Consider the following 57,671-nt stretch of genomic DNA (forward strand, 5'->3'; position numbering starts at 1 on the left):
GGCAAGCATACCATGCTACTTATAAATATCTTGAAATTTGAAATTCCCATTCGTTCTTAATTTATATTTCTAACCAATCGGACATAATTGAATACTCTTACAGCATCACCTTGTGGACCGTTGCCAGTTGGGTAATCGTCAGGGTCTCCATCTTTGGGATCGCTGCGTTGTGCACCTGCGCCATGGACATCGGTCCAATCTACCGCACTACTGTCTGTCGTTGTCGTTGAAGTATCCCCCATAGGACCAGTAGGCATGCTTTCATTGCCCATAGCCCTACCAAAAGCTACATAAGCACCCCAAGCCCCATCGTTACCCGATGTCCAATTGGCATGTGTGGTACCGCTCCAATAAAATGGGTAATCGGCCTCACCAGCTTCATTCGTAATTTGTGTACTATTGAAAAGGGGATCAATAGCTGCTGAGCTGGTTGTTTGTGGTGATCGTGTATAATCGACAATACTTTGCAATTCTTTGGCATTGGGTAAACGCCAATCGGTATATCCGGCAAATTCCATCGACTCTGCATGACTAAGTGCTTCTTTCCAATTTACTCCTTCCCCATTATCATCCTGCATCCACATTAGGCCGGTAGCTTCGTCTGAAATGGTTCCATCGCCATTATCGGTAAAATCATTTACGCCATATGTGGTGTTGCCCCTTACGAGAAGGTAATTGAAAACTTTGTCTTGCCCCATCATGGTTGTCCCGTATCCTTTGATACGCCCATCGGCAAAATTGACCCCGAACACCATTTCAATCGCACTGCCTACAGAAACATTTGTTGACGCACATTGCACATCGATCAATCGTTCCCCTGCATTGGTATCACCATAGGCGTAATCAAAGTAATCCGTATTGATAAAGGGTGTTAGCCCGTCTGTGGATGTACCCTCGTAACCACTGATATCGCGACCACTGAATGCCATTAAAGAGTATTGTTCCTTTATGCTAGGCACACGCCAATCGGAATACCCTGCATACGTATAATTCCCTTCCTCTAAAGCTAAAATTTCATCATAGGTGAGTTTATCATCATAATCAATAGTTCCGTCCTGATTATGATCCAAAGTATTCTGCCACATTAAGCCTGTTACATTATCGGTTACCGTTCCATCCCCATTATCGGTATAAGAAGGTTGGTTTCCCTGGTAAGTGGCATCCTGTCCGTAAAAGTCATCCCCTACCGAAGGAGTGGACATCGAAGTTGAATTATCATAATACGTAGACTGATTCGTATCTACAATAGGAAATCCAGTGATATCGGGCAAATTACCATCCACCGATTCTTCGGTACCTTCATCTACGTTATCGTTATCACTATCATCGCTGCATGAAATTGCAACGGATATCAACATCAAACTAAAAAGAAGGGCACCCCAATTCTTTAGCGTATTTGTTTTGATTGTCTGTCTTGTTGATTCCATTATATTTTATTTTATAATTATGGATCAAAGTACCTGTATTAATCATCCCTACAGAAATCAAATCAATGAAGTGGCACTTCCAATCTACAAATTGGGAGGTTCATTCAACAAGAGCGTATGGAAGCATCGGATGGCAGTGTCGGCCCAAATCCCAATAATGGATAAAATAACAACAAATAGAGGTGCAGCTTGGTATAGGTGGGTTCACCCAAAGACCTTCCCCTAAGATAACATCCTTAATTTGTTTACTGGACTGGCGAATCGGTATTGACCTTTACAAATTGTAAGAAATCATCATTCTTGGCCAAAATGATATAGGTGTCCCCCTTCACTTTTAGGGTTCCCATATCCTTAACATCGCCTGGAGTAAAAAATCCACTTTCATAAACCGGAACCGGCTCAAAACCCCCTTTGCCATCACCCTTTAAAAAGAGGCCGTAACCGGCATCAATCCTTGCCGTTTCAATCTCCGAGCCGTAGAGGTTTCCTGCAATCAACGCATCCAAATGTCCGTCTTGATCATAATCATCGATCAAAATTTGATTGATGTTCGAAAGTTGGGCTTGATAAGGTAACTTATGGATTTCAAAAGTACCTCCCTTATTTTCCAAGTAAATGCTGGCAAAAGACCTGACCTGATAATGCAAGGCCTCATCCAGACTTTTTTGGGTATACACATCCTCCAATGTGGCATGGGAAAATTCCTCTGAGGTTTTGTATTTATATTTAATGGCCGGGATTTGTTGTGAAGAAGGCAATCTACCACGGAGGGGATATTGCACCCCATCTTCATAATAGGCCAAAACAATATCCATCTTGTCATTATTGTCAAAATCATGGGCGTAAACATCGAAGGTTTCATTTTCCGTAGCCTTGTATTCATAATTCAACCCATTATTCCCAACCAAATAATCCATATCACCATCCCCGTCAAAATCCCCTTCATTTATGCTCCACCACCACCCAGTGGTATCGGTTAGGCCCATTTCCCCGGAAACATCCTTAAAGCCGGTTTTGATGTTTTCAAATACCTTGATTGGCATCCACTCCCCAACGATCATGACATCCAACCAACCATCATTGTTGAAATCGGTAATAACTGCACTGGTGGCCATTCCGAGTGAATCAAATTGATCCCCAACAAAGGTTGAATACTCCTCGAATTTGACATTTCCGTTTGTACTGGTATTCTTAAGGATAAAACTTTTGGTAGGTAAAGGGTATTTACCTGGAACCTGTCTGCCCAAAACCAGAAGATCCTCTTTACCATCCTTATCAAAATCGGCATGGTAGGCCCTAGAACCACTGATAAGCATTTCAGGAAGGGCTGATTCTGGTGCTTTCGAAAAATGTCCGTTACCATCATTCACATATAACCTATCCTGTAGCAATTCAGGTTTGAATTCAAATTCATACCCACCACTAACAACATACAGATCATTATCCCCGTCTTGATCGGCGTCAAAAATCAAGGCCCCTATATCCTCGCTAGGTTTATCTTCCTCAAACGCCTCGCCATCTTGCTTTGTAAAACCTTCCGTAGATTGAAAAAAGATCGTTCCGGGTAAATCCCTGGCCCCACCAATATAGTAATCATCCAACCCATCATTATTCAAATCACCAACAGCCAAGGCAGGCCCGTAAGCAGACATTTTATGGGGAAGCAATACTTGTCTTGAATAATCATCGAAATAATTTTCTTGATGCCTAAATTCCGGAAAATCCTTGGTAACATCCGTAAATAAAGGTGCAGCTGGTGCAGGCTCTTCCGCTATTGGGGATGCGTTCCCATACTTTAAAACCAAGGTCTGATTTACGGCAACATCCTTTAGGATCTCGGAAGTACCATTGGTCCAGACGACTTTTAATTCATCTATTTTTTGTGTTTGATCCAGTCCGAAAATAATCTCCGGGGCCACGGAGGATTGAAAACCACGGGTCAATGTCAATTCGTGCATTTGGGTCTGCTCCCCTGTTTTCACATACACCCGGTTCCCCAGTCCAAACAAATTGTTCGGGGTTCCCTCAAACCTGATTTTGATAAAGTTCTTCTTGCTGGCACTTTTATTCTCGAAAATGGAAGCGGGATCATCGATATTATTGGTGATGATCTCCAAATCCCCGTCGTTATCCAAGTCGGCATAGGTAGCCCCATTGGTAAATCCCGCGAAACTCACCCCCCATTCCTTAGTGACGTGTTCAAAATTAAGGTCCCCATTATTCTTGAACATATAATTATCCAATCGTACCGATGGGATGGCCAAACTTCCTTCCAATAAATCACCCTGTGTGACTTTTGCTGTCCGAAGGTTATCAAAGTAATCGTTATTGTTCACTTCCCTTCGTGTACCATTGGCGATGAACAAATCCTTTTTACCATCATTGTCAAAATCCGCAATCAAAGGTCCCCAACTCCAATCCGTCGATGAAGTCCCCGTAAATCTTGAAACATTGGAGAAATACGGAATGCCGTCATTGAAAGCCCCTGAATTCAATTGTAAATTGTTTTGTACGTATTGATGGTGAAAACCGGCATTAATAAGTTCTTGGAAGAGCTTTCGCATGGTATTACCCATATTGGCCTTTCTTCGTTGGTCGGACTCACCATCCATGTCTGCTTGACTAATATCCAAAAAACCATCATTATTAATATCGGCTATATCGGCACCCATACCATAGTATGCCGTTTGGCCCATAGCATCTTTTACAACTTCCCGGAATGTACCATCCTGGTTATTGATGTACATAAAGTCCGGTGAATTAAAATCATTGGACACATATAAGTCGGGCCAGGAATCATTGTTCAAATCCCCTACCGTTGCACTGAGGGACAATCCATAACTACCTAGGTTGGCCTCTTTGGTCACATCGGTGAAGGTATCCCCATCATTACGATAAAGGTGATCACTTTGGTGTTTTTTGAAATTCTTCATTAAATGAAGATAGATATAGGTCGGGGTTGTGAAGGGCGTGGGAGGGTAATTGGCCACATACAAATCCAAATCCCCATCCTTATCGTAATCAAAAAAGGTTACCTGAACGGTATCCCCTCCATCGTCTATACCCAATTCAGCCCCTTTTTCAATAAACGTTCCGTCCCCTTTGTTCAAAAAGAGTTGGTTTATCCTTGGCTCGTACTTACCCCCCACCGAACAATAAATGTCCAAGAAACCATCACTGTTCACATCGGCCATGGTGACCCCCGTGTACCATCGATTATCACCAGACACACCGGCTTTATCGGTAATATCCTCAAATTCCAAGTTTCCTTTATTTAGGTATAGCTTATTCGATACTTGATTGCCCGTAAAATAAAGGTCTATCAGTCCATCATTATTTATATCACCGGCAGCCACACCGCCACCCTCATACATGTAGGGAAAGGTAAAATAGTTGAGCGAATCGGTTTCTGTGAGGATATTTTCAAATGCGACACCTGTGTTTGAAGCATCCAAACTTTCGAAAATCTTATTTTCATCGTTTTCCTTTGTACAGGAATAGTTAAGGAAAAACAGGCAGATTATAAATTGGAGCACACGATTTCCCTTCTGGGACATAGTGTTGCTTTTGCGTTTGAATTTACAATTATACGGCATATTCTGACTGGTTTTTAAGGTCGTTTAGTTTGATCATAACAAGGTAAGAAACAATTTAAAAAATCCTGAACAAAGGTTTTTTGCACCATTATCTTAGGCAATTGGTCTACAATTACAGGTTACCCCCTCTTCTATGGTCTGTGTCAAATTCATAGCATCCAATCTTTTGGTTCGGGGCTCCAAACAAATATCACATTTTGAAAAAAGTGACAAATCCCACACATCGGCGAATACCCTTCCTAATTGAAGTTGAATACCGTATTCCAAAACCGTTTCGAGGGATTGAATTTCAGGAACTTCAAAATGGCCCATTTTATGTAAATGCTCCATTGCCCCATTACCACCCCTAACGGGTATGACCGTACAGCATTCCACCCCACAACCAAAGGCATAATCAATGGATTTCTTGGCCCATTGGATGCCTTCCTCCTCCGATAGGAATGGTGGTTTTAAAAGTATGAACGCCCTTGAGGAAATTTTGTTTTGCGACAAAAAGTCGACCGATTTGGAAAAATCCCCAAGGGTCATACTTTTGTTCAACTTTAAAAGGACCTCAGGGTGTACGGTCTCCAATCCCAAGGCAACCTCAAGCTGAGGCTTAAGCATATCCCTAAAACCCAAACATTTTTCAGTAATGAATTTAGGGTGGGATTCCACGATGACGGTTTCAAAATCTTCCAACAAAGTGGCAATCTTGCCATAATCGGCTACCGGTATCGCCTTTTCATCAAAAAAACTCCCGCTATTATATAACTTAATATGCTTTACGGATGGCATTTGCGACAATGCCCATTCAATTTGTCGGGGTATGGCTCCTACAGGTACCGTTCGGTCCGTGGTATTTTTCCACAGATCACACATAAGGCATTTGAAAGGGCACTCCTTATTGGTCAGGAATATTATGGCGGTATCCTCAATTTCACCATTAATACTGCGCTCTTTCTCCACCAACCAAGCATACGGTCGATTATGATCGACCGTATTTTTGTTTCCCCTTTCGGAAGCTATCCATTTATTCGATGAAACAGCCTCGAAATCCTTACTCATATTTTGATAAAAACTGCTTTCTATAGGCTATTTCCTTTTCCGGGAAATGCTTCTCAAAATCATTCTTTGAAACTACACCATGTTGGAACCTTCTCTTTTCGAAGATGGGCATTTCCATACCTGTAACGGCCTTAACCCCCTCAAAAACTATCTGTCCTTTTAGATCATATAATTTTTTATGATCCCAATCGGTCATATCAATATAGGGTATGCCTTCTGATATTTCAATCACATTGGGTAATGTATACGGACTAAAACCTTCGAAATTATGTAAATCGGCAGGGGAGAAAGTCCTCATATACCCCCTACTTAGTCCACCAGAATATGTTAAGGAGTGTTTTATGGAATCTACTCCCCAACCTTCATGATACAACATTAAGTTATTCAATACACTACGAATGGTCAGTTCTGGATTCTCCTCAATCGGATAATCCTTCAGGTTCTCATCCCCTCCTTCCCCATCAATAATGTATTTCCAGTCCGGATATCGTTCCCTGATTCCTTTTAACAAGGCCAAACTCATAGTCGCCGATTGAATGTCCAAAGGTTTATAATCCTCCACCACACTAATCGCTTCTTTCCAATCCAACGCATTGTAATCCAACTCTATGGGTTCCAAGAAAAGTTCAAGATCTAGCGTTTTTAAAAATTTTCTGGCTTGCATCAAATCCGCCCCGTCACCGTCAACAGACAAGGTAAAGGCCTTTAATCTCGAAGGGCTCTCCCCAAGTTCCTTTAGCGCATGATAGGTTAGCACGAATATCGACCCACTATCGATACCTGCAGAGAAAGTGACCCCTATAGGACCCGTTTTAGCCCTGTATTGAAGCCATTTCTTGATCTCATTGTATACGGCCGTGATATATTCCTTACCAATTTGCTCCAGACTACCCCCTTCATACTTATTGCGTTCAGGGGTAAAGAATCTTGTATAAACGGGATTGGGATCCGGACATCCCAAAAGTTCTATTTTGGTGATATAATGGGCCGGAACCATTCGCGTATAGGACGGATGGAATTGATCATCCATTCCTTCTTTTTTAAGATAGTCATAGATAGTATCTATTCGTTCGGCAATGACCAATTGGGGTCCTACCGCCTTTTTCGCAATAAAATAACGTAAAGGACGGCCGATCGACCGTGCCATTCGTATGGTCTTATCCTCTACGGAAATCAAGGAAAACTGTCCGTCAATATTACGTACAGCCTCTACGTCCCCGGATTTGACAACCGCTACGGCTTCTTCATGGGACATGTTATAAATTATATTTTTTTCATGATTGGTCAAATCAACCACCTTACTAACGTACATACTGTTCATTTTCTTGAGTTTTATGAAATTACCTTTATTCGTTTAATATTCCTTTTCCCTGTGCTATGGTCAGGTATTGGTTTGGCACTATATTCTTAATGACTTCTATTTTACCATCAGGCCATTTTATTTCCAATTCCTTGATTATACTTGATTTACCAAGTCCAAAATGGGTCCTGGGTTCATTATTGGATAAATACCCGGTAGTCCATTGATTGATGCAAACCAATTTCCTATCCCCTGTTTTCAATGTCAATTTAGCCCCGATTCCGGAAGCCAATCCGTTTTTACCGGTGAGTTTGATTCCTAACCAATTATTGGTATTGCCTCCTTCATTATGCAGCAAGGTTGGTGTTGCCATTAAGTCGACATGGGAAATCATCACATCCAATTTTCCATCATTGTCATAATCCCAAACGGCCAATCCCCTTCCGGAACGTTTCGTTGAAAAATACGGACTCACTTCTTTACCCACATCCCTGAAATTCCCTTTACCATCATTTTCCAATAACACGGGATATTGTAAGATCAGTTCTTCCGCCGTTCCGTTTGCCGAAATAATATCCAGATCGCCATCATTGTCATAATCAAACAATGCCGTACCCCAGCTTCCCTTGCCAGCCAAGGACCTGGCCACACCGCTGGACTCTGTAATATCCTGATATAGCCCATTGCCCATATTTCGGTAAAGGGCCCCATATTTTAAATCGGCAACAAGCATGTCCACCAATCCGTCACCATCGACATCCCCTATGGTCGCATGCATGGAACCCGTTACCTGTGCTTGACTATTTACGGCAATACCACTGGCGATACCAACCTCCTTAAAGGTACCATTCTCATTCCTGAACAAAAAATTCTCGTGATGGTCATTGGCCTGAACAATATCCAGATCACCATCATCATCATAATCATAAACCGTTAATCCCATACATTTTGAATCCGGATAGTAGAGGTTTTCCCTTTCGGTAACCTCCTTGAACGTACCATTGGGCTGCTGTTCATACAACATTGATGCCTGGCCCCTATACTCCGAAGGGTGTGGCATCATTCCCGGGGTTTGGGTTGAAATGTATTCAGGATCAAAGGCCAAAAAATTACCTACCATGGCATCTAACCTTCCATCTTTGTTATAATCCCAAAATGAAACCCCGATACTCCATTTTACAAAGCCATTCAATTTTTCAGGACCGGTTAGTCCCAATTTTTTGGTTTGTTCGCTAAAGGTACCGTCCCCATTATTGTGATAGAATACATTCGGACCGTAATTCAACAAGTAGAGATCCTGATACCCATCATTATCCATATCGATCGCCCCGGCCGCCATACTCCAATGCCTATCGTCGACCCCAGCGATTTTTGCTACTTCCGTAAATGTACCGTCACCGTTGTTCTTATAGAGCTTGTTGGCCGTGTTTTTATACACCGCACCATCTTTTTGTGATATCCCCTCCAAATAGGTACCGTTCATCATATAAAGATCCATAAACCCATCATTGTTATAATCGAAAACGGTGATTCCTGACCCACTACTTTCCAAAATATTCTCATAATGCCGGTCCCCAAAAGTATATTTAAAGTCTATTCCCGCTTTTTCCGTTACCTCCTTGAATTTCACATCTTTCCCTTGTGCACAAAGCATTACAGGAAGACATCCGAATAAAATGGAATACATTACTTTTCTAAAAACGTTACTCATTATTTACTTATCTGTTTTTAAACTATTTCGATAACCCTCATTGGTTACCGTTCTCGTATTATACGTTGCATGGTATTTTTGCAATTCGGGTGTATTGGGATATATATCCTTTTCTGAAGGCGGATAACTACCCATACCATGATAGGGCAATGGAAGAACCGTATTACCATGGGCGGTATTCAAATCACCATCCTTCACCCAACCGACACTGTGTATCAAGAAATCCCTTGTCCATCCATCCTTTAATTCGGGCAGTTCATTGGCATTGAATTTTATGGTCGTTTCATCACCCGCATTCGAAATGATATAGGCATTGTCCGATGCTGTCAGCAGTGGCAACACATCGCCATACCGGGTATAATTACCAATTAGGTCCCGCCATTTTGTAGACGTATCCACGGATCCATAATCGAACCAATGTGGCCCGTATCGCCCTCCCTTTCTATAGCTTTCAGAGAAACCCCGATAGTGTAGATCGGCCTCGGTCGGATTCAAGATCGTTGTATTCGATTCTGACAGGGGATTATTCTGGGCAAAGAAAATTTGGTCCCAATAGATTTCCATATTTGTTTGGATCCTAATCCTACGGTCCTTGCTCAAGAATTTTCCTGAGAGATCGGCGATTACATTTTTATCTTTTCCCATTGGAAAACCAAGATTCGGAATAACGGTCTCCCATTCCCCTTTTTGATTGATTACCTGAATGCTCGGTGACTTTACGACCAATTCATCGGATTGCGATAAGGCTACATTTATACTGGCGTCCGTTGGAAAGATCCAACCATTAAGTACCAACCATAGATTATCTGTAGGGATGTTGGCCCCTGGGTCAAGAATCAAATCGTGCATTTCCGTGACCCCCTGATATTTGTCGGGCATAAAATTAGCGATATACCTATCATCCTTCTCTTTTATCAGGGACAAAAGGTCATTGCCATCACCATCTTTTGCCGAGATCGGGAAATATTTTTCGTTTACCTTGATCATATCGAGCCCAGGAAAAGGAGGTGGTGAAAACTGCTCCGGGACATAAACATCGACTGAAGCCGGATGATCTATGGCCACCAATTGCATTTTATCCATGTAGATGGTCTCCCATAATTCCGAGGTCATTTGTACGATATAAGCACCGTCTTTTTCCTGTAACATTTCACCAGGGATCTTAATGTAATCATCCGAAGCGTCGGCAAAGGAATATCTTGCCGTACCTCCCATGATCCCCAACGGCATACCCAATGCACTTCGCCAAGTAATATCCTTGACAAAGACAAATTCATCCCCATTCCATGTATACAGGAAGGGGCAGGAACCTTTCAAGGTTTGTGTCTCGATGAGGGACTGATCACTTTCTGGAAGTAGTATGTTTTGGGGCACGCCATTGGTCCATGTAATCCGGATAATATCGGCTTTGGTCCTATTACCGAGCCCAAAGTATATATTCGGATCATTGACCACTTTGGTTTGGTACAGGTTACCGGCACGCATTTCGACTTTCGCCCCTATTCCAAAATAATTGTTTTTCGCACTTCCTGTCCTTAACCCTACTAATTTCACATTGACGTAATGGTTCAGGTTACCGCCATCGTTCCGTAAAAGAAAGACACCACCATGCAAACCCGAAAGGACCAAATCGAGATCACCATCACCCTCAAAATCGAAAAGTGATATTTGTCTGGCCGATTTTGGTCTTTCCGGCAGTAAATGGGTAACATCGGTAAATTTGCCTTCACCCTCATTATGGTATAGGAAAAGGCCTTGATCATTCTTTTGATTGGGTTTCCCTGAAACCACGAGGTCTAAAAGCCCATCATTATCAAAATCGAAGAACTGGGAGTCTAAAACAGCTATGCCTTTCAATGCTTTGAACATTTTTTCAGCGTCACGCACCGGTTCAAAGACAGCATCCCGTTGATTGATGTACAACCTATTGCTTTCTTCATGGTCACCGGCTGTGAACAAGTCCAAAAAACCATCATTATTCCAATCCCCAACCGCTACGGAAGTACTTCCCTTGTCGTTTTTAAATGCGCTGTTTTCCAAGATATCCTTAAACACCCCTTGTCTTTGGTTACTGTACAGGTTATTATTCGCCTTTTCGTTGGCTACGAAAAGGTCTAAATCCCCATCATCGTCAAAATCACCAAAGGCGGCATCATTACTTTGTATATCGGCCCCGGCAAGCCCCATTGGCCCAGCCTGTTCCTTAAAGGTCCCATCCCCATTGTTCCTATAAACCAGATTGGTACTGGCGCTCAATTCGAAAAAATCCAAATCCCCATCATGGTCCATGTCAAAAAACAAAACCTTGGTACCACCTGTTCGCTCCCCTATTGCCGCCTCAGTGGTAACATCCTCATATTTTCCATTACCCGCATTGCGATATAATTTATCACCCTCCGGCCTCACGACATAAAGATCAAGGAAACCATCATTATCATAGTCGGCAAATGCAGCGGATGATTCTATGCCTGAATGATTGATTCCAACATCTTTGGAAAGGTCCCAAAACCAGTTTAGATCGTTATTGAAAAGGAAGTGTTTATAACTGGAATCGGCAGGGTCATAACTCCCCACATACATGTCGATATCGCCATCTAAATCATAATCCGCAATGGAAACATGCGTTGGGTTCCGTGATTCAATACCCCCATCGAGATCGTAAATCGGTACGGCGTCCAAACCTACATCACCAGTGACATCCGTAAACTTGATCAAGTCCAATGTAGATTCCGTATCATCTGTCAACGGAGAGTGCTTAAGGTCATAGGTGACCAAGGGAAAACCAATAACCGAACCCCGGGTCCCCTTTAAGTCCTTGATACCCGATTGGTAAGGAAATGTTACCTTAAGATAGTTGTGGAAAATCGTAAATGATGTTAATGCTTTTTCTGTATCCGAAGCTCGAAGAAGTTCTATAGTATCGCTAAAATAATCAACCGCTTCCTTTGGGAATTCCGGAAATTGCTTTTGTATATTCTCCAATTGGGCAATAGCTTTATCGCTTTCGCCCCCCCGTATGAATAATTCCGTAAGTTCCAAGGCGGGCACTATGTTATCAGGTACTTTTTCTGCCAGTTGAAGAACATATTTCTCGCGCGTCTTTCGGGTTTCCGTATCGGGTGATGTGGCGTATAACTCTGAAAGCATATACAAGGTCTTTGCATGATCTGGGGCAAACCCAAGTGAGTTCGTCAACACGGCGATGGCCTTATCCTTATCGTCATCCATTTGGTATACCGTCGCCAAGATCAAATTGATATCGGCATCCTTCCCATCAATATCAATAGCCTTGGCAAGTTGTTCTTTGGCTTCATCGTATTTACCCATTCGTAAATACACCAATCCTAAATTGGCATACCCCATTTTCTTGTCCGGGGCAAGTTCAATGTATTTGAGAAAGGTAGTCTCCGCCTCTTCCAACTTAAATGCCTCTAAAAAAGCAAGCCCCATGGTTTGGGTGGATATCAACTCTATTGCTTTTTGTTTTTTTTCTTCGGCACTCTCCTTACAACCCACAAATGTTGTCATTGATAGCAGGGAAAGAAAGAGGAAAAAATAGGTGCTTTTCATCGAACTATAATTTTATAAAAAGTAAATATACGTGGATTTATTGTTTTTGGGAAGTAGTATCTTCGTTAGCGATTCCCACCAATTTCAAATCACTACGGCGATTGCCGTTTTTATCGAATTGGACATTCCCTGTTACACCTTCAAAATCAGTCTTGGACATGGTTTCATAGACTTTATCCCGATCAAACCCAGAAGCTTTGATCGCGTTTATCAGCACGTTCATGGCATCAAATGTATAAGCCGCCATAGCATTGGAAATAGCATCACGCCCTACTGCCCCATGCTGTGATTGCAAGGTATTCGTTTTTAACCAATTTCCTGAATACAAGATTGTTAAATCCGATGGATTCCCACGTTCTGGGATACTTAGGTCCCGTACCCCCAACATGGGGATGGTTCCATAAAATGGTAGCTTTACCCCATTCTTGCGCAATACCCCCATTAGCTCCCAAGATTGTTCCGGATCACCTAAGATTATTAGGGCTTCTACCGCTTTATTCCGTAATTCCCCCATAAATCCTCCAGTATGGTCTAAACACTGAGCGAAAGTTTGGATCAAAGGTTTTGGCCCTCCCTTATCCACGAGCTGTTTTTCCAAGTACTTCAAGGCCGTTTTGGCATCATAATCTTCCTGTACGGCTATCGCAATTGTATTTGTTTTTTGAACATTGACTATTTCGTTGACCAAGACTTCCGCTTGTTGGATATCGTTCGGCACGCAATTATAGAACCATGGGATGTATGCTTGTGAAAGGGTTGGATCACTTGCCCACGCAGATAAGAAAACCACCCTGGTCTTGGCGATTACCTGTTCGGCCAAATGGGCATTTCTACCATCATGCGACCCTAAAAGGGCCCATACCTTTTCCTTAAAGACCAAGTTTACAGCCTCTTTGGATCCCGTACCCCATGGCCCTTCCATAGAGCGGGTGACCACCTTGAATTGCTTGCCGTTCAAACCTTGATCCTTGTTCGCTATGTGTATGGCCAGTTCCGCTGCATTCCTTGCTGCCTGTGAGGTATCGTCGTTCACCAACAAGCCTATGGTGATCACATCTTCTACCTCAGTATGTTGTGCGCATACCATTTGGGCAAAAAAAACATAAAATAGAATGGTGTTTAGAATGGTTTTGTTGACCCCCATAATGCTATTGCCCTCCGTGTTGTCCTTTATTGCCTTGACCTTCCGGCTCTAGATCGGGTGCTGGGGAGTACACGAATTTACCATCCTTCACTTTGGCCATAAAGATCTTTCCGATATCATTCCAGCTTCCATCAAGGATAATCTTTCCGGTAACCCCCTCATATCCTTGAAACGATTTTAAATCGGTCAATACATCCCGAATCAGTACCCGGTTCAACCCTTCTTTTTTTATGGCTTTAACAATCAAGTTCATCCCATCATATGCATGGGCCGCAAATACATCGGGTTGCATACCGAAACGTTTGGTATACGCTTTCTGAAATTCTTTTAATTTGGGATTGTCCGCTTCCGGGTTATAGGGACAGGTACTTACCAGTCCTTCAGCAGCATCCCCAGCAATATCCAGGAATTCCTGGGAAACGGTCCTATCGGAAGCATAGACGGGCTGTCTCATTCCCATTGATCGTATTTGTTTTAAAATCAGTGCGGATTCCTTGGCGTTTCCCCAAATAAGAATGGCATCAGGGTTTATTTTCTTGATGTTTTCGAGCTGCATGGTAAAATCCGTTTCCCCCATATCGAACCGTTCCTCGATCCTCATAGGGTGTCCTTTTCTAACGGCAAACCCTGAATATTCCATGATACCCACTCGGCCATATCGTTCATTGGAGCGTATTACCGCTACCCGCTCGTGATTCATCACATCAAAAATATACGATGCCAAGGCGTAACCACTTTGTCTGTCATCACTGATAACCCGAATTAACCAAGGTATATTGGTCTCTGTAAATGTCGGATCGGGATCACCGGTATTGACCATCATAATCTCCATTTTCAACGTTGCCCGTAAAGCGACATGGGAAACAATATCATCAATGGAACCCAACCAGGCCCATACCTTCTCCTCATCCATACGAACGACTTCGTTGGCCGCAGCACCCCAGAGTCCGACATCATTATGTACCATGAGTTTAAAAGGGAGGTTGTTATACCCCCCTTGATCATTAGCTTCTTCCAAGGCCAATATGGAACCATTCAACATTTGTTGCCCTAGGGTTACAATCGGTGAACCTTCCAAAGGACCTAAAAATCCTATCCGAATTTCGGTCAGGTCCTTGGGGGGTTGCTTTTCGCGACCTGCTCCATAAAATTGGACAGGTTCTATAAAATGATATTTATACGCCTTTTGAAATTTATGATAAGGGAACATCTCTTCAGATGTGTTACCATACATGGTCTTCTTTTCCTGTCCATTTAAAGTAGTGCATATAAGGACGAGGAGAAGAAAAATAGTTCCGATGACACCGTTGTTTCTTCTTATCATATCACATTCATTTAACGAACTTTACATACGGCATATGCCTCTATCTCAACAAGTAGGGTCTCCCAGCACAATCTGGCCTGGATTCCCGTAGCTGCTGGCAATGGATCTAACCCCAACCAGTTGTAAAAGGAAGTCCTGATTTTATTGAATTCCCCGTAATCACGTTCAATATCCCTAAGGTAATTGGTTGTACGTACCACATCGTGCCAAGACATACCCTCGGCTTCCAATAGATTGGTGATATTCACATAGGTTCGCCACAACTGGGCCTTAAAATCCCCAATATGCTCAGGCAGACCTTCTTCGTTTACACTCGCGGTACCCGAAATCACCAAAACCTTATAATCCCCAAGATCAAGCCGTAATGCCCGTGAAAAAGAGGATGGTTTTTGATAATCATAAGCCTCATTAATGGTATGGGGGGCATGTACAACATGTTTTTCAATAGGGGGTCTTTCCAAATGTATTGGAGGATATACCGTATTACTGATTTTGTGGTCATCTGTCAGGATTCCCAATTTTTTCATTTCCAAAATCTCTCCTTCTGTGAGTTTTGACAAGTCTATCAAAATCCTTTCCTTTTCTATTGTTTCCATAATATTTCCAAATTATTAGTTGTTAGTTATACTAGTTTTAGTTCGAATTCCTTATTTCATCAAATGGCCATGACTTACCCCTTTGGATGTCGCCACCCATATCTCATCACCTTCCACATCAACCCCTATGGTAAAATTATGTGCCAACGATGGTGATGTGGCCATTACCTTTTTATCATCACCATTTATTATTATGGTCTTGCCTTTTCGGAGGTTTTCATTTGTGGTATAGTTGACCCAATTTTTACCATCGGTCGTACTTAACCCCTGATCGGTACATATAAAGGCAATATCATCCTTGGCTTTTATATAATTGATGAAGTTACTGGTCAAACCGCTATCGTGGTCAAAATACCCTTTCCAATGCACGCCATCATAGCGACTCAAACCAAAATAAGTGGCCACCCAAAGCATACCGTTAGACCATGAGGCCCCTGTTGTGATATCGTGGACAACCCCATCATCGGGGAAAAGGTCAATTTCCATATTGCCATCGGGATCAACATAATCCCTGAATTTTTTTGTCTTTTTGGTGTATTCTATGATACCACCACCCCAAGCAGCGATATAAATTTTATCGTCACTGGCACAAACACCATACGTCCATGGCTCATGCATCGGTGCGTTTTCCTCTGTGAATATTTCCCATTTTCTGGTATAGGTGTCATAACATCCTGCCCCTCCCCCGGTGGCTACCCAAACATCCTTGCCATCGCAGGTAACCGCATAGATCAAATCATTGGGCATACCACTGTTCATTTGGGTATAGTTCTCGAATTTACCGGTCGACCAACGTGATAATCCCCCCATGGTACCCAACCAAACATCCCCTGTTAGCGGATCAACATCCATCGCCAAAATCCCGTTATGGGTAAGTCCGTCTTCTGTAGTATAGGTTTTCCAATTCCCATTTTCCAATACGGCAAGTCCTTCATGGGTACCGACCAAAACCCGGTCCCCATCAATTTTCACACAATACGCCTTATCACCAGGCAATCCGTTTTTGGAATCATAACTTATCCAGTTACCGTAAATCGGCATAGGCTTTTCCGATGCTGTCTGGTTCTTATCCCCATACGTCTTGGATGTGTCCTTTATAAATTCTGTTCGCTCTTTAGGTTGTACAAACCCCCATGAACTTATGACAAGCATCACAAAGAGGACAAGTAGGGTTGGATATTTGAGATGTATTTTCATTTTTATCAGTTATTTCTTCTTAAAAACTTGCGGTTTCTTGTGTTTGGGAGCTAATTTCCTCCTGCTCTGGACCTCCCAGGGATTTCAGATAATCGATCAGATCATTCAGTTGCATTTTGGTCAGATCATTCACATAACCATGTTTGTTATCCTCGCCATAGACTGTCCATATTTCTTCTAGGGTCGCTGCCCGCCCATCATGTAAATAGGGGGGTGAGGCATAAATATTCCCAAGGTGCGGTGTATCGAACAAAATAGAATCATCGGTGACCGCCAACGTACTTACATCCGCTGTTCTTAAATTGCTATAAAGAGGGGCTGGATGACACGTATAGCATCGATTGTTCTCCGGTATGACATTCCCGAAATTATCTTTTGTCCTGTTGTATATTTCCTTTCCCCTTTGTTGGGATTCTGTTAATTCACCGTGTGGATTGTACATGAGGTTCGGGGGATATTTTATCCCTCTTTTTATATAGGCCGTAATGGCGTCCAGATCATCATAACTGAATTGCTCCGTTCTCGTTAAGACCGTTGAAAACCGCATACCATCCTGCTTGTATATGGTTTGGTTCTTACCGTTCCATTTAAATGGGGGGGTATCCCCGATTTCCCTTAGGGATTGCGTATTGGTTACATTGCGTCCCATATCCTTGCCGGCCATGTTATAGACTAAGCCATCTTCATGATGATCCGGGTGACAGGTATAACAGGCATATTGTTTTTGAAATGTATGTCCCGCATTATTGAATAATCTTCTTCCTTGTCTTGCAACCGTAATTCTGCTGGGGCCACCAAGATCGATGGGGGCTTCCATTTGAAGGCTCTCCGTATCCAACACCCCTATTTTATCTTCCAATTGTTCGGCGATATAGAGTTTTTTACCATCTTCGGAAAGTGCCAGCCCTTTGGGATTGGCCCCCGTAGGCACTCTTTTGATCACAAACCGACTGCTCACCCCTAAATTATTCGCAATATTCTTGAGTTCTTCCTTGGGGGTTTCCTTTAAAATGGCCCGAATGGAATCAACCGAGATCACCGTAATGCGATCGGCCCCTGAATTGGAGACATAGGCTCTTTTACCATCGGGGGAAACCACAATATCAAAGGGATCGGAATAATAGGAATTGGGTTCATCCGTCAACAATTGTATGATTCTTCCATTTTCCCCTTGTTCTATAACCCCAATGCCGTGAGTCATCATCCAGCCTCCTTCTATCTGTACCGAAGGTATGAGGTTCTTGGGTCTTATCAAGGTCATCATGGCAAGGTCTCCAGAAGGCGTGAACGTAATATTCTCCATCATATAGGCCTCTTCAATATTATGATGTTCCCCTACCCTTAAGGTTTCTCCATTAATCTCGGTAAGATCACTCACCAAAGGTTCCCCATAAGGAACGATCTTAGATCGTCTACTGGTCACATACAATTTTTTTCCATCAGGGGACAGCGCGGTTCCGGTAGGATCACTTCCCGTTCCCAATCGCTTTAATTCCTCTTTTGTGGAGAGGTCGATGACCGACAGGTCAGAGCCATAGGTATTGACGACCTGCAAAAACGAACCATCCGCACTAAGTGTTAGCCCAGAAGGGCCATTTCCCGTTTTTATGGTATCCGTTACCTTGGATACCGCAAGATCTATAACCGAAATGTAATCGGACCACTGATTGCTGACGTAGGCCAGCGTATTTGCCTTATTCAATATTACGCTATGGGGATGGACCCCAACTTTTAGTTGGTGCAATACCACATTGCTTTCAGTGTCAACTATAAGAAGTTCATCGGTGTCTTGGGCCACAACATACAACCGGCTTCCATCGTGGGAAACTGCTATATTGAAGGGGGAATAATAGTCTTCATTGATCAAACTTGTGACAAACTTGTTTTTGGAGGTGTATACATGGCACGATGTACATTTTAAAGGGTGATCCGTTACCGCTGTTTTATCATTCACATGATGTCTGGCCAACATACGCCCCGGAAAGTATATGATGACCCCAAATAATATTAGCATCCATAAAAGTGTCTTGCGTTTTGCGTTCTTCATGGCCTACATCTTTAAATCTCTTTTTAAGGAATCTATTTCTTTTGGCGATGGCACCGGAATGGGATCCTTCCTAACGGCCAATGGTTGGGCATTTTTGGGCACCAACTCCCGGTTTTCATGACATCCGATACAGCCACGACGTTCATTGGGGCGTAGATATAACCAACTACTCGGCCCTTTGACGACATTATCATTCCCATCAAGGGTCTGCATCCTAAACGGGGTATCCGCTTGGACTTTAATATAGAAGGAACCATCCTCCTCTGTTTCAAAAGTGGCCATGGTTTCATCCATTCCCAATATTTCCAACTTGTTAGCCCTATTTGTCAAGGTAGTGGAATCATTGGATTGCTTATTCGAATAATTAATATCCTGACAGACGAGTAAGGCGGTCTTCACATTCAGATCAATCTCGCTCGGTAATTTCTTAGGTCGATCTCGCTTCACTACGGGTACGGCTTCCAAAACGTGATACTCCCCATCCTTATATATGGGCGTACCTAATTCATGACTTTGGGTATTGAATCCATAGAGGGCAAAGCGCCCTTCCTTATCGGAACGATAACTTGCCAACACCTTGTTTTCCTGATATGGACTAATAGCATAAAAATCACCCTTAATATGTGATGTCATATTTACCTTGGAATGCAACGGGCGATTATACGATATGGAGGTAATATCCATTTCATTATTAGCATCCGCCTCAACGAAAACAATGCTACCTTCATCCATTTCCCAAACACGACCCTGTAAATGATGGTTGGCTTCACTCTGATAAAACAATTGTTGCTTGGTTCCATCGGGCCTCATGATCATGAGTTTGGCATCCTTAACCTCAGGTATAAGGGTCCTTCCTATAGTAACCACACGACCATCATTCAATACGGTTGATGCAAAATAGGTACTGGGGTCATAGGTGATGCGGGCTAAATTAGAACCATCCAGGTTGCTGGTATAAAGGGTATACCCCTTTTCTTTTGTGGCAACATTTATGATTTCATGCTTACTGAACACCATTCGATCCCCTGGCAAATAATCGGGATCGATACAATTCCCATCCGAGGAAGTTATCTGTCTGGTTTTAAGGTTGTGTAAATCCATCTCCCATATCTGCCACACATCATTTTTATTTTGCTGTGCGGCAAAAAGCATGGAATTTCCATCATAGGATATCTTAGGGGCACAGGCGGATTGGAAATCCTTGGTCAATACAGACAATGGTTCCTCTGGTGAGTTCACATTCAGTGCAACGATTCTTGATTCGGGTATATGACGCCACCTATTGCCTGACAAATAATCCGGGGAATCAATATCCCCCTGACTTTGGGACATGACAATCATGCCTTCCAAAGACCTTGGTTTACATGACTGAACGGAAATAACCAAAACAATAATGGCTAGCAATGGGATAAAGGATGTATAAGGACTTTTTTTGAACATTATCCACTTATTGAGGTTCGTGTATCGTAAGTATTTGGTTGGCCTTTATTTTTTCCAAAACCTGATGTTTCCCCGAGGGCCATCTGATTTCAAGACTATCAACAAGGTCGGCGTTTGAAAGACCGAAGTGGACCCTTGGGTCATTTTGAGATAGATACCCCGTGGTGCTTTTTTTCTGTGCGGTCTGCACCTTGCCATCCGCAACCAATCGTATACGTGAGCCAACACCATCACGATTGCTGTGCTTGCCCACCAAATTCAAAGAGAGCCAGTTATTGGCATTCCCTTTATTATTTCGAAGAAATACCCCTATACTATCCAGGTTAACGATATAGATATCGATATCCCCATCATTATCATAATCCCCCAAGCAGGCGCCCCTACCCACATGTTCTTCCTTAAAATATGAGCTAAGGTCTACGGAAACATCCTTGAATTTGCCCTCCTGGATGTTCTCGAACAGTTGATCCTCTTGTCCATATAGGTGTTTTAATTCACCGTTGGATTTAAAAATATCAACGTCCCCATCATTGTCATAATCAAAAAAAGAGGATGACCAACCCACAAACTGTCCAGATGCCACGGAGATACCCGCGGGATAGGACTGATCGCCAAAGACGCCGTTACCCAAATTTTCATAAAGGGAGCAGTAATTATCATCCGAAACAAAAAGATCCAATAATCCATCCCCATTAAAATCGGCAAAATCCACGGACATGCTTACGGTGGCTTCCCCCGATTGACTAAAACCTGTACCAGACATGGTGCCCTTATCCACGAATCCCTTACCCCCTTCGTTATGCCATAGATAATTAACCGTATGGTCGTTTGCCACATAAACATCGACGAAGCCATCATCATCATAATCCGCGGCCCCAACACCCATGGCCCTACCATCAATATCCACAATCCCCATGGCTTGGGTCACATCACTAAAGGTTCCATCCCCATTATTATGATATAGTACATCGGGTTGACTGTCATACGCCAACGGACCGGGAAATCCGTCAGGAGCATAATAATATTTATAATCCGGATTGAAATTCAGATAGTTTCCTACATAAAGATCCAAGTAGCTATCATTGTCATAATCGAACCAGACAGCTCCAACACTACAATTTTTACCCCCGCCTACCGACGCTTTTTCGGTCTCATTTAAAAAGGTGCCATCACCATTGTTTTTATACAATGTATTAGGGCCATTGTTACTTACATAAATATCGGGGAAACCATCATTATTATAATCACCCACGGTAACCCCCATACTGTACCATGGTCCGCCAACGTTAGCTTTCTTGGTTACATCCTCAAAAGTACCGTTCTGGTTATTGCGGTAAAGATGATTGGTGGGCATAACCTTGGGTTTATCGCTTTTACTGAAACCTTCGACCCAAGTCCCGCTACAGACATAAATATCCATAAACCCATCTTGGTCATAATCCAGGAAAGCCGCCCCTCCACCAACAGATTCGATAATATTCTCCATGTGGTCAGCACCAATGGAATGCATAAAATCCAAACCTATCCCTTGCCCTATCGATTGAAAAAAATCATCATTAACGGCGGGTGGTTTTAATGAGGAAGGTTTTTGGTTTGAATTCGATGGCTTTGTTTCTGTATTACAAGCCGTAAAAGCACCTACCAAGAATAGCATATAAAAGATATTCTTGAACGCAAACGCCTTATTGAAAAACCGTGCAATTAATACTATCGAATTATTTGAGCAATGGGGAAATTGTTTTTGATTGTCAATCATACTATTTTTTACTTCAAGATTGATTTTGAAAATCACTTTTAAAACGTTGAAAAAGAACTAAAGCCCCCTCTCGTTAAAAGCATTCAAATTACCTTAATACCGAAAATGTAATAACATGATAACCAATTTTTTGAACAGTATTAATTGACCTTATTAGCAAATTGGACTTTTCATGTTCCTGCCTCAAAAATACATTTACCAATACGTAAGAAAGATGACAAAAATCATATAATTTAAGATTTTTTTAAGATTTTTTTGGATATTGATTGATTTTTGCCGCCCATTGCTACATATTCAATAATTAGCACCAACGATTTTTCTTACCGCGTTATTTTTGACAGCAGTCCATACTCCCAACAAGCATTTCCATAGACATTCCAAACCTATCCAAAAGCCACTATTTCCCATTTCCGTGAAAATCCGGTCGATAAATTTAGCGGTTTGGTCTAGTGAATACCCTGCTTTATCTATTTCAATATGTTTTATATGGACTCCTTTGGATATTTGAGTTGTATTTCAACCAAAATTGTATACAACGACATGAAAAAAACTATCATCATATTTCTGGTATTACTCGGACAGTTTGCGCACAGTCAGCAAACTTCAAGTGATATGAATAAAATCTGGTCCCTAGAGGATTGCATTTCCTATGCCTTGGAGCATAATATCACTGTAAAACAAGCCATTTTGGAAAAAAACAGCACGCTTCAGGATTATAAAGCGGCAAAATCTTCAAGATTACCCAATCTAAGCGGTTCGGCTTCACAAAACTTTACCAATGGTAATTCGATAGACCCTATAACAAGTGATTTTGTTTCCCAACAAATCAATTCGACAAGTTTGGGACTCAATACCCAGGTCACCCTTTTTCAGGGTAATCAAATCACCAATGGAATAATACAAAACAAACTTTTGGTTGATCAATATTCCTTTTATGAGGAGCAGGCCAAAAACAATATCATCCTGAGCATAACCGATAGTTATATTCAATTGCTCTATAGTAAAGAAAACATTACGATTGCCGAAAACAATCTAGTTGCCTCCCAAAAAGAGGAAGAACAGGCCAAGGCTCGGTTAGAGGCAGGTTCCATTGCTATGAAAGACTATACCGATGCGCAATCAAATACGGCCACGAATACCTATAATCTAATAACCGCCAAGAATGATTACGCCCAACAGTTATTGACCCTAAAACAACTTTTAGAGCTTCCGATCGGCACTTCATTTCAAATTGCCGATCCAACCGGCACAGGTGAGGATTTGATTCCTGATTTGAATCAAGTTTATACCCAGGCTGTGGAAAACCTTCCTGAAATAAATGCAAGTAAAACCAATATATCGGTTTCAGAAAAAGAACTGGATATTGCCAAAGGAGGATATTTACCCACACTTTCCCTAACAGGAAGCATTGGCTCCGGTTATACCTCAACACAGGATTTCGTTTTTGCAGACCAGCTCGATCTCAATTTCAACCAAAGAGTGGGCCTCTCTTTAAACGTGCCCATTTTCAATAGAAACAGAACAAAGACAGAAGTTGAAAAAGCTAAGATAAATATTGACATAGCCCAACTGAAATTGGCACAAGAAGAAAAGGACCTATATCAAAAAATAGAAACCGCCTGGCAAAATGCAACTGCAGCCCAGAGCCAAATGGTAGCTGCCGACGTCGCAAAAAATGCCGCAAGTGAATCGTATCGATTGGCGCAGAAACAATATGAACTGGGGGCTTTGAGCACCACCGATCTTGTGGTAAGCCAAAACACATATACCAATGCCCATCAAAACTACATTCAGGCAAAATACTTAAGCCTTTTGTATACCCAATTACTTCAATTTTATCAAGGAAACGACATTAAACTTTAATCAAATGAAAAATAAAAGAAACATAATAATAGGCAGTATAGTTATCCTTATCCTTGCCTTTGCGGCATACAGCTTTTTAAAGAGCAATGATGATGTGGTTATCGAAGCACAAACCCTTACCGCCAAAAAAGGGGATGTAACTACAATGGTTACGGCTACGGGTACCATAGAGCCCATTACCCAAGTGGAAGTAGGTACCCAGGTTTCAGGGGTGGTCGAAAAAATATATGTTGATTATAACAGTATCGTCAAGGAAGGGCAGTTGATTGCGGAATTGGACAAAACCAACCTAAAGGCCGCCCTTACCCAGGCACAGGCTTCCTATGACAATGCCGTAAGCCAAAGAAACTACATGCAGACCATCTTCGAAAGACAAAAAACATTGTACGAAAATCAGGTCATCAGTAAATCCGATTATGATGATGCCTTATATAACTATGAAACGGCAAAAGGCACGGTGACCCAACGCTTATCAGACCTTGAAAGGGCCAGAACCAATCTAAGCTATGCCGATATTTATTCGCCCATAGATGGTGTGGTACTTTCCAGGGCTATAGACGAAGGACAAACGGTAGCGGCAAGCTTTAGCACCCCAACCCTTTTTACCATTGCGCAAGATCTAAAGGAAATGCAAGTAGAGGCCGATGTAGACGAAGCTGATATAGGGGGTGTAAAAGAAGGACAAAGGGTAACCTTCACCGTTGATGCCTACTTAGGGGAAACCTTTGAGGGTACGGTAACCCAGGTTCGTTTGGACTATACCGAAACATCCAATGTAATTACCTACACCGTCGTAATCAAGGCTGACAATCCCGACCTTAAACTTAAACCCGGTCTAACTGCGACGATATCCATATATACATTAGAGTTAAAAGATGTATTGAGTACAGAGGCCAAGGCCATCAATTTTAAACCTACCCAGGCATTACTAATGGCCTACAACGAGCAACATAATTTACCTACCGAACCCCAAAAAGGTGGAGCAAGGAACAATGAAGAAGGTAAAACGAGGGTTTGGGTCCTTGAATCCAATGGGGCCATATCACCTAAAGAAGTAACCTTAGGTGCCAGTGATGGTGTCAATGTACAGATTTTAAGTGGTATTGAAGAAGGAGACAAACTGGTATATAGTTTAAAATCCGAAAGTCCTATTGAACAACAGTCTGCCGGTGGTGCAGATGAGAGTCCGTTTATGCCACAAAGACCAGGAGGGAAAAGAAAATAACAAACGACCATGAACAAGGAAATCATTAAAATAAACGATTTAAAGCGTGAGTTTACGATGGGCAACGAAATCGTACATGCCTTAAGAGGCATTTCGTTCACCATAAACGAGGGCGAATTCGTTACGATCATGGGTTCGAGTGGCTCGGGAAAAAGTACCTTATTGAATATCTTGGGATGCTTGGACCAACCCACCTCGGGAACCTATGAGATAGACAATGTAAAAGTAAAAGATCTTAGCAGGAATGAGTTGGCTACGATCCGAAATGAAAAAATCGGGTTTATCTTTCAATCCTATAACCTACTGGCTCGTACTTCTGCATTGGAAAACGTAGAACTACCACTTCTATATAATAGTAAGGTTTCTACCGAAGAACGTAAAGAACGTGCTTATAAGGCTTTGGAAATGGTAGGATTGGGCGATCGCATGGGCCATACCCCTTCACAGCTTTCCGGTGGCCAACAACAAAGGGTGGCCATTGCACGGTCTTTGGTGAACAACCCTGTTATGATATTGGCTGATGAAGCTACAGGAAACCTGGATACCCGAACCTCGTACGAAATCATGTCCTTGTTTCAAGAGTTGAATGAAAAAGGCATCACCATCACCTTTGTGACCCATGAACCGGACATCGCTACCTTTAGTAGTAGAACCATTGTCTTAAAAGATGGCAACATCATTAAGGATTACCTCAATAAAGATATAAAATCAGCAGCTACTGAATTGGCCGCATTACCTGTAGAAGACCATTAATTATGAGACTATTGAATTTATTTAAGATCGCCTTTAAGGCCATTGTTCTCAACAAGGTCAGAACCTTACTGACCATGTTGGGCATCATTATCGGTGTGGCAGCTGTAATTGCCATGTTGGCCATAGGCGAAGGTTCTAAGGAAAGTATTCGAAGTACTATTTCGAGCATGGGTTCGAACATGATTACCATTAGACCCGGGGAAGATGATAGAGGACCTGCAAGAGGAAGTGGTGGCGATGTGCAAACATTGACGCTTAATGACTATGAGGTAATAAAAGAAAAATCAACATTATTAAATTACATTACCCCTCTTGTAAATGGTGGCGGACAGGTAATCAACGGAGCAAATAACTGGCCATCTACCATTTATGGTGTAAACCCCGAATACTTGGACATTAAAGTGGTCGGACTTCAAAATGGAAGTATGTTCACCGATGCCGAGGTACAATCAGCCTCTAAGGTTGTTTTATTGGGACAGACGGTTGTTGACAATATATTTCCGGATGGTGAAGATCCTATTGGCAAACTGATCCGTTTTAACAGTATTCCGTTTAAAGTGATTGGGGTATTGGAACAAAAAGGGGAAAACACCTTTGGCCAAGACCAGGATGATGTGGTAATAGCCCCTTTTACAACCGTTCAAAAACGTATTTTGGCCATAGACTATTTAAACCAAATCCTGGCATCGGCCGTAAGTGAGGACGATGCACCTGAGGCTGTAACGGAAGTCACTGAAATTCTGCGTGCGCAACACAAATTATTGGACAATCAAAATGATGATTTTTCGGTACGTTCTATGGAAGAGTTGATTTCAACATTCAGTTCTACCAGTGAAATGTTAACCGTACTTTTAGTTGCCGTAGCCGGGATCTCTTTATTGATCGGAGGTATCGGTATCATGAATATCATGTACGTATCGGTAAAAGAGCGTACCAAGGAAATAGGTCTTAGAATGGCCGTAGGGGGTAAAGGCTCCGATATTCTAATGCAATTTTTAATCGAGGCCATATTAATCAGTATCACAGGAGGTATACTTGGCGTAATCCTTGGTTTAAGTTCTACTTATTTTATAGAAACATTCTTACAATGGCCAACAAGCGTGGCGTTGTATTCAATAATTATTTCATTTGCTGTATGTGCGGTAACTGGTATCTTTTTCGGGTGGTACCCCGCAAGAAAAGCAGCAGCATTGGATCCAATTACGGCATTGCGCTATGAATGATTAAATTTGATAGATGGAATTGAAACATAAAAAATACTTATTCCCTGTACTGCATGTTCTGGCATGGCTGATTTTGTTCAGTATGCCCTACTTGTTGTCCCAAGGTCAAAGCGAGGATTCCCCGGCGGTTCCCAAAGTACTCATCAATACTTGGGTTCCTCTTATTTCCTATGCTATCATTTTTTATTTCAACTACCTCTTTTTCATCGATAGATTCTTTTTCAACAAAAAAAACCTACTGTTTTTTGTCATCAATATCGTATTGATCACCGTTTTAGTATGGGCCAATCACGAACTGAAGGATTTTCTTATCCAATGGGTCCTTCCTGACGATAATCCTCCAAGGAGGCCACCGAGAACAATTTTCTGGTACCTCGATTTTTTCGGCTCCCTTGTACCCTTGGCATTTTCGATTGCCCTAAAGACAACGGAAAAGTGGATGAAGACGGAAGCTTTGCAAAAAGAGACAATGAACGTAAGACTGCAATCCGAAATCCAACATTTAAAGTACCAATTACAGCCACATTTCTTTTTCAATGCGCTCAACAATATTTATTCATTGGTCGATTACCAGCCCGAAACTGCTAAAAAAACCATTCACAGCTTGGGTAAATTAATGCGCTACCTACTCTATGATACGGAAACCGAAAAAGTACCCTTGCAAAAAGAATTGGATTTCATGACCCAATATATTGAGCTTATGAAACTACGCTTTTCGGACAAAATCAAAATTTCCTATTCCTTTCCGGAAATGGTCCCGAACATAAAAATAGTGCCCCTACTTTTTATCACCTTGGTAGAGAATGCATTTAAACATGGGGTTACAGCGAGTACATCCTCAGATTTATCCTTCAATCTGGAACTCAAGGAAACCCGTTTGACTTTTACGGCAACGAACCCCAATACCCCAAAAAACAATAGTGACAAGAGTGGGTCGGGAATTGGATTGGAAAATTTGAAAAAACGTTTACAACTATTATATCCCAATCAACATCATTTCGATTATAAGGTTGAAGGTGGTATCTTTACGGCCATCCTAACCTTAGAAATCTGATGTAAATGAAGTCTATCCAAATTAGCTGTATTGTTGTAGATGACGAACCCTTGGCATTGCAACTAATTGAAGGGTATGTGCTGAAGACACCTTTTCTGGATCTTAAAAAAAAATGCGATAGTGCCATAGAGGCCTTGACCTTTATGGAAAATGAACCTGTCGATTTGATTTTCCTGGATATTCAAATGCCCGACCTCACAGGAATAGGACTTTCCAAAATGATTCCGAAAAGCACACGTGTGATCTTTACCACCGCTTTTTCAGAATACGCCCTGGAAGGTTATAAGGTTGAAGCCTTGGATTATTTATTGAAACCTTTTGATTATGCAGAGTTCTTAACAGCAGCCACCAAGGCCAAAGAGTGGTTTTCGTTGTTCAAGGCCAAAGCGCAAACATCAACCATCAGTGAAAAAAATTTTTTATTCGTTAAGTCCGATTACAAACAATTAAAGATACACTTGGATGATGTTCTTTATTTTGAAGGACTCAAAGACTACATCAAAATTTGGCTTAAGGACCGACCAAGGCCCATATTAACCCTAATGAGTCTTAAAAGTCTGCAAGATGAATTGCCCTCCGATAAATTCATGCGCATACACCGATCCTTTATCGTGGCACTCAGTGCCATTGATGTGATTGAACGCAGTCAAATCATTATCAGGGAACAGCGAATAACCGTCTCTGAGAATTATAAACCGGATTTTCTGGCCTACATTGCCAAAAACAGTCTGGATTGAATTTGTTTTATGCCCTTCAGTCTTAAAAAAGGAATATACTATATCCCTAAATCTTTCTTGATACGACCTATATTGAGGTTTTGCAACAATGTCACCACATTGGGGTACATTTTTTCGTGATACCCAAAAAACTTATTTCTAAGTTCCGCAATGGCCTTTTCCTTTGTCCAATTTTCAAATACTATCCTATAGGCGGCAATTATGGCACCCGTTCTATCCGAACCATGCCAGCAATGAACCAGAACGGGACCTTCGGCGCCCTGAATGGCCTTTAAAGCCAAAATAATCTGATCTTCGGTAAGTTTACCTGCCTTCAAAGGTAAATTCACCAGCTGTAGTGAGGTGCCATCGGCCTTTCTACCGTTTTTATCAGACCTTCTTAGATTAAGTACGGTTTTAACATCCAAGGATTCAAGATATTTAAACCCTTTTTTACTTGGTTGTTCCGACCTGTACAAAGAATCGTTCAGGCGATATAGATTTTTAAAATTCCTGGAATCGATTTTTTGAGCATCACTTTCCTGGGCATACGACAACACACTTAACCCAATGAAAATAAAGACCACCCATTTTTTATTCATATCATTTTTAAAATTACCATACCTTTTAAGATAGGTTGCAATAAATATGCCGAAACATGTTTCCTTTAAAGTAAGGTAAAACTTCTTTAAGGCCTAAAAGCAAAAAGTAGGGATATGGCCGTTAATGACCGTATCCCTACTTAAATAGTTGTTCGTACAAAAGCCTTTTTGACTGTTTTTAATCCTCTACGATTCCTACAACCTCATAGGCCCTGGTACCATCCACTTGTACTCTTTCGTACAATACACCATTGGCTTCATATAGCAATTGCCCATCATACTCCACTTTTTCATAATCATCGGGCAATTGATAAATAATGGTTCCTATCTCAGGATAGACCACTTCATATTCATCACCGATTTGGTCATAATATATGCCATCATAATAAGCGTAACTTCTTCCGGCAAAAATAACGGTTCTAAAACCAGTGGGTAAAAATCCTATACGTAAACCTGCCTTAGGAGCAACAGCTATATAACGCCCATTATAGGATCTATAAAACTTATTGTTCGAATAATAATAATTCGTACCCTTTGGGGAAACAACCACCTTTTTATTTGGAATCGTTCTCGTTGCGACCACTTTTGCCTTGGATTTTTTATAGACCACCTTGGATTTTGGCACTCTTACGACTTTAGTCGTAGTCGTTTTTTTTGTTATGGTTTTTTTTGTTGTGGTTCTCTTCTGTGCGTTCACTTCATTGGTAAAAGCCACTGTCAGTAATAAACCTAACATCATTATAACTACTTTTTTCATAATAATGGATTTTTAATTGTTATCTATATTTATATGCTTTTGACCCTATTTTCTGTAATAGGTTTAACTTGATTCTTGCTATTAACAAAATTTTAAAGGCAAGACTGCTTATAAAATATCATTAATTGATCAATCTTTTTTGAAACCATAGATCCGCAAGGCTCAGGTTCAAGGTTAGCATATGGTAGTTTTCCTTAACGAGGATATTTTGGATCTGCCCTTTTGAACCATAGCTGTACGAAAGGTTCAGCATAGACCGAAGCCCTTGTCCAACCGGTATTCCGATACCGGCCGTAATATTGTAGCCATCGACTTTCACATTATTGATCGACAGATAACCATTGTCATAATTAAAACCTGCCCGGTAGTATATGCGCTGACCGTATTTATAACTTGTAGGGTCTTTTACATATTCCAAACCAAGGGAGTAAATATCCTGATCTTCATAGGTACCTAGATTTTCTTGTTGTCCGGTTTCACTCCAATAGTTCTTTTTGTAATCACCACTCACAGTCAATGATTCCATGAATTTTGCGCTGAAACCCATACCGACTTCCAAAGGCATGTCAAAATTATCCGTTGAACTACCTTCATTATCCTCTACGGTTATTTCGGAACCATTCAAATACTTGACTACAGAACGTTTAAGATTGCCTTCCAGGCTCGTCGGAAGTTGAATGGTACTACCCATGGTAATATTCTCCGTGATATCGAATTGCATACCAAGTCCCATTCGAATACCTGAGTAATTTGTTTTCTCCACCGTGCTGAAAGCACTTTGACTTATCGTAAAGGACTCTTCTTCTTCTATGCTACCGAATAAAAACGAGGTACTTAATCCAAAGCGTAAATTTTCGGTCACCGCGTAACCTAAGTTTACCCTAAGATCACTGAGTCCGCCAACACCCGATACATTACTTTTAAAAGTTTCGTTAGAACCATCTATGTTTGTTTCCAATCCGACTAGCGAGTATCCCACATCACTGTAAGGCACCATGGAAATACCCATTCCAAGCCCTTTGGCTATACGAAATGCAACAGCCAAATTGGAAAAATTAAAAGTTGTCTTCGATTCGTCGTTGGTTGCGTTACTATAGTTATTGTATTCCCCCTTTAAACCTATATCGTAGAAAAACGAATTTTGTGGTATTAAGGCGTAATTCGCCGCATTTAAATTGTTGATTTGGGAATCCGTCCTAATACCGATTCCCGTATATCCCAAACCATTGGTAAAGCCAATACTGGTCTGGTTTATTACGCCTAACCCATATAAGGAATAAGGGGAACTGGTCAATCCCTCGGATTGGGCCTTAACGGAATTCAATGCCAAAAAAATGACAACAATCGTAAAAAAAAGTGCTTTATTCATTTTCATCATAAATGGCATATATTAGTTCTAATTGGGTGCCTTCGTTGTCAGGATCCACATCCAGAACAAAGCGGTCAACCGTTGCGTTGTAGTCATAGGGTAAAAGAATCAAGGCATTGGTATTATCCATATCCGTTTCCAATAGCCCTTCCAAATAACTACTTATGGGTATCTCGTAATAAATATCATTGAATTCCTGATTCTCCCTATTTAAGATGGCCTGCATGGATGTCTGTACCGATAGATCATTATTTTGGTCCACCAAATAGACCGCAAGGGTATCCTTAAGGATTAAATTATCGTTATATGAAGCTTCTTTGGGCTTTATTCGCAGGGTCGCATCGAGCAACGTACCCACACCTTGTATATCCTTCACCGACTTTAAATAAGGAAAATCAATCCTAGTCGTAATACCTATTCCTGATTGTATAAAACTTTGGTTATCGGCATCCCCACTGTCAAGGATTACCTCATTATCCGTGAACCCCTGCAGGTATGCACTCCCTCCATCAACAGCTATTTGATTGAAAAAAGGTATGGGGGAAGTACTGGTGTTAATCGTGAAATCTGTAAAATATTGCACTGATTCGGTTTCCCCTTCAATACTGTAATAAAGCCGCATGTCCGACGCCAACGAAAATCCGAGTACCGTACCGTTATCATGCTCATCGGGCCTTATGGTAAATCCTTTAAAGCGATTAACAAATTCATCATAATTGGTTAGTTTCTTTTCCTGAAGGTTCTCGAACAGATCCAAACCGAAAGCATCACTTAACCTTACTTGGAGAGAATCGGTTCCCAAGGGTCTTGGTGTATAGGTTAAGGTTCCTAGATCCTCTTCATCGAAACCTATACTACTCGAATTATAAAAATCGGAGTCATCCGCTGGACTTAATTTTTCATTCAATTCCTTTATATGGATGGTGTTCTGCGTTAGGGTATCGTTATAATAGTAATTATCGTATCTAAGAATAAAGACAATACTATCGTATTCGGCATCGGTGTCTATCGTATAGCTCGATGGAAGCATTTGCACAAAACTTGAACTTTTTACATTCCCAAAGACCGGATCACTGTATTCCCCGATCAACATACGTGATCCTTGGGAGGTAACAATACTGTCGAACCTCATGGTCGACAACTTAGTGGTCAGGGTGTCTAATTGTAGCACACGGATATTACTATCGGTAAAGGTCACACCTGCCTCAAAATCGGAATCGTTCAAATTATCGGTACTGCAGGATACACACAACACGAGACAACATAATAAACCTAGGACGCTCTTCATAAAAATTTGATTTGACCGTAAATGTAAAAGCTATGACTCTAGGCAAAAACCACAATAGACAAACCGCCATAGTTAGAAGACCAAACCCTGTATTTTGACTATTAAAAACAAGATGAAGTTGGTAGATGAAATTGCAGGTTTCATATGTTAAATAGGCAACTTCATCTATTTCAGTTTCAAGGACAAGCATCGTGCTTTAGTTTTGAATAAAATTTTAACCGAAGCTAAAGTCAAAATAAAAAGAAATGATGAAAGAACTACATTACGATTTTAAACAAATAGCCTTTATGGTTGTTATGATCTGTACGCTATCCAGTTGCTCCAATGACGATGATGATGATTACGAGGGCAACTGGATTGACAGATCTGTATTTGACGGTAGTGCCCGAAGTGGCATTTCCGGCTTCACTATCGGCAATATCGGTTATATGGGTACCGGTTATGATGGCGATGATTATCTAAGCTCTTTTTGGTCCTATGATATCGACGGGGACTATTGGTCCCAAAAAGCCGATTTCCCAGGTAGTGCCAGAAATGCGGCCGTAGGGTTCCAAATCGATGGAACGGGATATATTGGCTCGGGATATGACGGACTTGACGAACTTGACGATTTTTACGCTTACAACCCAGGTTCAAATACATGGACACAAATCGCCTCTACTCCTGCAACCCCAAGACATAGTGCCATAGCCTTTGGAATTAACGGTTATGGATATTTCGGCACCGGTTACGATGGCGACAACGATCGTAAGGATTTTTGGAAATACGACCCTAGTGCTGATACATGGACTGAAATGGTCGGTTTTGGCGGGGACAAAAGAAGGTCTGCCACCACATTCACCATTGGCACTGATGTTTACCTTGGTACAGGGGTGTCTAATGGTGCCTACCCATATGATTTTTGGGTTTTTGATTCTACTACCGAAACGTGGTCTGCCAAACTGGACCTAGACGAAGAGGATGATTATAGTATTGCTAGAAGTAATGCTGTCGGATTTACAATAGACGGATATGGTTATATCGCCTGTGGTATTGCAGGAGGTACCCTGACCTCCGTTTGGCAATACGATCCAAGTGATGACACTTGGGACGATAGGACCAGCTTTGAAGGCACGTCACGCCAAGATCCCATTGCATTCTCTAACGGCTCCAGTGCATTTGTTGGACTTGGCCGTACTAGTAGCCTGTATTTGGATGACCTCTATGAGTTTTTCCCCTTTGATGAATACGACGATGAAGATTAGTACAAAATATTTAGTTGATTGAGTGATTGTTTGAGTTAGTTGAGTAATGGGGCGGTATTTTGAGTAAGTACCGCCCCATTTCATAAATATAGAAAAATGAAATCCAAATTAAAAAACATATTGATTTTTGTAGGGCTAGGCGTGTTACTACTGGGTGGGGCCCTTTATCTTGGAAACCAATCAGAACGAAAATTGCCTATACATGCAGAGATTTTTGTTGTGGACAAAGGATTTGGTTATCGTATCTTACATCAAAAAAAGTTGTTGATCCAGCAGGAAAGCGTTCCGGCAATACAAGGGAGTCACCCCTTTACCTCAGCCGTGGATGCGGAAAAAACAGCGGATCTGGTCATTGATAAATTATTGAATGGTGAAGACCCCAGGTTATCTATCGAAGACCTTGAACGGTTAGAGGTTCATATTCTCAAAACAAGATATTGAATGATTCTTCAAAAGAAAAACATTCCACAAATATTAATGCATGTCTTTATATGGTGCGCCCTTTACGGTTTGGTTTTATACCCCTTTCTTGCCCTATCGCGTCCCATGCCCAATTACGTTTTAATAAAAATTCCAACAGCAATATTGCTGTTCTATTTCAATTACTTTTTTCTGGTACCCCAACTTTTGCTCAACGGCAAAAAAAAGGTCTATATAACAGTCTCTATAGTACTTTTGGGGCTTCTTATCTATGTAATGCATAGGGTGTTCCCTCCTTTTGACCCGAAGGACCTTACGAATCCCATGCCCCCTATGAGACCTATGGCACCCCATCGGCAAGAATTTCTAGCCTTTAGGTTCCCCATGATGTCCCTGATCAGTTTTGGTGTCCCTTTTTTGTTTTCGACTATGCTTCGGGTCTATATGGGATGGCAAAAAAATGAAAACCTTCGAAAATCCATTGAGAAGGAAAAAGTAGAATCAGAACTACAATTTTTCAAGGCACAATTGAATCCGCATTTTCTATTCAACTCCCTCAATACGATCTATTCCTTGTCGGTAAAAAAATCCAACGACACCTCGGAAGCCATCATAAACCTATCGGAATTAATGCGTTATATGCTTTATGAGGCCGATAGGGGCAACGTTCCAATCAGTAAGGAAATTGAATATATCAGAAGCTATGTGGCCCTACAACGACTACGACTGGCGAATAGTGAAAATGTACTTCTGAAAGTTTTAGGCGACGATAGCAATAAAAAAATACCCCCTCTCCTCTTTATTTCCTTTATCGAAAACGCCTTTAAATATGGCACGGATTACCATGGAAAAACCATGATCAAAATAAACTTTTTGATCCAAGATAAGTCTATACATTTTAATATCGTGAACAGTATAGGCAATCAAAAACCAAAAACCAAAAGCAGTGGTCTGGGTCTGGATAATGTAAAGAACAGACTTAAATACCTTTACCCGAATTCGCATGAATTACGAATAGCCGACGATGGGGAAACCTATGAAGTTGATCTAATAATAAATCTCTGAAACCATGAACTGTATAATCATTGATGACGAACCCTTGGCGATTGAAGTATTGTCGGGTTATTGCAAAAAATTGGGTTTTATAGAGGAAGTCGGTAGTTATACCAATCCTTTGGATGCCATTTCGGTTATTAAAGAAAAACAGGTGGATCTTATTTTCTGTGATATTGAAATGCCCCAGATAAGCGGACTCGAATTCATAAGTGCTTTGGAAAACCGTCCCTATTTTATTTTTACGACGGCCTATTCCCAATATGCCGTTGAGGGTTTTGAGTTGAATGCCGCAGATTATCTGGTTAAACCCATTCCTTACCATCGGTTCATTAAAGCCGTTTCCAGGGTTAAGGAGCTTATGGCCCTTAAGGAACAACCCATAAAACCTATGGCTGCCAATGTTTTTCCTTCACACGGAGAAACTACTGAAAACCAAAAATTCATTTTTGTAAAGTCAGAACATGAAAGTGTAAAGATCAACCTAGACGACATTCAATACATCCAAGGTCTTAAGGATTATCTGAAAATACATATCGTGGACTCGAACAAGACCATTCTGACACTTTTAAGTTTTAAGGAATTGTTGGACAAACTTCCCCCGAACCAATTTATTCGTGTGCATAAAAGCTTTGTGGTCAATGTGAATTTTATTCGCACCGTGCAGCGGAACCGTATTGTAATCGACGATATTCGTATACCCATTGGTGACAGCCATAAGGCGCAATTCTTTTCCAGTTTGGGTATTTAAAAGGGTAAAGCCCCCATAGATTCGATGTATAGGGATTCAGATTAAATGTCCTATTAAATAAGTGCCCGCACTTTTTGAAAATATCCTATCAATTTACACCATCGGTATTTAAAGGGGTTTAAAATTGACTTACGCTTTTTAAATAATGCTGGAAGATGCCATGCTTCCCAACCGGAATGGATTTCTTACTTACAACCTTACCGCTTGTTCTTTCTTTTTTTGTTTTGGATCTTATCACCGCGTTTCTGTGGTTTTTTGTACTTCTGTTTTATTTTTCTCTCGTAGCTTTTTTCTTTTGCTCTTTCTTTACTGTTCTTGGCCGATTTCGCATGGAAGGAAGCCCCTCTTTTAATACCGGGATCCGTATCGGTCTCGTCTTGTGGATCTATTGGTTTTATTTCTTCCTCAGGGGTGAGCTCTGTACTTACCTCCACTTCCTTAGGCAATTCAAGGAATGGTATTTTGTAATTCATCAAACTTTCAATCGCATCCTTTAAAACTTCCTCCTTTTCATTATAAAAGAGGATAGACCTCCCTTGTTCCCCGGCCCTGCCGGTCCTTCCTATTCTGTGGATATAATTTTCAGGATAAAATGGCGTATCAAAACTGATTACGGTACTGATTTTTTCTATATCAATCCCACGGGCAATTACATCGGTCGCAATTAGGATCCTACTCGTGCCTTTTTCAAATTTATCTATGGATTTGATACGATGGTTTTGCTCTTTACTTGAATGGATTACCGAAATTTCCGATTCGAAATCCAATACTTCGGCCAGCCTATCGGCATTCACTTTGCTAGCGACAAAAATCAATACTTTACTATACTCTTCCTTATCTTTCAATAAATGGTTGAGTAAATTGACCTTGGTATAAAAATTGGGAACGGTATAGGTTTCCTGACTGATATTTTCTAAAGGTGTACCACTGATCGCGATGGTTTTCCTTATGGGATTGACCAGAAAGTCAGTCATCAATTCATCTACATAGGTCGTCATGGTTGCAGAAAAAAGGATGTTCTGTCGTTTCTCCGGTAAGTATCCAAAGATGTTCTTCAACTGTGTTTTATAGCCAAAATCGAGCATAACATCCACTTCATCAATCACCAGTTTTTTAATTGATTTTAGTCTCAGGACATTGGAAAGGGCCAGATCGTACAACCTTCTCGGCGTACCGACTACAATATCCTGTCCTTCGGCAACGGCTCGTTTTTGACGGTCAATATTATTACTGCCACCATAAACCCCAACTACCCTAATACTCATGTAGGGCGTTAATTTTTCTATTTGCTCGACAATTTGAATGACCAATTCCCTGGTAGGGGCCAGAATCAATACCCTTGGATGTGGTTGATCCGAAAATTTCAAATCCTGTAAAATAGGTAATAGATAGGCAATTGTCTTTCCTGTTCCTGTTTGCGCAATGCCTACAAAGTCAGCACCACCAAGAATAGGGGAATAAGACTTTTGCTGAATAGGTGTTGGTGCTATAAACCCTAGATCGGCAATGGCCTTCTTTAATTGCTTTTTAATTTTAAAATCTTCGAATTTATTCATTTTGTAAAGTAATCAAGAAAAATCGTATGGTGGGTATATATACGTCGATTATCCTTAAAAGTGCCTATTTAATCCCAATAAACCCAAAAAAGGACAAAGATATTCCTATGTGTTTTCCATGGTATCCACTTTTCATAAAATTCCGGACCGTAAAGTCTTTGATGTTTCATTGGAAATTCAAGACCCGATCCGTAAAATATTATACAAACACCTATTGAACCTCCTTCATCAGCACCTCAATAGATCGTTCCAATTGTTCATCGATTCCATTTGCGATCACTTCTGGCTGATTCTTAACAAGGATATCCGGATTGGTTTCATTGTTTTCCATCCACTCCCCTGCCTTATTCTTGGAACTTACCGGTACAACACCCCAACGCCCACCGTTCGGTAATTTCTCCCAACCTGCAAAACTACAGGTACCGGGCACAGGCATACCCACAGTCTTTCCAATTTTCAAATCGACATAACCACTGGCAAAACAAGAACCATCGCTGTACATCGATTCATTGAATATGGCCAACGTCGGTTTTGTATAACGGGAAGTGGGCTCCCCTCCAACGACTCTTGCCTCTGTTTCATAGGATAAAAACGGTACACCGGTGAAGAACATGGCCAAATCTGCCACCAAATCACCACCCCCATTAAAACGGGTATCCACGATTACACCCTTCTTATCATTGAACTTACCGAGCATCTCGTCATAAATGGTACGATAGGGTTCATCACTCATTCCGGGAATATGTACATAGCCTAGGGTGCCGTTACTCTTTGCAAGTACTTCCTTTTCATTCTTCCTCACCCATCGTTTATATAACAAAGCACCTTCATCATTCAAGGAAATAGGTTTTACCGTGATCTGTTTTCGCTTTCCGGTTTTATCCAATACATCCAATAATGTAAAATCCCCTTCTATGCGGTTCAAGTAAAAGGCCGCATCTATAGCACTATCAATGGTATTTCCATTGATTTTATCAATGATCATTCCCGGGTTCAACTTAAAGGCAGCCTTATCCAAAGGACCTCCTTTTATAACCTCGGTAATCTTTATTCCGTCACCTTTATATCCATAATCGAAAAACACCCCCAATGAAGCTGTTTTATCGCCATTATCAATATCATCGGAAAAACGTCCTCCTGCATGGCTTACATTCAATTCACCCAACATTTCGGATATCATTTCGGCAAATTCATAGTCATTTCCTATATGTGGTAGATACTTTTCATATTCGGTACGCATGGCCTTCCAATCCAAACCATGGAATGTAGCGATGTAAAAAATCCCATTGGTACGTAACCAGATATGGTCGAACATATAGCTGCGCTCCGCATCGGCATCCAATACCATTTCCGAACTTAGTTTAACCGGTTCGATCTTACCGGCTTTCAAATCGACTTTAGCGATTTTCCCATCGGCCAAAAGAAATAGGTTTTCCATTTTTGTGTCCCATTGCAAGCTTCCTTCTTTTGCATCGAGGGAAATGAGCATCTTGGTATTCTTGGTCCTGATTTCTGTTTCCCATAGGTTGAGGTCTTTTTCAAAACGGGTCAGATAATACAATTTCTCACCATCTTTGGATAGAACAGCATCGGCAAGTAATGACGAGTGTATGGTTAACCGGGCTTTTCTTTGCTCTACATCTTCCAAGTCAAACTGAAGCGGTTTTACCTCCTTGGATTCCTTTTTTGCCTCCTTTTTCTTTTTGTCCTCCGATTTGTTTGCTTCTTTTTTCTCCTTCGCAGCTTCCTCGATCATCTTCGTTAAGTCATATTCTTCCTTTGAGGTATTGAATATATCCCAAGCTTTTTGATTCAGGAACATGGAATAGACATCCTTTTCGGACTTACCGCTAGTTGCATAGCTTTTTAAGCCATCCCGGTTGGTGAAATATAAGATTTGATTTCCTTTATTCACCCATTTGGGGAGCGCATCGTGGTAGCCACTTTGCGTTAGGTTCTTACGCTGTTTCCCATCCTTTGAAATCAACAGCACTTCGGAATTACTTAATGATACATCCCAATTCACCAACAGCCATTTGCTATCGGGACTCCATGTAAAATACTTATCGCCATCCTCCATATGAAAAAGCTCTTTTGGCGTTAACAATGTATTTACCTCATTGGTTTTAAGATTCTTGACCTTTAATGTCCTTCTACCCTCAATATAGGCGACATAGGTGCTGTCCGGTGAAAACTCAGGGAGGTAAACATCAGTCTTGGCAGAAATCAAGGTATCTTCCTTTATTAAGGTCGCCGCAAAGAAATAAGGCTCTTCCGCACGTACTTTCGAAGCTTTGAAAAGGGTCCATTTGCCATTCCGCTCACTGGCATAGGCTACGGATTTACCGTCGGGCATAAACTTCAAAAAACGTTCCTGTTCCGGTGTATTGGTAATGCGTTTGGTCAATGAACCATCGATCGAGGTTACAAAAACTTCCCCCCTGCTAATAAAAGCAATTTCTTTTCCGTTGGGGGCCACGTCCATTTCTTGGACATCCCCATTAACGGAAATATGGGCGGTGGAATTCCTGTCCTCTTGTGTTCTGATGATGATATCGACCTTCATGGCCTTTTCGCCTGGAGTCAAGGTGTAAATTTCACCATCATAACTGAATGCCAATTTGTCGTTACCTATACTTAACGAACGTACCGGATGGGTCTTAAAATCGGTTAGGGTGTTGATTTGTGATGTATTATCCAACGACATGGAAAAGACATTGAAACTTCCCTCGCGCTCACTTAAATAGTAGATGGTATTCCCATCTTTCGAAAATACCGGATTACGGTCCTCTCCCTTAAATTGGGTTAATTTCGTGTGTTTGCCTACAGCAGGTTCAAAGATCCAGATATCCCTTGTGATGGAAGACACATGATGCTTTCTAAAAGGATCTTCATAGCCTTTCTTATCATGGTACACTAATTTTGTGCCATCGCCATTAACTTGAACATTCTCGGCCGGCACGGTCAAAACTTGGTCAACCCTACCCCCATTGACCGGGACGCTATACAGCTCCGGTTGTAAACTTGTTGGGTATTGTCTGTGTGCGACAGCATCCAATCTACTTGCACCAAAAAGTACACTGGTGTCATCTGCAGAAAAACTATAAGGTATTTCATCGTTACTATGATAGGTCAATCTTTTTGCCGGACCCCCCTGGGCATCCATCACATAAACATCGAAATTTCCATATCTGTTGGATGCGAATGCCAATTGCTTGCCGTTTTTACTCCATACCGGGGCATAATCATGGGCAGCATGAAATGTCAATTGTTTTGCGACACCACCCCCAGCCAAAACCGAAAAAACGTTTCCCTTATAGGTAAAGGCAATCGTATTCCCATCAGGGGATATTGCTGGGTAACGTGCCCATTTCGGACTTATTTGTGCGTTACATATATACCCCAGGCATATTGCCAAAGCAGTCAAAAAATAATTTTTCATGTAGTTATCTGGTTGGTGATTAACAGTTTGGAAAGGTAAGGATTTGGTTTGTTCGCCACAATACCTATTAAATTAAGGTTTTTTTTGTCAAAGACCTCTATACCCACCCCTCATATTTGAATGATTTGAGACGTCTTGACCATCGATACATTTCAATTCAAATACAGGTCGTCCATTGGAAAATATGTAAAATACCATGGCCTTCCTTTTAAACAAACAGTACAATTATTCGTAACTTTGTATGCTTGGATCGAGGTACCGTACTATATTTTAATGTCGAACCAATAACAGTGTATGACTTATAAACACTTAGTAGAGGAGATAAAACGAAATTCCCAACGTTTTAAGAGTAAAAATGCAATTCATTATAAGAATAATGAGCTGAATAAATGGGAAGGTATTTCTTGGTTGGATTTTGAAGACCGAATAGAAAGACTGTCAAAAGGACTTTTGAATTTTGGTGTTTCCGAACAGCAGAACATCGCCATTTTTGCTGAAAATATGCCAAATTGGATAATTGCGGATATTGCGATTATGCGTGTAAAGGCCGTAACCATACCCATTTATGCAACAAACTCTAAAAAAGAAACTGAATATATTATACATGATGCCAAGGTCAGTTTACTTTTTGTCGGCAATCAAAATGAATATGATAAGGCCTACGAACTTCTGGAAACTTCCAACTATTTAAAATTAATCGTAGCCTTAACCAATACCATTAAACTTCAGCCGTCAAAGAAATCCATTTATTTGGAGGATTTTGTTGCCTTTGAACCTTCGGAGCAGATAGACTTAGAACTACAAAAAAGATATGATGAACACGAATTGACTGATCTGGCGAGTATTATTTATACTTCCGGAACAACCGGTGAGCCCAAAGGGGTGATGTTGGACTATACTAATTTTGGATCTTCGTTGGAAGCGCATGATTTTGAATTGGACGTTTCTGAAAAGGATGTTTCGTTAAGTTTTTTACCATTAAGCCATGTTTATGAACGCAGCTGGGTATTCTTCTGTTTATATAAGGGAATCGAAATATATTTTAATCAAGATCCCAAAAAAATAGCAGAGGTTTTAAAAGAAGTAAAACCTACTTTAATGTGTACCGTTCCCCGTATTTTCGAGAAAATATTCGCGGCAATACAGGAAAAAAGAAAAGAGGCATCACCTACTAAAATGAAATTGGCAAGTTGGGCTTTGGGTATTGGCAACGATTATTACAACAAACATAAAAGGTTAGCTAAAAAAGTTCCATTGGCTTTAAAAATCAAATATAAAATTGCCGATAAATTAGTGTTGGGCAAATTGCGTGATGTTTTTGGGGGACGCATAAAATTCATGCCTTGTGGCGGTGCTCCTTTGGCAGCGGATTTGGTTTCGTTCTTTCATTCATTCGGACTTAATATCAAATGTGGATATGGGTTAACCGAAACTACCGCGACAGTAACCTTATTTGGGGATGCGCATTTTGAATTCAATTCAGCCGGAAAACCCATAGAGGGAACTCAAATTAAAATCGCTGATAATAACGAGATCTTGGTAAAAGGCCCAGGGGTTATGAAAGGATATTACAAAAAACCCGAAGCCACGGCCCAAGTTTTCAAGGATGGTTGGTTATGCACAGGTGATGCCGGTAAAATAGACGCTAAAGGCAACTTGGTCATTACCGATAGAATCAAAGATTTAATGAAAACTTCCGGGGGGAAATACATTGCTCCCCAAAAATTGGAAACCGCTTTGATCAGCGATTCGTTCATCGAGCAAATTGCAGTGATCGGGGATCAACAGAAATATGTTACGGCATTGGCGGTCCCTAGTTTCGAGAATTTGAAAAAATACGCTTTAGAACACAAAATCACCTTTAAGGACATAGAGGAATTAATTGCACATAATCAGATTGTAGAACTTTTTGAAAAACGATTTGAAGAACTCCAAAAAGAATTTTCCAAATTCGAAAAGATTAAAAAATTCACCTTACTCCCTAAGGAATTTACGATAGATGCGGGAGAAATCACCGCAACCTTAAAATTAAAACGAAAAGTAATCCAGAAAAAATACAAGGAACTTATTGACAATATGTATTCCGAGAAAGATGAGGGGAAAGATGGGGAGAAAGATAAGAAGAAAGAGCCTTGATATGTGTTGTTTTCTAAACCGTGATTTCTGTTTGATGCATTAGAAAACATGGATTACCGATTTTATCACACTTCTTGGTCGTGATGACAATAGGGTTCAACAAGGAGTGTTAAAGGATAAATAGAACAACCCGGCCCTGGATGGAACTTATATGAGTATCCCATTGAAACCTATATTTTGGTAGTGGACACCTTCTAGATATGAACTAAATTTAACCATTGGCAATTCCATGGTTACCCCTTCTTTTCCCTTACCGATATAAAAACGGATCAAGAACAATTTCTGGGTATTTGGATATTTATGTAAATAATCGAGTTAACCTAAATAGGAAGATTCTGTATTATTCACACCCCTGAACGGGGTCTTAATGAAGGAACGGCCTATTTTTGATTTCGTTTTAAATCAAGTGGTTTCCGCATTGGGCAGTGGGGAAGCCGTCCATAGAGCATTTCACTTTAGTGAAAGCGGCCTGGGCGGTGTGGCCGCGGAAAGTGCGTGGATTTAAAGAAATTTAAAATCAGCCTAGCGTTTTTTGCTTCTTTTTTGGGCAATGCAAAAAAAAACAGAACACGAACTTAGGAATAGCTTATGCTTTCTTTTTCTAATTCACACCCAACTTTTGGGATTCATTCATAAAAACTTAAGTTAGTAGTATTTTCCAAGTTTAATTTGTAGTGAATTGAAGAACCGCATGGTCTAACCATTCTTAGTTATTCCAACACAATACCATTCATTTCAAATCGGATAAAGCCATTGAAGTCTATAAAGCAATAAGCCGGAAAGATGCTGCCTAGAGAATGACCCGAAATGCTTTTGTCAGTACCCGTATTATAGTGATCGTGCAAAATGGGATGATTCCTGAATTAAGGCACTTCAAAAAAATTGCAGCCCCTCCAGTATTTGATATCCCTTAGGGCTGACCGAATTCCTTTACGGCATTCCTAATTCCCATATTATCAATAGACGGAAACAGTCAGTAATATCATGGTAGTGATCAATAGCATTAGGAAAAGTGGGAAAATAAATTTCAACCACTTATCAAAACCAATTTTAACAATCGCCAAAGCTGCCAGGATCAATCCAGTAGGATTGATTAAGTAAAACAAACCAAGTCCATATTGATAGGTATCAACGATGATTTCCCTTCCTATACCTACGGTATCAGCCAATGGCGACATAATCGGCATTGTCAATACGGCCATTCCAGATGAGGAGGGCATAAAAAAGGACAGCCCTCCATAAATGACAAGCATGACATTCGCAAATAGCCCTTTGCCCATGCCTTCGGTTATCGAACTTGCATGGAATAAAATCGTATCGCTAATTAGTCCATCCTCCATTAAAATGGTCACACCCCTTGCGATACCCACAATAAATGCAACACTTAATAATTCCCCGGCACCTTTTGTAAACACCTCAACGAAGACATTTTCCTTTATTTTAGCAATAAAGCCAATAATAATGGCACCTACCAAAAATGTGGCGGTCATTTCCACAAACCACCAATCAAGCATGGAAACACCGATGATCATAACCACAAAACACAATGAAAATATGACAAGAATGAGTCTCAGCCTATTTGTGAATTTTATGGTGGCACCCATTTCATTTACCCCAAATAGCTTTTCCAAGGCTTCTTTTTGATCATAAATAATAGATTTTTTAGGGTCGGCCTTTACCCGATTGGCATACCGTATAATGTATAGAATGGTAATTGTCAAACAAACAACCAACATAATGACACGATTGTCCAACCCTTCTGTCCAACTTATTCCAGCGGCATCAGAGGCAATGATCGTTGCAAAGGGATTTGTTGTTGAACACATCGACCCAATACCCGAACCAAGAAAAATGCATGCTAGTCCGACCATCGCATCATACCTTGCCGCGAGGAAAACAGGAATTAATATCGGGTAGAATGCCATGGTTTCCTCCGCAAGTCCGAAGGTTGTACCCCCCGCTGCAATAAGTGTTGTCACCAAAATGATCAGTATGTACTCTTTCCCCTTAAGCATTTTTGCCATCCAGGCGATACCGGCATCGAACGCCCCCGTAAGATTCATCACACCGATCAAGCCTCCAATAACAAGGATGAGAAAAATGATGTCGGAAGCAGCGATTATTCCTTTAATTGGGGATTTCACCAAGGCAGCCAAGCCTTGGGGTTTGGACTCGACTTCCTTATAGGTATTGGGAATTCCTATAGGCTTATAAATATCCCCATTTATAAATTTTTCAATTGGGATTTTAATATCGAGTCCATCTAGGGTTTCCTGTGTTACGGGTAATTCGACATTCCCGTTTATACTGGTTTTTGTAAATGTATTGCTTTGGGCATTGTAGGCTAGATTATCATATTGGCCCGCAGGCACCAACCAGGTTAAAACCGTTACAAATAGCGCTATAAGGATTAGGATGGTTTGGGCGGTTGGGAATTTCAGTTTTTTCATATAAATTATCATTTTCATATCCATGTGGGCCTTACGATACTATATGGCAACAAATTCCGCCATATCCCTTTGGGAAAGGACCAATGTTTGAACCGATAGCCCTATCGGTCCAACGTCGATTTGAATTCCCAAAATAAAATGTCCGATCCATAAACAGGACTAGGGTTTAACCATATAATTTTTCACCCAATCCTTTAAAGCCGATCCATGAATATTTTTTGCCACTACCACGCCCTGGGCATCAAGAATGAAATTGGCGGGAATGGTATGTACGCGTATCTTTTTTAGGATTGGGGTATCATCCCCCTGCAAATCGGATGCCTGCAACCAACGATCTGCCCCATCACGCACTACAGCACGTTTCCATCCGGACTCGTTGCTTTCCAATCCGTAGGCAACAATCTGCAACCCTTGGTCATGGTATGCATCCCAAATAGGGACTAAAACCTCCCGGTTTTCCAATCGGCAAGGAGCACACCAAGATGCCCACAAGTCAATAATCGTAAGTTTATGGCCCAATTGGTCTTTGAGCGAAAGTGTATCCTTGGTTATCATGGGTAATTGTAGATCAGGAAATACATCCCCTACCAAAACCGGTAGATTAGCGGGTTCACTCTGTTTGCAAAGCTCTTCTACCCATGGGTGTTGGGGTTGTTCCTTTTTCCATTTGTTACATTGACGCACTAGAAATTCAGGCACACGTTCATAATCATCCTGTGGACTTACCCATCGTAACGCCACGAGAGCAGGTATAAGATGACGCATACTATCTGCAAAGTTTATCAACTCGGTCTGGTATTGTAAAACCGAATGTTCCTTATCCATCAATTGCTTGCCATCTTCCACATGCCATTGCTTTCCTTCCAGATAGGTTTGATAAGCCTTTAGGTTGACATCCCTTAGTGCTAACAAGGCCCTGTTGATTTCTGAAGGATCTTCGATGGTAAAACTTTTTTGGAATTCATCGAAGTTGGCCGTGATTTCAAGTGGTTCTCCCGATTGCCATAGTATAGGCATATAGTTTGACCTGATCGGATCATCGGTATTTAAATAATTTGGGAACTTCCCAGGTTGATGCACTGCAATTTCCAACAATACGGGTTCTTTGAGTTTCGGTAAGTTGACAAATTCAAAACCACCATCAGGATTTACCACGGCAGAATCTATGACTTTCCCAAAATAGGAAGCAGCGACCTCCCGTAGGTTATTGGGTTGAATGAGGTAAAGCTTTGTACCCCCTTTTGCCACACCCTCCAATTTTCCTGATATATCCGATGGGGAATTACACGCAAAAAGCGTAAAGGTCAATACGATAAGACCAAGAATGTTCTTGATGGGGATGGTTCTCATTTCCGTTTAATTAAGGACAACAAAGGTAAATAGTTCCTATTACCCTGTTCCCATCAAAATTAACAAATTCTTGAAATTTAAGGATATGGGACTTGGACATAACGTCTATTTTAATCATCAGGAAAGTCAATATCCTAAACAATGGGAGTCCTACCACTTAACCAACCAATCCCGAATTTAAAACGATTCGCCAAACACCCCCTTTTTATCAATCAAAAATATTGTCTTTGATGGCACTGGCCCCATTCCAAGGCCTAAAGTAGATCAATCCGTCTGTTTGCCCCATGATAGCGAATAAATCCTCGATGTCTTCTGGGGTGTATTGGGATTTATGACACCTTGATGCTTCCTGTCCCAATTTCAAATTTTGCGCATCAAAAGGAATTCTATAGGTAAGAAATCTCTTTTGTGTAGTTTTCAGATTATCATTCATCCACTTAACCAAATCCGTTTTCAAATGTAGCCCCTTGTCCACAGCCTCATTGGGAAAGCCATAATAAAGGAGTTGTTGCAAGGACTCGGATGCTTCCCTCTGAAAAACTTCGGTAACGATATTACTGACAATACGATGGTCCGGATGTCCATATTGCCCTCCGGGTCCAAAGGTAATGACTACATCGGGCTGGTATTTTGTAAACAAGCTATCGATTTTGTCATCCAACGTATAGATGTTTTCCTTTAAGGCTAAATCCCCATCGATATAATCCAAAAATATCGGGGGATCAATGCCCAAGGTTTTTGTAACGCACAATGCCTCTTCCGATCGTACCTTAGCCAGTGCATCCCCGGCAGGGATATTGGCATGTGGCGTTACTCCCTTAGAACCGTCAGTTACAATAACCGAGTGAATATTTACACCTTCGTTGGCATATTTTGAAAGAATGGGGGAAATAACGATCTCATCATCCGGATGGGCGAATATGACCAGTAAGGACTTATCCTTATTACTTGCCAACCCGCTCTCCTGTTTTGTGCCGTTTTGTTCCTTGCAGGAAAACAACACAAGAATCACACTAAGAATTAATAAAGGAATTTTCAATTTATAGATTTTTGTTTCCGCTCAATTTCCCTGATGATCTTAGGTTCAATAGGAATCTGAACGTATTCGTAGTAAGTTTTTTGCGCAAAGACCAAGTTAACACATAAAGTTGAAAATAGTGTTCCGTAGCAAGGGTTTTTCCTGAGGAAAACCAGAAGTAACGAACACTACATAAAGTGCTGTACAGCGGGTAATTCACAAAAATCAAATTTTTTATAATGTCGTATTTAAATGTAGGGTATGGTGTATTATGGACAATGCTAACCTATCAACCATATGGGGGAAGAATGCACTTTTTTTTTGCATGCCGCAAAAAAGCACAAGTACTTAAATATAACCATTTATTCCCTTTACACCTTTACCATCCATAGAGTTTAACAAAACAACGAAAGGTTATCAAAGGTTGAGGAACTACGCCCGAAATCGTTTGGAAAGTATTACAGGGTGGCGTTTTCTTTCAACGTCACCCGTTTCTCGGAGGTATCGAGTTCCACTTCAATACCGACAGGCAAAGTGCATAGATTTTTGTCATGCCCAAATGGAAAATCATATAAAATCGGGATATTCAAATCTAATAACCGATCTTTTAAGGTCTCCATCAAACTCAATGAAACATCGCCTTTCCCTGGATTACAGTCGGCAAATTCACCCAAAATGATCCCACTCGCCTTTTTAAGGTTATTCGCTTGCCGAAGTTGGGTCAGCATTCTATCGACTTTGCGTGGTTTTTCACCAACATCCTCTATAAAAACCAATTTATCCGTAAAATCGTTATCATAACCTGTGCCTGATAAAGCGGCTAACAGACTGAGGTTACCACCGATCAATTTTCCTGTGGCTTTCCCTTCGGCAAGGGTTATCGTTTTTTCGGTTCCATCTATACTATGGCCCGCCCCTCCATCGAATACAATCGCCTTGACATGTTCTTTATTGAAGTTGGTAAAATCCCAGGCACCGATAGGGCCATGAAGACCAACCAATCCGGTTTTACGGTATATGGCGTTTATTAGGGCGGTAATATCGCTGAAACCGATCAGTATTTTCGGGTTTTCCTTAACCAAATCATAATCAATAAGGGGTAACAATCTATTGCAACCGTCGCCACCTCGAACGCACCATACCGCTTTGGTCCTTGTATCGGCAAAGGCCGCATGTAAATCTTCCAATCTTTGTTTATCGGTCCCGGCCATATATCCTCTTTTGGCCCTTATGTTTTTGGACAGCTTGACTTTAAGCCCTAAGTCCTCAAGGTTTTTGACTGCCAATGCTATCTTTTCGTCATTCACCGGACCTCCTGGAGCGATTAAGGTAACCACATCCCCTTTTCTGAGCTTTTTGGGTTTAATCGTTTTATGATTTTCACCTGTAATTACTGAATTCGCCTTCAATTTTGAAGCGGTGAACATGGCCGTCGTCCCTATTGCCAATGTTCTTAAAAATGGTCGTCTTTTCATCGTTATAATTTCTTGAAATAGTGTAATGTCATGAATTGCCGGAAGGCAAACGTTGGGCTTGGGTCCACGCCCATAGCTTTTTGTTTTGTACTGATCTTCATAATTACAAATTTAGGCCGGGATTGATTTTACATTTATTCCTATCCGAAAAAGAAAGTGTGTAAATACCTTCCTGGGAAAAATGTAAATCCTCCTGCTATTATTATTGCCCCGAAGTATAATAGAATCATTTTTCGTTTATGGGACTTAACATTTCCTTTCTTAATAGCCCAATAAGCAGTGGGGACAGTGTAGATTGTCAAAAAACTAAAACTGTGGATATAACCAAAATGATTTAAGACCCTAGGTCCAACTTCAGCAGGCATAAACAGGGTTATACCAGCGGTTATCAGCATAAGGACCATATATAACCTTCCTAAATAAACATGTTTTCTTGATCCCTTTTTTATAATCAACAAAACGGTCCCAATAACAAAAGCAGGAACTACTGTCGCTAAATGGAAATACATCAAATCAATATAATTCATTTGTTTTATTAAATATTATTCCATTTTGGTTTTTTCAGAAAGGGATGATACTATATATCGCAACAAGTTACACCATTTCTTTTTTTAGAAATAATCCATTATTAAAATTTTCAGTACCGGAAACCCCATAAAAAAACATTCCGTTTCATTCCCCGTTTTAGGCAAGCCTTAATTTTCCACGGCAACAATTTGTCGTATTGCGTCAATCGAACCCGACATATCGGGGGATATTTGTAGTAAGAAAATCGAGTATTAACTTTTAAATATTATCATATGAACGACAATGGAAATACATTATTGGGCGTCTTGGCCGGAACAGCAATAGGAGCCGCATTAGGAATTCTTTTTGCTCCCGACAAAGGCTCGGCAACACGAAAAAGAATAGCGGAACAAGCGGAAGCTACCCGGGATTCCATCGCAGAATCCACTATGGATTTAAGGGATAAGGCAGCCACTACGGTGGCCTCCAAACGTGAGACCCTAGACCACCAATTGGAAAGCATCGTCTCTGACGTAAGCCATAAGACCGAGGATGTCATTACCACCTTGGAAAAAAAATTGGCAGACCTTAAATCAAAGAATAAGAAACTACAGAAAACATCGTAATGGGCATTATCGAAGCATTGGACAATACCAGTACTGCCGCCGTGGATAAAGGAGAGGCCTATATAAAGACCACCAAGAAATACTACGAACTAAAAGTATTTCAACAACTGGCGCTTCTTTCGGTTACGGGATGCAAATTGGCCCTCTATTTTGGTCTTTGCATCTTGGGCCTCATCTTCTTAGCGGTTGCAGGCGCTTCAGCGATCGGTGATTATTTTGATAATGCATCCATAGGATACCTTATAGTCTCCGCAGCGTTCTTTGCCCTTATCGGTATCATCTACTTGGTTAGGCACCGAATTGAAAAATTGATACTATATAAACTCTCAGAAAACTTTTTTGACTAATGGACAGAAGACCCTACCACTCCCTAAAGGAAATAAAACTGGAACTTCAAACTTTGAATCTTGAGCGAAAAATCCAGATGGAAGAATTAAAGTTGACCAAACATCAGATCAAAGAAGACCTGCAGCCGATCAATTGGATTGCGACGCTCTTCAAAGGGGTTAAGAAATACGGTGCCCTAATACTCCTTAAAAAGATGTTACGCTGATTATAGATTGCCTATTACCCGAATGCCAATGAATATAGGATGATGTCATCCGACTTTTAAAATCCAACATATTAAAACAAACATATACTACCCATGAATTTAAGAATAGGTGAAGCCTGGAATAAAATGATCGACCGTATTGAAGGTTGGGTAGACCAATTGATTATAAGTCTGCCGAATATCATTATTGCGGTCATGGTATTCATTCTAGCCATAATCCTATCCAAATACATTAGCAGACTATCCCTTAAATTATTGGGTAAAAGTAAATTACAACCGTCTATGCGGCAAGTAATCTCGAAATTGGTTTCGGTATTCGTTATCTTGATGGGACTGTTTTTAATCTTGGGCATCTTGGATTTGAGCAAAACCTTGAACACCATCCTTACCGGTGCCGGGGTTGCTGGGTTAGCGGTAGGACTAGCGCTTCAAGGGGCATTGGCAAACACCTATTCCGGTATCGTTTTATCATATGTCAAACATTTGAAATTCGGTGATTGGATCCAAAGCAACAATTACTCCGGTGAAATCGTTGATATTGACCTCCGTTCGGTGACCATCAAGGAAATCGATAACAATCTGGTCTATATTCCCAATAAATTGGTATTGGAAAACCCGATTAAGAACTTTTCATCAACAGCACAGTCACGGGTAATCCTTGATTGTGGGGTAGCGTACTCCTCTGATCTTGAATTTGTTCGGAAATTGGTCATACAAACCATTGTGGAAAATTTCAAAGCGGTGGAAACAAGTAAAGAGGTCATCTTCCTCTACACGGCATTCGGTGACAGTTCCATCAACTTTCAAACACGGTTTTGGATCGATTCCACATCCGGACTCGAGGTCCTAAAGGAAAAGACCAATGCCATTATCGCCATTAAAAAAGCCTTTGATGCCAACGACATCAATATACCTTTCCCGATACGAACATTGGATTTCCCAAAGTCAATCGAAATCGCAGGAAACTAATCCATTCTATTTCAAAAATGCTATAACCATGGGGCTTTAACAGCTACATTGCTATGGCCATGATTACCCTATGGATGTTAAAAAGGAACCATCCGAAAAAATACCTTGCTAATTTAAACAATAACAAAATGAGTACATACACAGAAACTATTGGAGAAAAATTAAACAACCTATTGGAAAAAACCTACGATGCCGAAAAAGGCTATAAAAAAGCTGCGGAAAACACAGAGCATCCTTTGCTTAAACCTTATTTCGAAAGACGGAGTAAAGAACGTACCGATTTTAAGCAGGCCATAAAAACAGAAATCAAACAATTTGGCCAAAACCCGGAAACGGAAGGAAGCCTTACGGGAAAAGTACACCGCACCTGGATGGACACCAAAGCGTTGTTCGCTAGCGACAAGGCTGAGGCCATGTTGGAAGAATCGATTCGAGGTGAGAAATCCGCCGTAGATGAGTATAAGGAGCTTTTGAGTGATACACAGTTACCCCCGAGTACGGCCATAATGCTCAAGGACCAAATGAACCGTATCGCTTATGACCTAAGTACGATAAAGACGCTTGAAAATCTATCGTAAGACGCAATCCCATAGAACAAAAAAGGATGCCTTGGGGCATCCTTTTTTGTTACCGTAAGCAGGGAAAGTCGTAGGAATGGGAACGATACCTCCAACCTTCCTTGAGACGATTCCTTTCTTTTAGGATGACGATCATCAAAGAAATCCCTAATCAGGGCAAAAAAAGGGAACGAAAACATAAAACGTTAATAATCAAACCGATTGCGTCAACCGTTATTCCTGAATGTCATCATCTTTGTACCAAGGAAGTTGATAAGGCATCAACACCTTTTAACCTTTAAATCACTTAATATGTTACGTTGGACAGTTACTTTTATCATATTGGCTATCATTGCCGCAGTATTCGGATTTGGTGGAATCGCAGCCGGCGCTGCCAGTATCGCCAAAATCTTATTTTTCGTTTTTATCATCCTCTTTATCATCTCATTGATTACAGGAAGAAAAAAAGTATAAACAGAACAACCTTTATATTGGTTCAAGGTTAACGATGTAACCAATAAGCGAACTTAAAACCATTTATTATGAAGAAATTACCTATATATTTATTATTTGCATTTTTCACAGTTTCATTTGCTACCCTGACAAGTTGTAGGGAAGAGAAATCGGCCAAAGAAAAAGTAGAGGAAGGCGTTGAAGATATTGGAGACGGCATTGAAGAAGGCGTTGAGGAAGTCGAGGATGAGATCGACGATGCCACAGACGACAATTAACAACTACCGGTTTTATAGTAGGAACAGTTGCGGCGGGTTATTTCTTTACAGGAAATAGCCCGCCTGTTTTATACAACAACCCCATATCCCCTTGAACTTTAAATTTCCATCAATGGAATATCCTTCCCTTAATTTATGATCCCTCCCAACATCATCCAAGTAAAAATCCCATATTTGTCCTATCATCAAAAAACAATCCACTATTTGAAGACCAAAAAATGACCCTTTGGATAATTTAGTATCTTGACGCTATGACGCTGAACATCAAATTTGATTATAATTTTATCTGTAAGGCTATTTTACAGGAACAATTGGATAACTTAGGCTTGGAATACACTTTGCAGTCCCTAGGGGAAATAAAGTTCAAAAACAAGCTTACCCCTACCCAACGGGACCAACTCTGCCAAGCCTTTGGAAAATACGGTATTGAAATATTGGACAATCCCCAAAATGTTCTGGTGCAACGTATCAAAGATGCAATTACCGAGCTTGTAAATGACAGTGACAAAGCCCAAAAATACAATGTATCTACCTATTTATCAGATACATTGAACTATTCGTACCCCCATTTATCCACCATTTTTTCGGAAGCGACCCATTCCTCCATTGAGAATTTCATTATCCTTAAAAAAATTGATGCCGTTAAGCATTTGATTATGGATAAAAATCTTACCTTGACCGAAATTGCGCACAGGTTAAATTACAGCAGTGTAGCCCATCTGTCCGCACAGTTTAAGAAAACAACCGGTCTAACGCCTTCATCCTTTCAACGAATAATCAAAAAACGAAAAGAAAAGGGAATTACACCATAATCAATACAAGGGTATATGGCGTTGAGCATTATGAATATAGCGCTAGCTGACGATGATGCTGATGACAGGATGCTTTTCGAGGAGGCTATCGGCGAAATTGAAATAAAAACCAAACTATCACTTTTTTCCGATGGAAAACAGTTGATGGATTACCTTACCCAACCCCAAGCAATACTCCCTGAGATTATTTTTTTGGATTTGAACATGCCCATTAAAAATGGAATGCAATGTTTAAGGGAAATAAGGCAAAACGAATCCCTTTTACACCTATGTGTGGCCATTTACTCCACCTCGTCCTCTGAGCAGGATATTGAGGAGACTTTTGTATATGGAGCCAACATTTACATTAACAAGCCCAATAGTTTTGGAGCCTTGAAGAAAGCCGTGGAAAAGGCATTGCGCTTAAATTGGCAATACCATACCTCTGCTTTGAATAGGGATAATTTTCTACTTCGGCTATAATTTTATACGTCCACACAGAATTTACTGCTATTTTTATCCCTAAAGATTAATTCTTTGACCCGATTGCTTTAAGGCAATTTGAAATCTGGCAGAAGCACTTTGCATTCCGTACTTTAGCCATACTAGCTATGTATCTCTAAAAACACATCAAGATTTTGGGAAAATCATCGAAGGTATTTATCGTTCTCCTCATTGCGTCCGTAGCCATACTAATGTTTATCGGCAGTACTTCCTATCGACAAATCAAAGCGTTAGGGGAATCTTCGGAAATGGTGGCCCATACCCTCCAGGTAGAGACCGAAATACATCGGTTATTCTCACAATACACTTGGTTGCAATCAAAGGCCTACGAAACGAACCTTCTCAAAACCGCGCCCATACATAGGGGTTTTGAGGCCCAAAAAGATAGTATGGCGGACACCTTTGAGGGTTTGGTTCAACTGACTTCAGATAACCGCAATCTCCAACAAAATCTTCAGAAAGTACAGGTATTACAAGAAGAGCTGTATGGTATCCTTCCCCGAATTACCGATACCCAGAACGATCTTTATGCAGGAAATACGGCTATTGAAGCCCTTAACAAAACAATGAAGGCTTTGCAAACCGTTAAGTTCAACATGCTTAACGAAGTTGCATCACTTTTAAAAAAGTACAAGGAAGCACATCACTCAAACGTATTCCTAACACCCTTGATGATGCTTTTACTGGGCATCTTCGCCCTATGTGTTTTTCTCATTGCATTTTGGCGCTTAAACAATGAACGCAAAGAGACGAAAAGAGCCCAAAAGTTTTTGGAAAGCATCTTGGAGACCTCTAAAAATGTCATTAGCTACTTTGAACCCGTACGTGATGCATCAGATAAGATCATAGACTTCAATATGGCGTATCACCATAAGAACATTCACGATGTTCTGGAAAAATCGAAGCCGCCGAGGGAAGGAAGATTACTATCGAAAGCCTTTCCCCAGCATTTTGAAAATGGTGTTTTTGAACATTTTGTAAAATGCATTGAGCAAAATGAAAACCAAAATTTTGAAAAGCAGTACGACTTTGGCGAAAAACGGTTTTGGTATGATACGACCACCACGAAATTGAACAATGGTATACTGATTACTTCCCGGGATACGACAACAGAACGTATTGCGTTGGATAATTTATCCGTTTCAAAAAAACTACTTGAAAAACGAAATCTAGAGTTGTTGGATAATCGTGCCTTTTTAAGCAACATCCTGATGAGTATATCAAACGTGGTAATGCATTTTGATTCAGTTCGAAATGACAAAGGCCATATCGTGGATTTTGAACTCTTATATGTAAACGATGCCATTCATGATATAACTGGCGATAATCCGGCAGCGATAAAACATGAAAAAGCTTCTAAATTATTTCCTACTATTTTCACCAATGGGGTTTTTGAAAAATTAGTGACCTGTATTGAAGAGGATCGGCAAAGGGATTATGAGACCGATTATGAAAATGATGGAAAAAAATACTGTTTTCAGGCCACTGCCAGAAAGTTGAACGATGGGGTTACCGTCACAACCCGGGATATTACCGAAGAAAAATTGAAAACTGAACGCCTACAGGTTTTGAATGATCAGTTATCGGTGCAGAATTCCATTTTCAAGGATGCTGAAGGGGTAGCCGATATTGGAAGCTATGTATGGTATCTCGACACGGGTGATGCTTCGATATCCGATAATTTTTACCGTATTCTTGGCTATGAGCCCAATTCATTTGAAATCACTTTTGAAATGTATCGAAAATTCGTTCACCCCGATGACCTTGAACTTTATGATCGGTTGGGTGAGGAAACTACCGCAAAAGGGTCGTCAAATGTACATTCCTACAGAATTATAGCAAAGGATGGTAAGGTCAAGCATTTATCCCTAAACGGAAGAACTACGGAAAGAATGGGAAGACCGGTTTCCCTTGGCGTTGTACAGGATATTACAGAAAGTGTATTGGCCGATCAAGAGTTAAGGATGAAGAATGAAGCCTTGGAACGTTCCAATGCCGAACTAAGATCCTTCAATCGTGTTGCTAGCCATGACCTTCAAGAACCCATGCGTAAAATACAATTATTCGTCTCAAGGATTTCCGATACAGAACAGGATCGTCTTTCCGACAAGGGAAAAGTATATTTCGAAAAGGTCAGTAGTGCCGCTAACCGTATGCAGACACTCATAAAATACTTATTGGCCTATTCGCGTTTAAACAAAAAGAAAGATGATTTCAGTAAGGTCTCCCTCCATGAAATTGTTGCCAAAGTCTTGGATGACCTGGAAGAGCGTATCGCGGAAACGGGTGTAGAAATCGCAGTGGATAAACTACCAAAAATAAATGCGATTCCCTTTCAAATAGATCAATTATTGGGCAATCTGGTTTCCAATGCCATTAAATACCGAAGTTTGACCGAACCAGCGAGAATAGTCATCGATTGTAAAAAATTACCGCGGAATAAAGTGCCTGGGGATTTTGACAAGAAAAAAGAGTATTACTACCGACTATCGGTAATCGACAACGGAATCGGTTTTGATAATGCCCATGCCCA

The 57,671-nt window shown here is 40.9% G+C and carries 47 protein-coding genes (2 of these 47 running past the window's edge); 22 read left to right on the plus strand and 25 right to left on the minus strand.

The features are described from left to right. The 14 genes from HPE56_RS08840 to HPE56_RS08905 form a co-directional block, all read right to left on the minus strand. Nucleotides 1–50: the beginning of an Lcl C-terminal domain-containing protein gene (locus HPE56_RS08840; RefSeq protein WP_223170252.1), read on the minus strand. It extends 1,270 nt beyond the left edge of the window; the window shows 50 of its 1,320 coding nt (coding positions 1–50); the start codon lies at nucleotides 48–50; the stop codon falls past the left edge of the window. A 6-nt stretch (nucleotides 51–56) separates the two neighbouring features. Further along, entirely contained in the window at nucleotides 57–1,427 is a 1,371-nt protein-coding gene (locus HPE56_RS08845; protein ID WP_223170253.1) for an Lcl C-terminal domain-containing protein, read from the minus strand. 245 nt (nucleotides 1,428–1,672) lie between these two features. Further along, the gene (locus tag HPE56_RS08850; RefSeq protein ID WP_188243408.1) at nucleotides 1,673–4,984 is read right to left on the minus strand and encodes a VCBS repeat-containing protein; all 3,312 of its coding nucleotides are present in this window, start codon (nucleotides 4,982–4,984) and stop codon (nucleotides 1,673–1,675) included. 132 nt (nucleotides 4,985–5,116) lie between these two features. Beyond that, nucleotides 5,117–6,070 carry a radical SAM protein gene (locus tag HPE56_RS08855; RefSeq protein WP_188243409.1) on the minus strand — a complete coding sequence of 318 codons (954 nt, stop codon included), beginning with the start codon at nucleotides 6,068–6,070 and terminating at the stop codon, nucleotides 5,117–5,119. Beyond that, nucleotides 6,063–7,391 carry an asparagine synthase-related protein gene (locus HPE56_RS08860; RefSeq protein WP_188243410.1) on the minus strand — a complete coding sequence of 443 codons (1,329 nt, stop codon included), beginning with the start codon at nucleotides 7,389–7,391 and terminating at the stop codon, nucleotides 6,063–6,065. The genes HPE56_RS08855 and HPE56_RS08860 overlap by 8 nt, the downstream gene beginning before the upstream one ends. 25 nt (nucleotides 7,392–7,416) lie before the next feature. Continuing rightward, nucleotides 7,417–9,081, minus strand: coding sequence for a CRTAC1 family protein (locus HPE56_RS08865; protein ID WP_188243411.1), 1,665 nt, complete (start codon nucleotides 9,079–9,081; stop codon nucleotides 7,417–7,419). 3 nt (nucleotides 9,082–9,084) lie between these two features. After that, nucleotides 9,085–12,651, minus strand: coding sequence for an FG-GAP-like repeat-containing protein (locus HPE56_RS08870; protein WP_188243412.1), 3,567 nt, complete (start codon nucleotides 12,649–12,651; stop codon nucleotides 9,085–9,087). A 37-nt stretch (nucleotides 12,652–12,688) separates the two neighbouring features. Next, complete coding sequence (locus HPE56_RS08875) at nucleotides 12,689–13,795, minus strand: ABC transporter substrate-binding protein (RefSeq protein ID WP_188243413.1); 1,107 nt, start codon at nucleotides 13,793–13,795, stop codon at nucleotides 12,689–12,691. A gap of 4 nt (nucleotides 13,796–13,799) precedes the next feature. Continuing rightward, the gene (locus tag HPE56_RS08880) at nucleotides 13,800–15,119 is read right to left on the minus strand and encodes an ABC transporter substrate-binding protein (RefSeq protein ID WP_188243414.1); all 1,320 of its coding nucleotides are present in this window, start codon (nucleotides 15,117–15,119) and stop codon (nucleotides 13,800–13,802) included. Between the two features lie 11 nt (nucleotides 15,120–15,130). Next, entirely contained in the window at nucleotides 15,131–15,715 is a 585-nt protein-coding gene (locus HPE56_RS08885) for a Rid family hydrolase (protein WP_223170254.1), read from the minus strand. Nucleotides 15,716–15,766: 51 nt separating this feature from the next. Then, entirely contained in the window at nucleotides 15,767–16,912 is a 1,146-nt protein-coding gene (locus HPE56_RS08890) for a ligand-binding sensor domain-containing protein (protein ID WP_188243415.1), read from the minus strand. A gap of 19 nt (nucleotides 16,913–16,931) precedes the next feature. Next, nucleotides 16,932–18,959 (minus strand): YncE family protein, encoded by a 2,028-nt coding sequence (locus HPE56_RS08895; RefSeq protein WP_188243416.1) that lies wholly within the window; start codon nucleotides 18,957–18,959, stop codon nucleotides 16,932–16,934. A 3-nt stretch (nucleotides 18,960–18,962) separates the two neighbouring features. After that, nucleotides 18,963–20,399 carry an HzsA-related protein gene (locus HPE56_RS08900; protein ID WP_188243417.1) on the minus strand — a complete coding sequence of 479 codons (1,437 nt, stop codon included), beginning with the start codon at nucleotides 20,397–20,399 and terminating at the stop codon, nucleotides 18,963–18,965. 7 nt (nucleotides 20,400–20,406) lie between these two features. Continuing rightward, a complete protein-coding gene (locus HPE56_RS08905; RefSeq protein WP_188243418.1) occupies nucleotides 20,407–22,155 on the minus strand; it encodes a CRTAC1 family protein in 1,749 nt (582 codons plus the stop codon). A gap of 540 nt (nucleotides 22,156–22,695) precedes the next feature. On the opposite strand from HPE56_RS08905, the gene HPE56_RS08910 reads away from it, so the two are divergent. From HPE56_RS08910 to HPE56_RS08935, 6 genes are read left to right on the plus strand one after another with little or no spacing between them, the layout of a single operon-like run. Next, complete coding sequence (locus tag HPE56_RS08910; RefSeq protein WP_188243419.1) at nucleotides 22,696–24,018, plus strand: TolC family protein; 1,323 nt, start codon at nucleotides 22,696–22,698, stop codon at nucleotides 24,016–24,018. Between the two features lie 4 nt (nucleotides 24,019–24,022). After that, nucleotides 24,023–25,243, plus strand: a complete 1,221-nt coding sequence (locus HPE56_RS08915) for an efflux RND transporter periplasmic adaptor subunit (RefSeq protein ID WP_188243420.1) — start codon at nucleotides 24,023–24,025, stop codon at nucleotides 25,241–25,243. 9 nt (nucleotides 25,244–25,252) lie between these two features. Then, complete coding sequence (locus tag HPE56_RS08920) at nucleotides 25,253–25,996, plus strand: ABC transporter ATP-binding protein (protein WP_188243421.1); 744 nt, start codon at nucleotides 25,253–25,255, stop codon at nucleotides 25,994–25,996. Between the two features lie 2 nt (nucleotides 25,997–25,998). Next, complete coding sequence (locus HPE56_RS08925) at nucleotides 25,999–27,219, plus strand: ABC transporter permease (protein WP_188243422.1); 1,221 nt, start codon at nucleotides 25,999–26,001, stop codon at nucleotides 27,217–27,219. Between the two features lie 13 nt (nucleotides 27,220–27,232). Then, a complete protein-coding gene (locus tag HPE56_RS08930; RefSeq protein ID WP_188243423.1) occupies nucleotides 27,233–28,273 on the plus strand; it encodes a sensor histidine kinase in 1,041 nt (346 codons plus the stop codon). 5 nt (nucleotides 28,274–28,278) lie between these two features. Next, complete coding sequence (locus HPE56_RS08935) at nucleotides 28,279–29,010, plus strand: LytR/AlgR family response regulator transcription factor (protein ID WP_188243424.1); 732 nt, start codon at nucleotides 28,279–28,281, stop codon at nucleotides 29,008–29,010. A 38-nt stretch (nucleotides 29,011–29,048) separates the two neighbouring features. Here HPE56_RS08935 and HPE56_RS08940 read toward each other — a convergent pair whose 3' ends face one another. The 4 genes from HPE56_RS08940 to HPE56_RS08955 form a co-directional block, all read right to left on the minus strand. Beyond that, a complete protein-coding gene (locus HPE56_RS08940; protein ID WP_188243425.1) occupies nucleotides 29,049–29,591 on the minus strand; it encodes a fused DSP-PTPase phosphatase/NAD kinase-like protein in 543 nt (180 codons plus the stop codon). A 178-nt stretch (nucleotides 29,592–29,769) separates the two neighbouring features. Continuing rightward, on the minus strand, nucleotides 29,770–30,348 hold the full coding sequence (locus HPE56_RS08945) for a DUF6515 family protein (protein WP_188243426.1): 579 nt from the start codon (nucleotides 30,346–30,348) through the stop codon (nucleotides 29,770–29,772). A gap of 121 nt (nucleotides 30,349–30,469) precedes the next feature. Beyond that, the gene (locus HPE56_RS08950) at nucleotides 30,470–31,726 is read right to left on the minus strand and encodes an OmpP1/FadL family transporter (protein ID WP_188243427.1); all 1,257 of its coding nucleotides are present in this window, start codon (nucleotides 31,724–31,726) and stop codon (nucleotides 30,470–30,472) included. Continuing rightward, nucleotides 31,710–33,005, minus strand: coding sequence for a DUF4270 family protein (locus HPE56_RS08955; protein ID WP_188243428.1), 1,296 nt, complete (start codon nucleotides 33,003–33,005; stop codon nucleotides 31,710–31,712). Before HPE56_RS08955 ends, HPE56_RS08950 begins: the two co-directional genes overlap by 17 nt. Nucleotides 33,006–33,250: 245 nt before the next feature. Between HPE56_RS08955 and HPE56_RS08960 the strand changes: the two genes are divergently transcribed. The 4 genes from HPE56_RS08960 (at nucleotide 33,251) to HPE56_RS08975 (ending at nucleotide 36,473) form a co-directional block, all read left to right on the plus strand. Continuing rightward, nucleotides 33,251–34,249 carry a Kelch repeat-containing protein gene (locus HPE56_RS08960; protein WP_317173193.1) on the plus strand — a complete coding sequence of 333 codons (999 nt, stop codon included), beginning with the start codon at nucleotides 33,251–33,253 and terminating at the stop codon, nucleotides 34,247–34,249. Between the two features lie 96 nt (nucleotides 34,250–34,345). After that, nucleotides 34,346–34,690 carry a DUF4907 domain-containing protein gene (locus HPE56_RS08965; RefSeq protein ID WP_188243429.1) on the plus strand — a complete coding sequence of 115 codons (345 nt, stop codon included), beginning with the start codon at nucleotides 34,346–34,348 and terminating at the stop codon, nucleotides 34,688–34,690. Beyond that, entirely contained in the window at nucleotides 34,691–35,734 is a 1,044-nt protein-coding gene (locus HPE56_RS08970) for a sensor histidine kinase (protein ID WP_188243430.1), read from the plus strand. 4 nt (nucleotides 35,735–35,738) lie between these two features. Further along, entirely contained in the window at nucleotides 35,739–36,473 is a 735-nt protein-coding gene (locus HPE56_RS08975) for a LytR/AlgR family response regulator transcription factor (RefSeq protein ID WP_188243431.1), read from the plus strand. A 197-nt stretch (nucleotides 36,474–36,670) separates the two neighbouring features. Here the strand turns inward: HPE56_RS08975 and HPE56_RS08980 are convergent, their stop codons facing one another. Together HPE56_RS08980 and HPE56_RS08985 are read right to left on the minus strand one after the other, a co-directional pair. Further along, the gene (locus HPE56_RS08980; protein WP_188243432.1) at nucleotides 36,671–38,029 is read right to left on the minus strand and encodes a DEAD/DEAH box helicase; all 1,359 of its coding nucleotides are present in this window, start codon (nucleotides 38,027–38,029) and stop codon (nucleotides 36,671–36,673) included. 211 nt (nucleotides 38,030–38,240) lie between these two features. Beyond that, nucleotides 38,241–41,471, minus strand: a complete 3,231-nt coding sequence (locus HPE56_RS08985) for a S41 family peptidase (protein ID WP_188243433.1) — start codon at nucleotides 41,469–41,471, stop codon at nucleotides 38,241–38,243. A 294-nt stretch (nucleotides 41,472–41,765) separates the two neighbouring features. Here HPE56_RS08985 and HPE56_RS08990 point away from each other — a divergent pair, with 294 nt between their 5' ends. Then, a complete protein-coding gene (locus tag HPE56_RS08990; RefSeq protein ID WP_188243434.1) occupies nucleotides 41,766–43,607 on the plus strand; it encodes an AMP-dependent synthetase/ligase in 1,842 nt (613 codons plus the stop codon). 367 nt (nucleotides 43,608–43,974) lie between these two features. Then, on the plus strand, nucleotides 43,975–44,112 hold the full coding sequence (locus HPE56_RS08995; RefSeq protein WP_188243435.1) for a hypothetical protein: 138 nt from the start codon (nucleotides 43,975–43,977) through the stop codon (nucleotides 44,110–44,112). 451 nt (nucleotides 44,113–44,563) lie between these two features. Here HPE56_RS08995 and HPE56_RS09000 read toward each other — a convergent pair whose 3' ends face one another. From HPE56_RS09000 to HPE56_RS09020, 5 genes are all read right to left on the minus strand, one after another. Beyond that, nucleotides 44,564–46,057 (minus strand): YfcC family protein, encoded by a 1,494-nt coding sequence (locus HPE56_RS09000; protein WP_188243436.1) that lies wholly within the window; start codon nucleotides 46,055–46,057, stop codon nucleotides 44,564–44,566. A 159-nt stretch (nucleotides 46,058–46,216) separates the two neighbouring features. After that, nucleotides 46,217–47,407: a TlpA family protein disulfide reductase gene (locus tag HPE56_RS09005; RefSeq protein ID WP_188243437.1), complete on the minus strand. Its 1,191-nt coding sequence runs from the start codon at nucleotides 47,405–47,407 to the stop codon at nucleotides 46,217–46,219. A 208-nt stretch (nucleotides 47,408–47,615) separates the two neighbouring features. Continuing rightward, nucleotides 47,616–48,446 carry a PIG-L deacetylase family protein gene (locus tag HPE56_RS09010; RefSeq protein ID WP_188243438.1) on the minus strand — a complete coding sequence of 277 codons (831 nt, stop codon included), beginning with the start codon at nucleotides 48,444–48,446 and terminating at the stop codon, nucleotides 47,616–47,618. A 437-nt stretch (nucleotides 48,447–48,883) separates the two neighbouring features. Further along, nucleotides 48,884–49,900, minus strand: a complete 1,017-nt coding sequence (locus HPE56_RS09015; RefSeq protein ID WP_188243439.1) for a S66 peptidase family protein — start codon at nucleotides 49,898–49,900, stop codon at nucleotides 48,884–48,886. 140 nt (nucleotides 49,901–50,040) lie between these two features. Beyond that, nucleotides 50,041–50,427: a DUF2306 domain-containing protein gene (locus HPE56_RS09020; protein WP_188243440.1), complete on the minus strand. Its 387-nt coding sequence runs from the start codon at nucleotides 50,425–50,427 to the stop codon at nucleotides 50,041–50,043. Nucleotides 50,428–50,700: 273 nt separating this feature from the next. Here HPE56_RS09020 and HPE56_RS09025 point away from each other — a divergent pair, with 273 nt between their 5' ends. From HPE56_RS09025 to HPE56_RS09070, 10 genes are all read left to right on the plus strand, one after another. Then, complete coding sequence (locus HPE56_RS09025; protein ID WP_109649166.1) at nucleotides 50,701–51,033, plus strand: YtxH domain-containing protein; 333 nt, start codon at nucleotides 50,701–50,703, stop codon at nucleotides 51,031–51,033. Next, nucleotides 51,033–51,380, plus strand: coding sequence for a hypothetical protein (locus HPE56_RS09030; RefSeq protein WP_188243441.1), 348 nt, complete (start codon nucleotides 51,033–51,035; stop codon nucleotides 51,378–51,380). The genes HPE56_RS09025 and HPE56_RS09030 overlap by 1 nt, the downstream gene beginning before the upstream one ends. After that, a complete protein-coding gene (locus tag HPE56_RS09035; RefSeq protein WP_188243442.1) occupies nucleotides 51,380–51,586 on the plus strand; it encodes a DUF6327 family protein in 207 nt (68 codons plus the stop codon). Before HPE56_RS09030 ends, HPE56_RS09035 begins: the two co-directional genes overlap by 1 nt. 93 nt (nucleotides 51,587–51,679) lie before the next feature. Next, entirely contained in the window at nucleotides 51,680–52,555 is an 876-nt protein-coding gene (locus HPE56_RS09040; protein WP_188243443.1) for a mechanosensitive ion channel family protein, read from the plus strand. A 128-nt stretch (nucleotides 52,556–52,683) separates the two neighbouring features. Continuing rightward, nucleotides 52,684–53,133 carry a ferritin-like domain-containing protein gene (locus HPE56_RS09045; RefSeq protein WP_188243444.1) on the plus strand — a complete coding sequence of 150 codons (450 nt, stop codon included), beginning with the start codon at nucleotides 52,684–52,686 and terminating at the stop codon, nucleotides 53,131–53,133. Between the two features lie 291 nt (nucleotides 53,134–53,424). Further along, nucleotides 53,425–53,586, plus strand: coding sequence for a DUF1328 family protein (locus tag HPE56_RS09050; RefSeq protein ID WP_109649170.1), 162 nt, complete (start codon nucleotides 53,425–53,427; stop codon nucleotides 53,584–53,586). 68 nt (nucleotides 53,587–53,654) lie between these two features. Continuing rightward, nucleotides 53,655–53,843: a hypothetical protein gene (locus HPE56_RS09055; RefSeq protein ID WP_188243445.1), complete on the plus strand. Its 189-nt coding sequence runs from the start codon at nucleotides 53,655–53,657 to the stop codon at nucleotides 53,841–53,843. 251 nt (nucleotides 53,844–54,094) lie between these two features. Further along, entirely contained in the window at nucleotides 54,095–54,655 is a 561-nt protein-coding gene (locus HPE56_RS09060; protein ID WP_188243446.1) for a helix-turn-helix domain-containing protein, read from the plus strand. Nucleotides 54,656–54,670: 15 nt separating this feature from the next. Next, a complete protein-coding gene (locus HPE56_RS09065) occupies nucleotides 54,671–55,117 on the plus strand; it encodes a response regulator (protein WP_188243447.1) in 447 nt (148 codons plus the stop codon). Nucleotides 55,118–55,272: 155 nt separating this feature from the next. Further along, on the plus strand, nucleotides 55,273–57,671 hold the 5' portion of the coding sequence (locus tag HPE56_RS09070) for an ATP-binding protein (RefSeq protein ID WP_188243448.1). Its footprint extends 166 nt past the window's final position; 2,399 of the gene's 2,565 nt are visible here — the first part of the coding sequence; the start codon lies at nucleotides 55,273–55,275; the stop codon falls past the right edge of the window.

The sequence above is a fragment of the Maribacter aquimaris genome (genome assembly GCF_014596745.1).
Taxonomy (GTDB): Bacteria; Bacteroidota; Bacteroidia; order Flavobacteriales; family Flavobacteriaceae; genus Maribacter_A; species Maribacter_A aquimaris.

Bases quoted from the DNA above. Each gene is read 5' to 3' on its own strand.
- HPE56_RS08845 (WP_223170253.1), bottom strand. From the start codon at position 1,427: ATGGAATCAACAAGACAGACAATCAAAACAAATACGCTAAAGAATTGG.
- HPE56_RS08850 (WP_188243408.1), bottom strand. From the start codon at position 4,984: ATGTCCCAGAAGGGAAATCGTGTGCTCCAATTTATAATCTGCCTGTTT.
- HPE56_RS08855 (WP_188243409.1), bottom strand. From the start codon at position 6,070: ATGAGTAAGGATTTCGAGGCTGTTTCATCGAATAAATGGATAGCTTCC.
- HPE56_RS08860 (WP_188243410.1), bottom strand. From the start codon at position 7,391: ATGAACAGTATGTACGTTAGTAAGGTGGTTGATTTGACCAATCATGAA.
- HPE56_RS08865 (WP_188243411.1), bottom strand. From the start codon at position 9,081: ATGAGTAACGTTTTTAGAAAAGTAATGTATTCCATTTTATTCGGATGT.
- HPE56_RS08870 (WP_188243412.1), bottom strand. From the start codon at position 12,651: ATGAAAAGCACCTATTTTTTCCTCTTTCTTTCCCTGCTATCAATGACA.
- HPE56_RS08875 (WP_188243413.1), bottom strand. From the start codon at position 13,795: ATGGGGGTCAACAAAACCATTCTAAACACCATTCTATTTTATGTTTTT.
- HPE56_RS08880 (WP_188243414.1), bottom strand. From the start codon at position 15,119: ATGATAAGAAGAAACAACGGTGTCATCGGAACTATTTTTCTTCTCCTC.
- HPE56_RS08885 (WP_223170254.1), bottom strand. From the start codon at position 15,715: ATGGAAACAATAGAAAAGGAAAGGATTTTGATAGACTTGTCAAAACTC.
- HPE56_RS08890 (WP_188243415.1), bottom strand. From the start codon at position 16,912: ATGAAAATACATCTCAAATATCCAACCCTACTTGTCCTCTTTGTGATG.
- HPE56_RS08895 (WP_188243416.1), bottom strand. From the start codon at position 18,959: ATGAAGAACGCAAAACGCAAGACACTTTTATGGATGCTAATATTATTT.
- HPE56_RS08900 (WP_188243417.1), bottom strand. From the start codon at position 20,399: ATGTTCAAAAAAAGTCCTTATACATCCTTTATCCCATTGCTAGCCATT.
- HPE56_RS08905 (WP_188243418.1), bottom strand. From the start codon at position 22,155: ATGATTGACAATCAAAAACAATTTCCCCATTGCTCAAATAATTCGATA.
- HPE56_RS08910 (WP_188243419.1), top strand. From the start codon at position 22,696: ATGAAAAAAACTATCATCATATTTCTGGTATTACTCGGACAGTTTGCG.
- HPE56_RS08915 (WP_188243420.1), top strand. From the start codon at position 24,023: ATGAAAAATAAAAGAAACATAATAATAGGCAGTATAGTTATCCTTATC.
- HPE56_RS08920 (WP_188243421.1), top strand. From the start codon at position 25,253: ATGAACAAGGAAATCATTAAAATAAACGATTTAAAGCGTGAGTTTACG.
- HPE56_RS08925 (WP_188243422.1), top strand. From the start codon at position 25,999: ATGAGACTATTGAATTTATTTAAGATCGCCTTTAAGGCCATTGTTCTC.
- HPE56_RS08930 (WP_188243423.1), top strand. From the start codon at position 27,233: ATGGAATTGAAACATAAAAAATACTTATTCCCTGTACTGCATGTTCTG.
- HPE56_RS08935 (WP_188243424.1), top strand. From the start codon at position 28,279: ATGAAGTCTATCCAAATTAGCTGTATTGTTGTAGATGACGAACCCTTG.
- HPE56_RS08940 (WP_188243425.1), bottom strand. From the start codon at position 29,591: ATGAATAAAAAATGGGTGGTCTTTATTTTCATTGGGTTAAGTGTGTTG.
- HPE56_RS08945 (WP_188243426.1), bottom strand. From the start codon at position 30,348: ATGAAAAAAGTAGTTATAATGATGTTAGGTTTATTACTGACAGTGGCT.
- HPE56_RS08950 (WP_188243427.1), bottom strand. From the start codon at position 31,726: ATGATGAAAATGAATAAAGCACTTTTTTTTACGATTGTTGTCATTTTT.
- HPE56_RS08955 (WP_188243428.1), bottom strand. From the start codon at position 33,005: ATGAAGAGCGTCCTAGGTTTATTATGTTGTCTCGTGTTGTGTGTATCC.
- HPE56_RS08960 (WP_317173193.1), top strand. From the start codon at position 33,251: ATGATGAAAGAACTACATTACGATTTTAAACAAATAGCCTTTATGGTT.
- HPE56_RS08965 (WP_188243429.1), top strand. From the start codon at position 34,346: ATGAAATCCAAATTAAAAAACATATTGATTTTTGTAGGGCTAGGCGTG.
- HPE56_RS08970 (WP_188243430.1), top strand. From the start codon at position 34,691: ATGATTCTTCAAAAGAAAAACATTCCACAAATATTAATGCATGTCTTT.
- HPE56_RS08975 (WP_188243431.1), top strand. From the start codon at position 35,739: ATGAACTGTATAATCATTGATGACGAACCCTTGGCGATTGAAGTATTG.
- HPE56_RS08980 (WP_188243432.1), bottom strand. From the start codon at position 38,029: ATGAATAAATTCGAAGATTTTAAAATTAAAAAGCAATTAAAGAAGGCC.
- HPE56_RS08985 (WP_188243433.1), bottom strand. From the start codon at position 41,471: ATGAAAAATTATTTTTTGACTGCTTTGGCAATATGCCTGGGGTATATA.
- HPE56_RS08990 (WP_188243434.1), top strand. From the start codon at position 41,766: ATGACTTATAAACACTTAGTAGAGGAGATAAAACGAAATTCCCAACGT.
- HPE56_RS08995 (WP_188243435.1), top strand. From the start codon at position 43,975: ATGAAGGAACGGCCTATTTTTGATTTCGTTTTAAATCAAGTGGTTTCC.
- HPE56_RS09000 (WP_188243436.1), bottom strand. From the start codon at position 46,057: ATGAAAAAACTGAAATTCCCAACCGCCCAAACCATCCTAATCCTTATA.
- HPE56_RS09005 (WP_188243437.1), bottom strand. From the start codon at position 47,407: ATGAGAACCATCCCCATCAAGAACATTCTTGGTCTTATCGTATTGACC.
- HPE56_RS09015 (WP_188243439.1), bottom strand. From the start codon at position 49,900: ATGAAAAGACGACCATTTTTAAGAACATTGGCAATAGGGACGACGGCC.
- HPE56_RS09020 (WP_188243440.1), bottom strand. From the start codon at position 50,427: ATGAATTATATTGATTTGATGTATTTCCATTTAGCGACAGTAGTTCCT.
- HPE56_RS09025 (WP_109649166.1), top strand. From the start codon at position 50,701: ATGAACGACAATGGAAATACATTATTGGGCGTCTTGGCCGGAACAGCA.
- HPE56_RS09030 (WP_188243441.1), top strand. From the start codon at position 51,033: ATGGGCATTATCGAAGCATTGGACAATACCAGTACTGCCGCCGTGGAT.
- HPE56_RS09035 (WP_188243442.1), top strand. From the start codon at position 51,380: ATGGACAGAAGACCCTACCACTCCCTAAAGGAAATAAAACTGGAACTT.
- HPE56_RS09040 (WP_188243443.1), top strand. From the start codon at position 51,680: ATGAATTTAAGAATAGGTGAAGCCTGGAATAAAATGATCGACCGTATT.
- HPE56_RS09045 (WP_188243444.1), top strand. From the start codon at position 52,684: ATGAGTACATACACAGAAACTATTGGAGAAAAATTAAACAACCTATTG.
- HPE56_RS09050 (WP_109649170.1), top strand. From the start codon at position 53,425: ATGTTACGTTGGACAGTTACTTTTATCATATTGGCTATCATTGCCGCA.
- HPE56_RS09055 (WP_188243445.1), top strand. From the start codon at position 53,655: ATGAAGAAATTACCTATATATTTATTATTTGCATTTTTCACAGTTTCA.
- HPE56_RS09060 (WP_188243446.1), top strand. From the start codon at position 54,095: ATGACGCTGAACATCAAATTTGATTATAATTTTATCTGTAAGGCTATT.
- HPE56_RS09065 (WP_188243447.1), top strand. From the start codon at position 54,671: ATGGCGTTGAGCATTATGAATATAGCGCTAGCTGACGATGATGCTGAT.